The organism is Eremococcus coleocola DSM 15696 (assembly GCF_000428865.1).
GTDB lineage: Bacteria > Bacillota > Bacilli > Lactobacillales > Aerococcaceae > Eremococcus > Eremococcus coleocola.
Genome location: NZ_AUAT01000012.1, coordinates 1 through 57,671, shown reverse-complemented (window position 1 = coordinate 57,671; position 57,671 = coordinate 1). Strand labels below are relative to the sequence as shown.

Here is a 57,671-nt window from a genome sequence, read left to right as displayed (position 1 = left end):
TCTGCTGGTTTAATCTCAGCAGTTTTTGGAACTAAACTGCCTGGACCAGGAACAATTTATCTTTCTCAAACCCTTCAATTTAGAAAGCCAGTTTATTTCAATGATACGATTACTGCGACCGTAACTATCAAAGAAATTGATGAAAAAGGTCGTATCTTATTTGATACAACCGTAACAAACCAAAATGGTGATACGGTTGTGACTGGTGAAGCTAAGATGTTACCACCAAAGGACTAAACGATCAGAATTATCTGAAATGAATAAATTATAAAAAAACATCCAGGGATTGGGCTTTTTTGCCCAGTCTCTGGATATTTTTATTTTGCAATTAAATAAATAGGTAAATTATACCGCCGATAATTCCAGTTCCCACCATGACCATGATCGGATCAAGTTTCCATTTACGGAGGATGATGAAGGCAGCAATGAATAGGATGCAAGCAATCCAATCAAGGGGAGCTTGGGGCAGGTAGCGGGTATCTGTCAAGGAAGCGTCTAAGATAGTCAGACCAGCAGAAGTAATAAAAGCGACGATTGCTGGTTTTAAACCATTTAACAAGGCATCGAGGACGCCCAGTTGACGGAACCGCTTATAAAGGTAAGCTAAGGTCATAATAATAATAAGTGAGGGCAAGATACATCCTAGGGTCGCTAGGATAGCTCCGGGTAAGCCCGCCATGCGGAGACCGATAAAGGTAGCTGAATTTACCGCAATAGGACCCGGAGTCATTTGGGCGATGGTAATTAAATCAGTAAATTCTTTGAGACTCATCCATTGATTCTGGGTCACAATTAAATCTTGAATCAGAGGAATTGCAGCTAAGCCGCCTCCAATTGAGAAGGTTCCAACCTGAATAAAGACAAGAAATAGTTTCCATATAATCATTTTATTGGCCTCCTTTAGAACTTAATTTGAGGCTGAAATAGCGAATTAAGCTTAACAAGGTAACCACTAAAATAACATAAACAATATTGATTTTAAGGAAATAAACACTGACAAAGGCCGCCAACATAACTAGGAGGGAAAAGCCTTTATGCACGGCCAAGGCTTTTTGAGCAAGGTCTAAAGCAACATCTAAAATGACTGCGGCTACCCCAGCCTGCATACCTTTTAAGATTGCTGCAATAACGGAGTTGGTCCGAAAAGCATTATAGAAGATAGTTACTAAAGAAAGGATAATAAAAGGAGGCAGAATGGTCCCGATAATGGCAACTAAAGCCCCCAGCCAACCGGCTATTTCATAGCCGACAAGAATCGAGGCGTTGACGGCAACTGCGCCCGGACTCGACTGAGCAATGGTGGTGTAGTTAATAATATCATCTTCGGTTAGCCAACCAAGTTCGTCCACAAACCGTCGTTTCATAAGGGGGATAATGACATAGCCCCCTCCAAAAGTGAAGGTCGAGAGGGTGAAGGTTGTTCTAAAAAGGGTAAGATAAGTGTGTAAAGTAATTTTCATTGTGAACCTCGCTTTCTCACTAACCAGTCTATCACGAATAGCCTTGGAATAATATTTTTAACCGTTGTTAAGAATTCCTCATAAAATGGATAAATTTTAATGTTTTTCTCATTTTCCACTTGACTTTGCAAGTGGTTATTGATACACTAGGCATACAAAATCGTAGCTTAAGTGAGTAGACTAAGAAGGATTAATTAGCGAGATAGTGTTGGTGGGAGACTATTCATCTTACTTAGTTGAACCGCCCTTAGGTGATGGGAAGCGGCAGAAGGAGAATAATAAAGATTTTCTTTTGCACTAATCCCCGCTACATAGCGTTATCATGCAAAGCGAATAAGCTAGTCATAGAGCTTATTAAATAGAGTGGTACCGCGGATTAATCGTTTGAACTATTAAATCGTCTCTAAGCCAAGAGCTTAGAGACTTTTTTAATAGATAAGATTGGGAGCTAATTCAATGAAGAAAAAAATAAGTAGTTTAATTTTAGCAGTGACTTTATTGCTTTTAGTCTTGTTATATTATCATTTTTATGAAGAGCGTTTTGCCTATAATGGCCTCCAATATGTCGGTCTTACCTATGGGCACTCACTATCAGAATCACAAGAACAACTAGGGGTTGACTGGCACGGAGCGGCTCAAGCGAGTGTTTATAATGGTCAACCTTAGTGACATCTGTTGCTGTGGGTCGAAAGTCCTATAAACGCGCCATAAACTTTTTGACATTAATAATAGCCCGCTGATGGCTACCTTTAGCAATCATATTTTCTCCGTCAAATGCCTCTAATTCAAAACTATAAAAACGCTGATCTTTTTTAATTAAACGGGCTTTAACAATGATTGAACTACCGATTGCAGAAGCTTTAAGATGATTACACTGGATTTGAGTCCCTACAGAGGATTGTCCTGCTTCTAAAACACCATTTAATAAATCCTGGGTCGTATTTTCCATCATGGCGATTAAAGCAGGGGTAGCTAAGACTTCGAGTTGTCCAGATCCCATCTTGGCAGCGCTAAGCTCGGGAGTCACTTGAAATTCTTTTTCGATTTCTTTCATTAATAACATCTCCTTCTAATTGATTATAATTTTAGTGTAAATGAGTCGGCTTTAAATACCAAGGAAAAATTTAATAATAAAAAACGCTGGGATATTCCCAGCGTTTTTTATTATTAAGTGAATATTAGAGGAAAGCTCCAATACCAGTTAATTCACGACCAACAATCAATGAGTTCACTTCATGGGTTCCTTCATAAGTATAAATTGCTTCAGCATCAGTGAAGAAGCGAGCGACTTCTGTTTCATAAGTGATACCATTACCACCACAAACTTCACGAGCTAAGGCTACTGTTTCACGCATCCGTTTAGCATTATGTAATTTAGCTAGAGAAGAATTGAACATCTTAGCAGTGCCTTCTTCTTGGAGTTCAGCTACACGAGCTGAGTAAGCAATACATGCAGCGACATTAGCTTGCATAGTTGCTAATTTTTCTTGTACTAATTGGAAGCTAGCAATCTTACGTTCGAATTGTTCACGATCAGTCGTTAAACGTAAAGCAGCATTGAAAGCACCAGCAGCAGTACCCATAGCAATGTGGGCTACGTCAACACGAGTGAATACGAAAATCTTAGCAACATCACCAAAGCCATTAATATTCACTAAACGATCTTCGTCTTTAACTTTGACATCCTTAAGGGTGATATGTCCGTTGTTTACGATACGTAAAGCAATCTTATGTTCTACGTTTTCAACAGAAAGCCCTTCAGATCCTTTAGCGACCATGAAACATTTAATTTTGTTGTCGGCAACGTCACGGGCGAACACTGGGATGAAGTCGGCAGTCTTAGCGCCACCAATCCAACGTTTTTCACCGTTTAAGACCCATTCACCGTTTTTGAATTCAGCCGTTGTAGCTAAACCACCGGCAATATCAGAACCATGATCAGGTTCGGTTAAAGCGAAACAGGTTTGACCAGTCATGGTACGAACTTTAGTTGCATATTTTTCTTTTTGTTCTTCTGAACCACCAATTAAAATGGTGTTGTAACCTAAACCACCGTGAACAGTATAGAAAGTAGCAACAGATGGGTCAAAACGAGCTAATTCTAAATATAAGAAAGTATTGTAGATTTCGCGTGCTTTCCATTTATCTTCGCGGCCTTCAAATAAATCTGGGTGATCCATGATACGCGCAGCAGCGAAAGCACCAAGAATTTCTTCACGTGGTAATTCAGCGTTTTCATATGAGTCAATTAAAATTGGACGTACGCGAGTTTCTAATTCATGGCGAAGATTTTGTAAAATAGCTACTTCTTTTTCGGTTAAGGCTGATGAGTAGCCATATACGTCTTCTGGATACATTTCTTTAAGTACTTCTAATTTATTCATAAGTAAATCTCTCCCTTTTTTATTATTCAAACCAAAGAAACGGACATCTAAAGCGCTTACACATAGTATAAGCGACATTTTATAAAAAAACAAATTAAACATAATTAAAGAACCTATAAGAAAAAGTTATAGATTTAACCGCTTACATATGATACAATATGACTATACTATTTTGATATCAAATAATTGTTACTAGAGGGAGCACCGTTATGAAGTTTGATATAACTCAGATGGAATATTTTGTTAACATCGTCGAATGTGGTTTTAACTTGTCTTTGGCATCTAAGAAAATTCATATTAGCCAGTCCGCCTTGAGTCAGTTTATCACTAACTTTGAAAAAGAACAGCAGGTTGACCTCTTTGAACGGAAGAATGGACGATTAGATTCCTTAACCGCGATTGGCCAAGTGATCTATGAAGCCTCACAAGAAATTGTTAGAGAATATCAGTTATTAAGAGAAAAAATTGAAATTGAAGCCGGCAAGCACCAAGGGACCATTCGCGTAGGTCTTCCTTCTTTAATTTTACGTTTTTACTTTGCTTCATTCTTTACGCAAATTATGCTTGAAAATCCTGATATCTATATTGAAGTAGTTGAAGATGGTTCTATTGGTTTACGGAAAAAGCTAATTGATAAAGAATTAGATCTAGCCGTACTAATCGAACCAACCAACCTTGATCCGAATAAGTTTGAGCAACAAATTATTCAAGTTGATCAAATGGCAGCTTTTATGGATATCCATCATCCATTATCTGAAAAAGTATCGATTGAGTGGAAGGATTTGAAACAATATCCAATTTCTACCTTTTCAAAGTCATTTACTACATATGATTTAGTCCAAGAGCGATTAGAGAAAGAAAAATTATCCGGTAATATATTGATGTTTTCATCATCTTGGGATTATTTAGTGGAGTGTACCCAGCAAACTGATCTTATTACAATTTTACCAGCTCCAATAAAACGTTATATTAATAAAGAGAAAAATATTATGCGGCCAATTAATAACTATATTCCATTTAATTTTTATATATGCCGTCCTTCATTACCGGAACATCCTATCCTCAAAGAAGAACTTTATAACCGAATTATTGAATTATTTTACCAACCAGTAGAATAATATAGTTACTATAACAAATCTATAAGTAAAACTTATAGATTTGTTAATTTTTTATTGGTAGATATTTATGAAAGCATAGTTTACAATAATATCTGTAAGCGCTTTTAGAAAATGGAACGGACAGAATAAAGGAGGTCTTTCTTTGAAAGAAGTAGTAATTGTTTCAGCAAAACGTACAGCATTAGGTTCATTTGGTGGTTCTTTAAAGAACATCAATGCGGTGGATATGGCGACAGAAGTTGTTAAAGCATCTTTAAAAGAGATTAATTTAGATCCATCTGAAGTAAATGAAGTTATCTTGGGTAATGTTTTAGGCGCAGGCTTGGGCCAAAACGTGGCTCGTCAAGTCCTAATTAATTCCGGTATCCCTAAAGAATCATCTGCTTTTACTATTAATAAAGTGTGTGGTTCAGGCTTGAAGGCTGTTGCCTTAGCTGCTCAATCAATTATTGCAGGCGATAACGAAGTTGTCGTTGCCGGTGGTACTGAAAGCATGTCTCAAGCACCTTATGTCTTACAAGGACAACGTTGGGGCGCTCGGATGGGAGACGCAAAAGTAGTAGATACCATGATTAAAGATGGTTTAACCGATGCCTTTAACCATTATCATATGGGGATTACTGCTGAAAATATCGCCGAAAAATTTGGTTTTACCCGTGAACAACAAGATGAATTAGCCGCTACCTCACAACAACGTGCAGTTGCTGCGATTGAAGCTGGTAAATTTAAAGATGAAATTGTTCCGATTGAAATTCCACAACGTAAAGGTGACCCAATTGTTTTCGATACCGATGAATTTCCACGTAAAGGTGTTACTGCAGAATCTCTTGGTAAATTAAGACCAGCCTTTAAGAAAGATGGCGGAACTGTAACTGCGGGTAATGCTTCAGGTTTAAACGATGGAGCAGCTATCTTAATCGTCATGACTAAAGAAAAAGCAGATCAATTAGGTATTAAACCACTTGCTACCATTAAATCTTATGCTTCTGGCGGGGTTGATCCAGCTATCATGGGTACAGGTCCAATTCCAGCAACAAAACGTGCATTAGCTCGTGCTGAATGGTCTGTTGAAGATTTAGATTTAATTGAAGCTAATGAAGCATTTGCTGCCCAAGCTTTATCAGTAATCCATGAATTAAACTTCAATACAGATATCGTCAATGTTAACGGTGGTGCGATTGCAATAGGTCACCCAATTGGTGCTTCAGGTGCTCGTATCTTAGTTACACTACTTCATGAAATGGAAAAACGTGATTCTAAGAAAGGTCTTGCGACCTTATGTATTGGTGGCGGCCAAGGTATCGCCCTAACGGTAGAACGTTAGTGCAAATAAAAAGGTAACGAAAGTGGGAATGAGAATGAATACTCAAGTATGGATTCAAGAGATTGAAAGTCGACTGGGGACTACCTTACTTGAGTCTGCTAGACAAACTGATGCAGATGACTCATTCCCTTTTATTTTGGTTGATGAAATTATTCATGACCCTTATTTTGTCGATTTAGTTTCACAAATTGATCGTAACCATACACTGAAGGAATTTAATCAACTCATTAAACAAATTTCTGAGGTGTTTCCAGCCCTGGCAAGCATCTTGTTAACTCAAGCTGCTTATGGGGTTTATCCAATACTTCGCTTTGGTACGGATAGCCAACGGGATACCTACCTTGCTGACTTGATTCAAGGCAAGCGGCTAGGAGCCGTGGCTCATTCAGAAGAAGCTGGGGGGAGTGATATCGAGCAGTTAACGACAACGGTTGTAGAAACTGAAGGTGGATGGATTTTAAATGGTCATAAGGCTTATGTGTCAAATGGCCAGGAGGCCCATTTATTTTATGTTACTGCAAAAAAAGCGGATGCTAACCATAGTTTGCAGCGAGGCGTCTTTGTGGTAAATCGTGATTTAGAAGGCGTAACGGTCCATCCTGCTAAGAAAAAAGTGGGCATAAGGGCCATGTCTGTCACAGAATTGACCTTTGAAAACGTCTTTCTTTCTGAGGAAAGCCTGTTAGGCGGAGTTTACCAAGGAGAAACCCAAAGTAAGGAAATTATGGATCGCATTAAATTATCAATTGTTGCGCAAGCAATTGGCTTAACAGCCTCTAGTATTAAAAAAGGGATTGATTATTTAAGTTTAGACCGTAAGATTGGAACTCGCCTGATTGAAATGCCAGACTATCAACAAATTATTGCACATTTGATTAGTCGTTATGAAGCGATACAAGCATTATATGATAATACGGTATCGCAAAGAACAATTGATAGGGATGCGATTGCTATGCTGAAGTTATTGATTTCTGAATTAGCAACTCAATCAACTGAACAAATTATACATATGAGTGGTGGCTTTGGTTACATGCGCCAAAATGATTTAGAACGCTTAGCCCGTGATGCACGTGCAACTGCTATATATGGTGGTTCAATGGCTACCCAAAGTAAAATTATCGCAAAAAAATGGTTATAAAAGATGATAAATGGAGGAATTATAAAATATGTCATATAATACAATTCTTTTTGAAGAAAAAAATGGAATCGCTTATATTACGATTAACCAACCTAAGTCATTAAATGCTTTAAATACTGAAGTTTTGACAGAATTAGGTCAAGCCGTTCAAGCAATTAAAGAAAGTGAAACAATTAAAGTTGTGATCCTTACGGGGGCTGGCGAAAAATCTTTCGTAGCAGGTGCTAATATTGTTGAAATGTCAACTAAGAGCGCTAAAGAGGGTCAAGTATTCTCTCTATTAGGAAACCGTATCTTCGAAGCTCTTGCAACTTTAGACCAACCTTCAATTGCAGCCGTTAATGGTTTTGCACTTGGTGGAGGCTGTGAATTAGCTATGTCATGTGATCTTCGGATTGCCTCTGAAAATGCCTTGTTCGGCCAACCTGAAGTAGGGTTAGGTATTACCCCTGGTTTTGGTGGTACCCAACGTTTAGCTCGAATTGTTGGTATTGCTAAAGCTAAAGAATTAATCTACACAGCTTCTAATATTAAAGCGGCTGAAGCTGAACGCATCGGTTTGGTTAATAAAGTAGTTCCTCAAGAAGAATTAATGGCTGAAGCTGAAAAATTAGCTGGTAAGATTTTGAAACAAAGTCAAACTGCTGTTCAAAAATCTAAGATTGCAATTGACTTAGGTATTGAATTACCTTTACATCGCGCTGTAGAAGTTGAAGCCGAAATGTTCGGTAATTTATTTGCAACTGAAGATCAAAAAGAAGGAATGGCTGCCTTCGTTGAAAAACGTAAACCTGAATTTACTGGCAAATAGACTAATAACTTAGGTTTATTGATTTTATTTAAGGTTATTATTAATAAAAAATATTTTATAGGGAGTGTTTATTTTGAGTATTGAAAAAGTAATGGTAATTGGTTCAGGTACAATGGGCTCTGGAATTGCCCAAGTGTTTGCCCAAACAGGTAAAGTCGTTTATTTGAACGATATCAAACAAGAATTTGTTGACCGTGGATTGAATGGTATCAAGAAACAATTACAACGTGCAGTTGACAAGGGTAAGAAAACTCAAGAAGAAGTAGATGATATTATTGCGAATATTAAACCTTCTGTTGACTATGCGGATGCTAAAGAGGTTGACTTAGTTGTGGAAGCTGCCACTGAAAATAAAGAAATCAAACTTGGTATCTTCAAACAATTAGATGAAATTGCACCCGAACATACAATCTTAGCATCAAACACCTCTTCTTTATCAGTGACTCAAATTGCTTTAGCAACTAAACGTCCAGACAAAGTAATCGGTATGCACTTCTTTAACCCAGCTCCAGTTATGAAATTAGTTGAAGTAATCTCAACTATCGTAACTTCAAATGAAACTACAAATGCCGTTAAAGAACTTGCTAAAGAAATTGGTAAAACACCAGTATCTGTTAAAGATTCTTATGGTTTCGTAGTAAACCGTATCTTAATCCCAATGATTAACGAAGGAGCTTTTGTCTTTGCAGAAGGAATTGCTTCTGGTGAAGAAATTGATGAAGCTATGAAGTTAGGCGCTAACCACCCAATTGGCCCACTAGCTCTTGCAGATTTAATCGGATTAGATATTGTCTTGGCAATTATGAACGTATTATATGACGGCTTCAAGGATCCTAAGTATCGTCCAGCTCCAATTTTAACTAAATATGTAGAAGCCGGTTGGTTAGGACGTAAGACTGGTAAAGGATTCTTTGATTATAGTAAATAATAAATAAAATATTGGAGGTATGGATATGGTACAATTTGTTTCGATTGAAGAAGCAGTTGCCCTAGTCAAAAAAGGTGCGCGTTTAGGTACTTCTGGATTTGTTGGACCTTCAGCACCAATTAAATTAATTAAGGCTTTAGCCGATGCAGGAACCAATGAATTAACCTTAATCCAAGCGGTTACTTCATTCCCAGGTGCTACTCATGATGTAGACTGGTTAGCAGAAAACAATCAAATTGCTAAAGGGATTCTTGCGCATACAGGTACTTCAAAACAAATATCTGGCCAATTCTTAGCTGGTGATTTAGAAGTAGAATATACACCAATGGGTACTATAATTGAATGTCTTCATGCAGCAGGTGCTGGTCTTGGTGGGGTATTAACGCCTACTGGTGTGGGTACCACTCAAGAAGAAAACCATAAAAAAGTCGAAATTAATGGTAAAGAATATTTATTCTATGAACCACTACCACTAGATGTTGCTTTTGTAAAAGCTAGTAAAGCAGATAAATTTGGTAACCTTGTATGTCAAGGAACTGAAAAATTCCTTACAAAAGAAATGGCTTTAGCAGCTGATATCGTTATTGCTGAAGTTTCTGAAATTGTTGAAACTGGCGATATTGATCCAGATGATGTATTCGTCCCAGGTGTCTTGGTTGATTATGTAGTTCAAGGTATGACGCCAGAAGAAAATACCAAGTACTATACTGAACTTTGGGGCAATGCCAAGATGTTAAGAGAGGGGTAATTGAATGAATGCTAAAGAAATAATCGCACGTCGTATTGCAAAAGAATTCAATGATGGTGATTTCATTAACTTAGGGTTCGGTATTCCTAACCTTTCTGCGGCTTATACACCAGAAAACGTTCATGTTATTCTACAAGCTGAAAATGGTGTTATGTTATTTGGTCCACCACCAACCCCAGCAGAAGTTAAACCAAACGCTTCTAACTCAGGTGGTATGCCAATCACTATGAAACCAGGTGCGTCTACTTTTGATGGTTTGACTTCATTTGCCCTAATTCGTGGTGGTCACGTTGACCAAACTGTCTTAGGTGCCTTAGAAGTTGACCAAGAAGGTAACATTGCTAACTGGTCTATCCCAGGCGTTCTAGCTCCTGGTATGGGTGGTGCCATGGACTTATTAGTTGGAGCAAAACGTGTTATTGCATCTATCCAACATACTGATAAGAAAGGTAATTCTAAAATATTGAAGAAATGTACCTTACCTTTATCTGCCGCTCACTGCTTAGACTTAGTTATTACTGATAAAGCAGTCTTCGGCTTCCAAGATGGTAAATTCTTATTGAAAGAAACAGCTCCAGGCGTTTCTGTTGATGATGTTTTAGCCATTACTGAAGGCGACGTAGTTGTTGCTGACGATGTTCACGAAATGGACATCTAATTTCTAAGCCTTTTAGAAGGAAGGGATTGGGCAAAAAAAGCCCAATCCCTTATCTTTTTTTCGATAATAAAAATTTGTAAGGCAGTGGTCGTTAGGATGGAAACAGCGCCGCAAAGCGACTTGTTCCATCTTAATCAACCTTGAGGGGGGGCGAGGAATTAAAGTAGTTGAGCGAAAGTATGAGTTCAACTACATTTATCCAAGTGCTCCAGTAAGTAAAAATTAGAGATTTTCATGCTTTTGTTCGGCTGCTTTTTTTTTTTATCTTTTCAGTTGACAAATGTAAACCTAGTCTTTATACTTTATCTTAAGTTACAAATGTAAACTTATTAATGGAAGGAGTCGCTTATGATTCACAAAACTTATCCAGTCAACGGCATGGTCTGTGCTTCTTGTGCGCAAACGGTCGAACAAGCTGTAGCTAAACTACCGGGGGTGGAAAAGGCCGCTGTAAACTTAGCCACTGAGAAATTAAGTTTAAACTATGATAAAGATCAGGTGGACTTTCAAACTTTAGCGGATACAGTGGCCAAGGTAGGCTATCAATTAGAAGTCCCTTTATTAAGCCAAGATTTTACCATCGAAGGTATGTCTTGTGCTTCCTGTGCCCAAACGGTTGAAGCAGCTGTGGCCAAGTTAAAAGGAATTGAACAAGCCTCAGTGAACTTAGCTACTGAACAAATGCAAGTGATGTATCAAGAAGGTCAAGTAAATACCAAGGATATTCTTAAAGCCGTTGCCGAATCTGGCTATCAAGCATTTGTTCGTAAAGATGCTAGTCAAGCTCGCATCGACCAAGGTCAGAAACAGGAACAACACATGGATGATTTATGGCGTCGTTTCATGGGGTCGGCTATTTTTGCCCTCCCGCTATTGATTGTTGCCATGGGACCCATGTTGGGTTTACCGATTCCTAGTCATGATTATCCAAAATTATTTGCAGGAATTCAGCTTATGTTAACCTTACCAGTGATATATTTCGGTTGGTCTTTCTTTAGTCAAGGTTTTAAGGCTCTTTTTAAAGGCCATCCCAATATGGATTCCTTGGTAGCCTTAGGTTCTTCTGCCGCTTTTATTTATAGTATTTATGCGACCTTGCGTTTATGGCTAGGTGGTGAGAGTCATTTTGTCATGCAACTCTATTATGAATCAGTTGGTGTCATCTTAACTTTGATTACTTTAGGGAAATATTTTGAAAGCCGGTCGAAGGGGAAAACGTTTGAAGCCATCAAATCTTTGATGGCCTTAGCACCTCAACAAGCGCGTTTGATCAAAGATAAAGAAATGACCATGGTTGACCTAGATCAAGTTCAACTGGATGACATTATTCTGGTTAAACCGGGAGAGAAAATTCCTATGGATGGTCAGATTATTGAGGGAAGCTCAAGTGTGGATGAATCGATGATATCAGGAGAATCCATGCCAGTCTCAAAAAAAGTTGGCGACCAAGTGATTGGGGCGAGTCTTAATAAACAAGGTTCCTTTAAGTTTAAGGTCAATCGATTAAATCAAGATTCAACCCTTGCTCAGATTATTCATATGGTAGAAGAAGCTCAGGGCTCTAAAGCACCGATTGCCCGCTTAGCTGATAAGGTATCAGGGGTCTTTGTACCTATCGTTATGGTATTAGCCCTCCTATCTGGCTTAGCTTGGTATTTTCTAGGGCAAGAATCATTAACTTTTGCCTTAACGATTACCATTTCGGTCTTAGTGATCGCATGTCCGTGTGCGCTTGGTTTAGCCACGCCAACTTCAATTATGGTGGGAACCGGAAAAGGGGCTGAAAATGGAATTTTAATTAAATCAGGCGATGCCTTAGAAAACAGTCACAAGATCCAGGTAATGGTTTTGGATAAGACTGGGACCATTACTGAAGGTAAACCTAAAGTGACGGATATCCTCCTTGCAACCGGTGAATCCGAAGACCAAGTCTTGCAGTTAGCTGCAGCAGCTGAAGCAGCTTCAGAGCATCCTCTGGGTCAAGCAATTGTGGACCAAGCCCAAGCGCAAAATTTAGCTCTGGCTGAAACTAGTGATTTCAAGGCCATTTCTGGTCAAGGAATCCAAGTCAAGGTGGCGGGACGTCAATTATACTTGGGGAATTTAAAGTTGATGCAAGCCCAGGCCATTGATGTCAAGCCTTACCAAGCTAAAGCAAATATGCTTGCTAGTCAGGGTAAAACCCCGATGTATGTGGCTGACCAAGATAAGCTGTTAGGGATTATTGCTGTCGCCGACCAAGCTAAAGCCAATTCAAAGGCCGCGATTGCGGCGCTTCATGATTTAAATATTAAGGTAATTATGCTAACTGGTGATAATGAAAAAACTGCCCAAGCTATTGCTAATCAGGTGGGAGTTGACCAAGTCATTGCCGATGTCATGCCAGACGATAAGGCCTCTGTAATTAAAGACTTACAAAGCCAAAATAAAATTGTGGCCATGGTAGGCGATGGAATTAACGACGCTCCTGCCTTAGCTCAAGCAGATGTTGGGATAGCTATTGGTTCAGGAACCGATGTGGCCATGGATTCGGCGGATATTGTCTTGATGCGGTCTGATTTAATGGATGTACCGGCGGCCCTTGAATTGTCCGCAGCTACCATTCGTAATATTAAAGAAAATCTGTTTTGGGCCTTTGCCTATAATGTCTTAGGTATCCCCGTAGCGATGGGCCTCCTTCACTTATTTGGTGGCCCTCTTTTAAGCCCTATGTTAGCCGGGGCTGCCATGTCCTTCTCATCCGTATCCGTTTTATTGAATGCCTTACGGTTAAGAAACTTTAAAATAAAAGCTAAAAATGTATGATAGAAATAAAGAGAATAGAAAGAGGAATGGATAATGGAAAAAAACTATGAAGTAACTGGAATGAAATGTCAAGGGTGTGCCAATACAGTTGAAAGTAAATTGAATCAAGTTGCTGGGGTTACAGCTGCTAAGGTTGATTTAGCTAAGCATCAAGTTCAACTTAAAGGTGATTTCCAAGATGCTGATTTACAAGCAGCGCTTGCGGATACGAATTATGCCCTAAATCTATAGTTTCGATTGATTTTAATCATTTATATTTGATCAAAACCACACTTTCTTTGAGTAGTCTGTCCAGGTTATATTTACTGGTCTGCTAATGAAAATGTGGTTTTTAATTTTGAAAAAATTTCGGATAAATAGGCATATCAATAAACAAGTCGTTCTCATCCTGTTATACTAATAAATGAAAGGGGTTTCTAAGGTGAAAGAGAAATATTATCTATTAAATGATGGTTTTGCTATTCCTAAGCTTGGATTAGGAACCTATGGCCTCAGAGGGTCTTCAGGTATGCAACGGATTAAAATGGCCTTACAATCAGGCTATCGCTTGATTGATTCAGCCTTTAATTATGAAAATGAAGGAATCGTTGGTCAGGCAATCCGTCAGTCAGGTATTTCAAGAGACCAAATCACGGTTACGTCTAAATTACCGGGTCGCCATCATGCTTATAAGGAGGCTATTGAAACCATCGAAGAGTCTTTAGCCCGTACGGGTTTAGATTATTTAGACTTATATTTAATTCATTGGCCCAATCCAGATCAAAACCAATATGTGGAAGCTTGGCAGGCTTTAATTGATGCCCAAAAATTTGGTTTGATTCGGTCAATTGGGGTGTCTAATTTCTTGCCAGACCATATTGACCGCCTAGAAAAGGAAACTGGGCATTTGCCAGTTGTTAACCAGTTAGAGTGTCACCCTTATTTTAATCAGGCCAAGGTGCTTGACTATCATCAAAGTAAGCAGATTATTGTTGAAGCTTGGTCACCCATTGGACGGGGTTCACAGATGGGACAAGAAGCTGTGATTAATGACTTAGCCCATAAGTATAATCGGTCTAACCAACAAATTATCTTAGCCTGGCATGTTGCCCGAGGCATCATACCAATTCCTAAGTCAGGTAATTATCAACGGCAAGGCGAAAACCTAGCAGCCCTTGATTTTGAACTTAGTCAAGCAGATCTTGAAGCGATTAACGACTTAAGCCAAGATCAAGGTCGGCTTAAAGACCAAAATCCAGCGGTTTATCAAGAATTTTAAAATTAATAATAGGAGGTCGTATAATGGAAACAATGAAAATGTATATTGATGGAGCCTTTCGTGAAAGCTCTAACCATGAATGGTCTAAGGTGACCAATCCTGCCAATGAAGAAGTGGTGGGGCAGGTGCCTAAAGGCACTCAGGAAGATGTTGACTTAGCGGTGGCAGCAGCAAAAGCGGCTTTACCAGCTTGGTCTAGTATAGAGCCTAAGGAGCGTAAAGCATATCTAGAGAAAGTATTAGCCGGAATTAGAGCTCAAGGCGATTATTTAGCCGAACTTATTTCCATGGAGTTTGGGGCGGCGATTACTTTTGCCCAAAAGGCCCATATTCCACTTTCAATTAATGAATTAAAGACAACGCTAGCAGAATTTGATCAATATGAGTTTGAAACATATGAAGATACCGCCTTGGTAACCAAAGACCCGGTGGGTGTGGTCGCTTGTATCACCCCTTGGAACTATCCTTTAAATCAAATCCAACGTAAACTTACACCTGCCTTGTTGGCTGGGAATACGGTCGTGGTGAAACCAGCTTCCTTCACACCTTTAACGGCCTTAGCCTTTGCTAAGATTTTTGATGATGCGGGTATACCTAAAGGGGTGGTTAACTTCGTGACTGGGTCAGGCTCAACTGTGGGAGATTACCTGGCTAAGCATGAAGATGTGAATTGTATCTCCTTTACGGGTTCGACAGAAGTCGGAGCAGGGCTTTATGAAGCAGCCGGCCCAACTATTAAACGGTTAGTGCTAGAATTAGGTGGAAAGTCAGCCATGGTTTATTTAGAGGGTGGCGACTTAGACTACGCTATCGATAAGACCATGGGCACTGTTTATAATAATCAAGGTCAAACCTGTACTGCCCTAACTCGTCTCTTGGTACCAGAAAGTATGTTGGAGGAAGTTGAAGAAAAATTATTAGCCTACTACCAAGACCATATTGTCATTGGAGACCCAGCTGACCCTAAAACCACAGTGGGCCCGATGGTCTCTCAAGCGCAAAAAGACATTGTCTTGGATTATATCGATAAAGGTAAAGCGGCAGGCGCCAAGCTCTTAGTCGGTGGTAAAGGGGTTGGTCCAGGCTATTTTGTGGAGCCAACTATCTTTACTCATGTGACCAATGATATGACTATTGCTCGTGAAGAGATTTTTGGGCCAGTCTTATGTGTCATAACTTATAAAACGGTAGAAGAGGCTGTTCAGATTGCTAATGATTCTGATTATGGTTTATCTGGTGCAGTTGTGGGACCTAAAGATAAAGCTAAAAAAGTGGCATTACAATTGAAAACTGGTAATGTTTTCGTCAATGACGGCCCACGCTCAGCTAAAGCCCCATTTGGTGGCTTTAAGCAGTCTGGTCTCGGCCGTGAAAATGGTCTATACGGAATCGATGACTATGTGGAATTAAAGGCCGTATTTTTATAGAGACTTGGAAAAAACTCCAATTTCTCATATGCTTGCCATCAAAGAAAACTTGCATATAATTTAATAAAAAAAAGAAGTTTGGTAAAATAACCAAACTTCTTTTTTACTTTATATATGTAGGCCCTTTTTAATCTTGCCAAGCCACAGACTTAACTTGGCAAGATATAATTTTATTACTTATACGTTAATTAACGGATTGTTTTTAAAGCATCTGCCCAAGTAGTTACTTCATTAAACATCATGTTTAATGATCCTGCATGGTAGTCAGCTGGTTTAAATTCAGCCATGTTAACAAAGTCAGTGTTTAATGAGAACTGAACTTGTTGTGAAGTAACGGCTAATTTGAAGTTGGCTAAGATCACACGTAAGAATACGTTAGCAGAAAGTCCTAATGAACCACCATAAGAAACGATAGCTGCAGCTTTATTATTGAATTCGCCAGAAATGTGGTCTAAAGCATCTTTAAGACTTGAAGATAAAGCCTTATTGTATTCTGGAGTTACGAAGACATAACCATCAAATTCAGAAACCTTGTCAGCCCATTTTTGAACTTTAGGGTCTGGGTATTTACCACCAAGCATACCTGGAATGTAGTTACCTTCAAAACGTGGTAAATCAAACTCTTTGATGTCTAAAAGTTCAAATTCATGATCTTGAACATTTTCTTTAGCATAGTTTAATAAGAATTCAGCTACTTGGATGTTGTTACGTCCTTCACGAGTAGTTCCTGTTACGATAGCAATTTTTGACATAGTTTGTTTCCTCCTTGAAATTCATAAGTTATTTAATCAACAGAGCCAATTATACAAAAGTTCGTTTGAATAATCAAGAGAAAAGTTTCAATTTCGAAATAAATTTTTAATGAATACGTTTTCCCTCTGATATATTAGTGTTTTGTAATTTGAAATAAAATAAGATAAACTTCTTTTTCTTATCATTATTTAATATTTGTAGTATGATAAGCCTTAAGCGAGGTGAAGTTGATGTCAGAAAAAATTGGGATGGTGCTCGAAGGCGGTGGAATGCGTGGCCTCTATACGGCGGGGGTTCTGGATCAATTGATTGATTTAGACTTACCATTAGCCGGTTTGGTGACTGTTTCGGCCGGGGCTCTATTTGGAGTCAACTATCTCTCTAAACAAAAAGGGCGGACCCTACGCTATAATAAGAAATACTTAGGTAATTCTCGGTATATGTCTTTGGCAAACCTATTAAAGACAGGAAACTTTGTCGACAAAGACTTTGCCTACTATGATATTCCAATGAAATTAGATGTCTTTGATGAAGCGGCCTTTGAGGCTGCAGGAGTAGATTTTTATGTTACGGTAACCAATCTAGCCAGTGGACAGGCTGAATATATCAAGATTGATAATGTCTTTGAACAAATGGAAGCCCTACGTGCTTCTTCAGCCCTGCCATTTTTATCTCGTCCGGTCACTTATCAAGATCAGGCATACTTAGATGGGGGCATTGCCGATTCGATTCCTTATCAAAAGGCCTTTGATTTAGGTTATGACCGGCTGATTATTATTTTGACCCGGGATATCAATTACGCTAAAAGTCCTAGTTGTTTAACTATCGGTAAATGGTATTACCGCCATTATCCCGACTTTATCCAACAGTTAAAGAATCGGGCGGATATGTATAATCAACAAGTTGCGGCGGTTAAAGCCCTAGAAGCCGAAGGCAAAGCATTTGTGATTCGCCCGAGCCAACCCTTAAAAATGAAGCGACTTGAAAAAGACCCCCAAGTGATTGAAGCGGTTTATCAACTAGGTGTAGCGGATATGCAAGACCGCTTGGTTTCCTTGCGGGAATTTCTAAAAGTAAGTGACTGATTATTTATGAGAGGAAGTGGCTTATGCCAGCCTATGATCAATTAGATTTTCTTTTATTTTCTAGGCCAGGATCGGGTGATGACTTATATGATCTTTATTTAGATCTAGGACAAAGGCATTATCATCTGGAACATCTAGATGCTGAGATGGAGGTAATGGAAGATCCCCTCGAGGGAAATTTGCGGCGGTCGCGGGTGAATAAATTGCGACTGGATTTTGAAAAATTAGGCCTCTTGGATTGGCCATATCAGAAATTAGATGAGGTGAGTGCTCGGGGCGATTGGCCATTAATCTATAATTTTGTGGATGATTTAGATGATGAGGAATATTACTGTATGGGTGACCTTAATGATCCCAGTTCCTTGGACAAGCTCCATCGTCTATTAGAAGAACATTTGGGAATTACTTTTGGTTTACGTGGGTAAGTTAATAATAGAAAAGAGTGACATATGAGTCAGAAAAAACGAATTGCGTGTTTAGGAGATTCAATTACCTTTGGTTATGGGATTGGCTATCAAATGGATACTTATCCTGGTCAGCTCCAACATAAATTAGGTGATAACTATGAAGTTTTGAATTTTGGTTGTAATGGGGCAACCGTCTCTCAAGCGGGAGACCGTCCATATTTAGAATGCCAAGAAGCGCAAAGTGGTTTGACTGCTGAGGCGGATTTAACGATTTTGTGTTTAGGCACCAACGATACTAAGGCGATTAACTGGCAACCTAGTCGTTTTAAAGCAGATTACCAAGCAATCATTGATGCCTACCGCTCTGAGAATCGGTCAGGTCAATTAGTTTTGGTACAGGTTCCCAAGATTTTTGCCAAGACGGTCCACCAAGAAGATTGTAATGACCAATATTTGGTAGAAGTGAACCAAATGATTGAAGAAATTGCAACGGCCAATAACTTAGACTTGATTAACTTGTATTTATTAACCCAAAACCAGCCTTCTTGGTTCTGGGATGGTCTGCATCCAAATGAAGATGGAACACGGGGGATTGCAGAACTTTTGAGCCAGTATATTAAAGGCTTTTTATAAGAGGAGAGATACGTTTGTTGCATTTTGAAAACGACTATTTACAAGGTGCCCATCCAGCTATTTTACAAGCCTTAATGGCGTCAAATGAAGAAAATTTACCGGGCTATGGTGCAGATGCTTATGGGGCTAAACTCCAAGACCGGTTGAGGGAAATATTAGCTTGTTCCCAAGCCCAGGTTCGTTTAGTAGCGGGGGGGACCCAAGCTAATGCACTAGTCATTGACATGTTATTGGATGATACTGAAGGAGTGCTTGCACCTGACACAGGACATGTGGCAGTCCATGAAGCCGGGGCAATTGAACATTCACGTCATAAGGTGATTACTATTCCGGCCCAAGCGGGTAAGCTGGATGCTAGTCTAGCCCGGACTTATTTAGAAAACTTTTATGCCGATGAAACCCATCCACATATGGTTTTCCCAGGTATGATCTACATCTCCCAACCGACTGAATACGGGGGGCTCTATAGTAAGGCTGAACTTGAAGCCTTGGCCAAACTTTGCCAAGATTACCAAATCCCACTTTTCGTCGATGGGGCGCGGTTAATTTATGGCTTAGCCAGTCCTCAAAATGATGTGTCGCTGGCTGATTTAGCTCAGTTAGCCGATGTCTTTTATATTGGCGGAACCAAGGTCGGACTTTTACTAGGCGAAGCCTTAGTCTTTACAAAAAATAATTTACCCAAACGTTTTGATACCTTAATTAAACAACGGGGAGCTCTCTTGGCCAAAGGGCGCGTTTTGAGTGTCCAATTTGAAGCCCTTTTTAAGGATAGATTGTATCTGGATATTGCTCAAGATAATGCACGTCATAGTCAACGTTTAACCCAAATTCTCCACCAGACAGGCTTTGAATTTTACCTCGACTCACCAACCAACCAACAATTTATTTGTTTAAGTAAAGATCAGTATGATCAATTAAAAGAGCAAGTGGGTATGTCCTATTTTGGCCTAGATGATAAAGGTCAGGTAGTGGCTCGTCTGGCTACAGCTTGGTTTACAACCGATGCTGATTTAGACCAATTAGAAAACTTATTAAGGTCGCTCTAGTTTCTTTGATCAAAATTAGAAAGTGGGAATAGACATGGCCCAGTGGTGGCAAGATATTCGAAAGTTTCTCAAATTAATTGTTATCTTCGTATCGATTATTTTCTTCGTGTTTTTAATTAACCAATGTGTGACCTTGTATAACCTTTTGGCTCAGATCCATCCTTACGTGGCTATAGCTGGTGTGGCCCTGCTTGTCTTAGCAATTTTATGGTTTGCGTATAAGCTCTACCGCCAATGGTCAGCCAGTCCAGAAGTCATCCAATTGAGTCCAGAAGCTTCGGATGCTGACTACCAGGATTATGTCGAGAAGATGCTAGCCCTCCTAGCCAAAAATCCTAACCTGCAGGATTTTGATTTTGAAGATGAGCAAAAAACTCAAGAAGAAAAATTAGACCAAGCGATTGCGGTCTTAGACAACTTATCCTTACCTATGATTAAACAAAATGCTAATGCGATTTTCTTAACGACGGCCGTTTCTCAAAACGGTTCATTAGATAGTTTAGTGGTACTTTTCTCATTGATGCGGATGATTTGGCAATTAGCCAATGTCTATCAAACCCGTCCCAGTCTGAAAGGTTTTCTTAAATTATACGGCCAAGTGGCTTCGGTGGTCTTGATGGCACGGACGATTGAAGATGCGGATTTAATTGAAGGTCAGTTAGAGCCCTTGATTGCATCTCTAGTTGGAGAAAGTGTGGCGTCTGCTATCCCGGGGATGGTACCCATCACTAATCTGGTTGTATCTTCCTTAATGGAAGGGTCTGTGAATGCTTTTCTAACCCTAAGAGTGGGCCTAATAACCCAAGCCTATCTAGGCATGGAAAAACGGGAAGACCGGTCTTATATTCGTCGTTCAGCCGCCATGCAATCCTTAACCCATATGGGGTCTATTATTAAAGAAAACGGGAAAGTGATTGTGAAAACTGTTGCCAATGCGGTCAAAAAATCAAGTATGGGGACTGCGAAGAAATGGTTTAACTTAGATGCAGTTTTTAATAAGTAAGATTGCCTCGGGTTAGCTTAGGTATATTTATACGTCAAAACGAGGGGAGTGGGCAAGACGTAGAAAATCTATGATTTTCGCTTCGTCTGCCCGCCCCGCAAGGTTGACTAGGATGGAACAAGTTGCTTCGCGATGCGGTTTCCATCCAGTCAACTCCTGCGTTGTACCATATGAAATTCAATATAAATGAGAGGGACTGGGCTTTTTTGCCCAGTCCCTCGTTTTTTATTTAAACTTATAGACTAAATTAAAGCTTAATTATAAGTCCGCTTGACTTCAAAACGACGGCCTAATAAGGATAAGGAGTAGCAAACTAGAAAATAAAGAACAGCAACAATAAAGAAAGTAATGATAATCGCGGATACGTCTTGATTATAAATAATCTTAGCATTGTGCATGATTTCTGGCAGAGCAATAATAGTTGCTAGAGAAGTATCTTTAATCAGGGCAATCAACTGGCTGATAATTGAGGTAATCATGTTACGAACAGCTTGGGGTAAGAGAATTAAAGAGAGGACTTGCCAGGTGGTCAAACCAGCAGCATAGCCGGCTTCAGCCTGGCCCTTGGGTAAGCCTTTAAGGCCAGATCGGATAATTTCAGAGACCATACAAGATTCAAAGAGAGACATGGCCGCCACGGTCGACCAGAAAACTGAAAAACGGATACCGATTTGGGGGAGGGCGAAATAGGTAAAGAAAATAATTAGTAAAAGGGGTAAATTACGAATAGTATCGATAATTAGTCCTAAAAGATCTGAAAGGATGGGGATATTTTCAAAACGTAGGGTTCCCAAGATGATGCCTAGAATCAGGGCAATCACAATGGTAATCGATGAAACAGTAATAGTCAGCCATAGACCTTGGAGAAGAAATGAGAATTGGGGCATAGAGAATAAGAAAAGGGGATTCATAGGCTACCTCCTAGCGTGCCATTTTAGCTTGTTGATTTTCCCAGTGTTTGACCATTAAACTTAAGGGAATAGTAATGAGTAAGTAGAAAAGACCGACGATGATATAGGTTGAAAAGACATTGAAACTTTGACTGGCTATCAGGTCGCCTTGATACATGATATCTAGTCCGGCAACCATGGCTAAAATGGAAGAGTTTTTGACCAAGTTAATGATTTGGTTACCAAGTGTCGGTAAGACTAAATTGATAGCTTGGGGAAGGACAATATGGAAGGTAACTTGACTTTGACTAAGTCCAGAAGCAAAACCAGCTTCTTTTTGTCCCTTGGGAATTGAAGTGATTCCACTTTTAACCACGTCAGCGACAAAAGAAGAGGTATAGAGGCTAAGGCCAATTATCCCTGCTTGGTAGCCGGTTACCTTTATGCCATAAAGGGGCACAACCACATAAAAGAACATCACAATCACAAGTAGGGGAATATTCCGGAAGACTTCGATGTAGATGGTTGTAATGGTTGACAAGAGTTTGTTATGGGAAGTTTGTCCAACTGCCATGGAAATACCAATCACAAAACTAGCAATGAGGGCAATCGCGGAGGCTAAGAGGGTATGACCGAAACCCGCTAAGAACTGGTCAGAAAAATTTTGAAATAAGGTGAGCATCTTAATTACCTCCTTGGTTTAGAACTTCAGCAAACCATTTATCATAGATTTTTTGATAAGTGCCGTCTGCTTTCATAGCGGCTAAGGCTTGGTTAAGCTGTTTTTTGAAGTCAGCCTGGTTTTTATTAACCGCAATCCCATAAGGTTCTTCGGTGAAATTTTCACCAGCTAAACGAAAGTCTGGGTTTTCAGAAATTAGCCCTAAGAGAATAGCATTATCAGTAGTCAAGGCATCGCCTTGTCCGGCCTTGAGCGCTGTGAGTCCTTCCGCATAAGTTTCTAATTCAATTAGTTTGGCCTGAGGAGCCAGTTTTTTTATGTTTTGGGATGAGGTGGAACCTTTGACCGACACGACTGTGGTAGAGGCATCTAAATTATCGATTGAATTAATCTTAGAATCCTTAGCGACTAAGAGGGATTGACCCGCATCAAAATAAGTATCGGTAAAATCGACTACTTTTTTACGTGCTTCATTGATGGTCATAGTTGCAATGATGGCATCAATATTACCATTACGCAACAAAGGAATCCGAGTTTTAGATGTGACTTCGACAAACTTGGCATGCTTACTGTCACCAGTGAGGCGTTTGGTTAGTTCCTTGGCGACATCAATATCAAAACCTTCTATTTCACCATTTTCAATGTTGTAGAAGCCGAAAAGTTTGGTGTCATTTTTTATACCCCAAACAATCGTTTGATCTTTGTTGCTAAGCCGTTGGACGATATCTGGCTGGCTGACGCTAGTACCAGCCTTGCTAAAAACCAGAACAAAAGTAATTACCAGTAGGGTAAAAATAAGGCTAGCTAGCACCTTACTATATTTTTTAAGAAAAGTCATGATAGGGCCTCCTTCTTAGTGGCGAATAATTTTGCTAAGAAATTGGATAGCCCGTTCTTCCTTAGGTTGTTGGAAGAACTGTTCAGTAGAAGCGTCTTCAACGACCTCGCCCTGATCCATAAAAATGACCCGGTCTGCAACTTCTTTGGCAAAGCCCATTTCATGGGTGACACAGACTAGCGTAATATCTTTAGCGCGAGCAATATTATTCATAACATCTAGAACTTCACCGACCATTTCAGGGTCTAAGGCAGAAGTGGGTTCATCAAAGAGCATAATATCTGGCTTCATAGCTAAAGCGCGGGCGATGGCAATCCGTTGTTTTTGACCACCAGACAAGGTGTTAGGGTAAGCGTTAATTTTATCCGCCATACCAACTTGTTCTAATAAGTCATGGGCCCGGTCTTGAGCTGCTTGCTTATCCAAATTAAGTACTTTAATAGGAGCAAGAGTAATATTATCAAGGACACTCATATGGGGGTAGAGTTCAAAATGTTGAAAAACCATCCCAATATGTTTCCGTAAATCTTTGAGGCTTTTACCTGCCTTTACTGCTTGGTCATCTATTAGGAGTGTGCCGGAATTAATAGCCTCTAAACCATTAATTGTCCGTAATAAAGTTGATTTACCTGAACCAGAAGGGCCAATTAATACCACGACCTCTCCTGTTTCAATGGTTAAATTAATATTTTTTAAGGCGTGATATTTGCCATAGTATTTGTTGACGTTTTGGAATTTAATTGTCATGGTAAGCCCTCCGATTGTTTTTTTGATAGGTTACCACTAAAGGACCCTTATGAAAACAAAGATATATCATAAGATGTTAGCTTTTATAACATGTTATTATGTAAGTTTTTTCACGACATATTAAAATAATTAATCATATTATCAAAAAATAATATTAGTTTTTGCTTGTGAAAGTACCTGTTAAAGTATAGAATGAGAGTGTATCTATTTGTGTTATTTGTAACATAGTTTTAGGAGGTTAAAGTATATGAAGATTATTGGAATTGTGGGAACAAATTCAGCAAAGTCTACTAACCGTCAACTTTTAACTTTTATGCAAAGCCATTTTGCTAACAAAGCTGAAATTGAATTAGTCGAAATTAAAGGCTTGCCTGTCTTTAATAAACCAGAAGATAAAGTATTGCCAGATTATGTGAAGGAATTATCTGATAAGATTGAAGCGGCAGATGGAGTGATCATTTCAACACCTGAGTATGACCACGCAGTTCCTGCATCCTTAATGAATGTCTTAGCCTGGTTATCTTATGGTATTTATCCTTTGGTTGATAAACCAGTTATGATTACCGGTGCTTCATACGGAACTCTGGGTTCTTCTCGTGCTCAAGGTCATCTACGTCAAATTTTAGATTCTCCTGATATCCGTGCCCGTGTTATGCCTGCATCAGAATTTCTATTAGGTCATTCTCTTCAAGCCTTTGATGGTAATAATAACTTGGTAGACCAAGAAAAATTAGATGTGCTTGATGGTCTGTTTGATGACTTTTTATTATTTATCGATATCACCAAACAATTGTTGAATGCTAAAGATGCGGTCCGCAAAGAAGCGGAAAATTTTTCTTGGGAAGCTGAATAGGAGGATTAAATATGAAATTAGTAGGGATTGTCGGCTCAGCAGCAGAAAAATCATATAACCGTCAGTTATTACAATTTATCAAAAAACAATTTGCTAATAAATTTGACTTAGATATTATTGAAATTAAAGATTTACCTTTGTTCAACCAAAGTGAAGATATTTCAGACACACCACTTTTACAAGATATTAATCAACGGATCTTAGATGCGGATGGTGTGATTATTTCTACACCTGAACATAATCATACAATTCCAGCAGCCTTAAAATCTGCCTTAGAATGGTTGTCTTTCAATCTACATCCTTTAGCTAATAAACCTGTTATGATTGTGGGAGCTTCTTACTATGATCAAGGTTCTTCACGGGCTCAATTAAACCTTCGTCAAGTCCTCGATGCACCTGGGGTAAATGCCCATGTCTTACCTGGAAATGAATTTTTACTTGGTTTAGTTAAAGAAGCCTTTGATGAAGAAGGAAATATCAAAGCTGAAGGAACTGTTGGATTCTTATCTCAATGTATTGATAATTTTTTAACCTTTGTTCGGGTGGTTAATACCATTGACGCTGAACAAAAAGCGGCCGCTAATAAACCAGCCGCAGAAGATTTAAATGCCAGTGGTAAGATTGCTACAACCATTGAAGGTGTGGACATGCACGCTGATGACTGGGTTGAACAAGCAGCTGCCAAAGTCAATGCGGTTGAAGGGGATACCTATGTTAAGTTAAACCGTGGTGTTCTAACCGTTGATCAAATTAACATGTTATTAGAATCTATGCCAATGGAAATTACTTATGCTGATTCAAATAACCAATTCTTATACTATAATATGGTGAAACCAGCTTCAGAAATGTTAGCTAAACGTGTACCTGGACAAGTGGGGAATCCTTTAGCAGATTGCCACCCACCAAAATCCCTTAAAAATGTTGAATGGGTCATCCAAACCTTACGGTCAGGTCAACAAGATGTGGTTCGCGTGCATGTACCTAAACATGCGGACAAATACGTGGTTCATAATTATCAAGCAATCAAAGACACAGACGGTCAATATATGGGTATTAATGAATATATCCTAGACTTTAAACCAATCGTTGAATGGTATTTGAAGCAAACGGGTCAAGAATTAGTTGGTGGAGTAGACGTCACCACAAGTGCTTCTCAAAAAGAAGAAAGTCCAGCCCCAGACACGACTTCCTCAGCCTCTATCAGTGAAGAAGAACCAGCCGTAGCCGAAGTAGAAACGGATACTACTTCTTCAGCTTCTTATAGTGAAGAGGAAGAGAAAACAGTTGAAGTTGAAGTAAACCGTGTTGAAGAAGAAAATTCGGTTGATGCTATTACAGGAGCTTCTGAAGCTTAGTCCTTAGAGAAAAGTAAACTCAACTTAGAAGCAATTAGAGCGAATAAAAAGTAGAAATCATTGGGTTTCAATTTTTTATTCGCTTTTTTGGTGTTTGATAGGAGGAAGCCTAGCCTATGCTAGTTTGTGATAAAATAAATAGAAAAAATGTGACTTCCTTAAGTTGAGTTAGGCCAAGTTTATCGAAAGAAGGTCTTTCCTAGTTAAGCATAATTGGCTATAATGGAAGGCGATTTAAGTCAGCAATCTTTATATAATCATTTTTGCTAAGGAGCCTGCCATGGAAGAAAAAACATTTTATCAACAATTAATTTTTATAGCGATTCCTGTCGCTTTACAGAATTTGATTGTCTCCTTATTAAATACCTTGGATACGATGATGATTTCTTCGATAGGGGACGCGGCCATCGCAGGAGTGGGGTTAGCCAATCAGGTCTTTTTCTTTTTTATCATGATTTGTTTTGGGATTACGACCGGATCTTCAGTTCTTGTGTCACAATTCTGGGGAAAACGCGACCGTCCTAGCGTTCAAAAAGTTCATGGGATTGCTATGGTGATTAGTGTAACGGTCGCAGTTATTTTTACCTTGCTAGCCTTGCTTTTTCCACAACAAATTTTAGCCAGGATGATTTCAGATCAAAGTGTGGTGACGGCAGGAGCGGCTTATTTACGAGTCGCATCTCTATCCTATATTGTAACCTCTTTATCTTATGTTTATGCCTCTACCTTACGGTCTACGGGTAATCCTCGGACGCCACTCGTTGCGTCAATTTTGAGTTTTTTTGCTAATGCCTTCTTCAACTATGTTTTTATTTTCGGATTTTTTGGTATCCCAGCCTTTGGAGTGGTGGGGGCTGCCATGGGCACTATTATTGCCCGGGTCATTGAATTAGCTACTATCTTATTTGTGGTAAGAACCTATGATGGACCACTTCATTGTAAACTTAAAGAAATGATGTCCTTTGATAAGCTGTTTTTACAACGTTTTTTAACTACGGCTTTACCGGTTATAATTAATGAGACCTTCTGGTCAGCGGGGCAAGTGATGTATTCTATTGCTTATGCAATAATTGGCCGAGAAGCGACGGCTGCCGTCCAAGTTTGCGTGGCGATTCAAAATATTGCTTTTGTCATCGTACGGGGACTTGGTAATGCTTGTACTATTATGGTGGGCAATAAGATTGGACAAGGTCAGATTGAAGAAGTCAAGTCTTATGCCAGTCGCTTCTTGAAATTGGGGCTGGGATCAGGTGTGGTAATCGCCTTAATTATGGGCTTAACGCCACAATGGTCCTTGCGACTCTTTGGGTCTTTGTCGACCACGGTTCAAGGTCTGGCGGTGACATTATTACAAGTTATGGCAGTTATATTTGTGATTAAAACTTTGACTTCAATTATTGTGGTTGGCATCCTCAGGGGTGGGGGTGACACGCGTTTTTCAATGTTTTTAGAAATGGGAACTTCCTGGCTCATAGGTGTTCCCTTAGCCTTTATTGGGGCTGCTTTACTGAAAAGGCCTGTCTATGGTGTGATCGCCTTGGTCGGGATTGAAGAAGTAGTCAAGGTTTTGATTGGCTTATTGCGGGTGCGGACCGGTAAATGGGTCCACAATGTAACCGATTAGGTTAGGTTTTCCTGTTTAGGTCATTTGCTTATTATGCCAAATAAAGCCTTTTAATTGAGGCGGGAGTCTTTAAAAAAATAAATGATTTAATTTGGTTGAACCCATTGGATGATTAGCGATAACTAATGTCTGGTGGGTTTTTGAATTGTAAACTATTAGATTAATTCTTTCTATATAAACTTATGAGTAACCTTTTGTACAAAATTATTATAAAATATAAGTTAGGAGGGATACTGGGTGAAGAAAATAATTAAATATTTACTTTTATTATGCATGAGTGGAATCTTGGCTGCTGCGAGTGGCCACCAGGTTTACCATCCTCATGGTACGGTCTACCGACAGAGTGATCAGCTAGTTAACCATCAAGTCGCTAACCATCCCATTGAAACTTCTTATGGCCATCATATATGGGGTCGTCTCTATAAACCACGTCAAATTAAACCGAAACAAGGCTTGCCTTTAATTATTTATGTCCATGGTTATGGCTCTTCCTATCGGTCAGGTGTCCCCTATGCTCAATATTTTGCTGACCGCGGCTATGCGGTCTATACCTTTGATTTCTTTGGGGGAGGTCCCCGAACCAAGTCAGGGGGGACCATGTTAGATATGACGGTAAAAAATGAAGCCGACGATTTAGGCGAAATCATTAATCAGTTGAAATTAGATCCTCAAATTGATGCAGACCGTATCTATCTTTTAGGATCTAGCCAAGGTGGTTTTGTATCTACCTTGGTAGCTTCTGAGCGGGATGATATCAAAAGCCTCTTGCTGATTTATCCCGCCTTTGTTTTAGGGAATTTAGTTGAAGATTTATATCCAGAAGGGCAAGAAATTCCTGAGACTTTTAAATTCTTAGGCTTAGAGGTGTCCGATGATTATGCTTTGGCCCTGAGCCAAATTGATATGGAACAGGTGATGGCGTCACTGACGATTCCGGTATTGATTTTCCATGGTGATCACGACCAAATTATTCCTATTGCTTCTTCTTACCATGCCTTAGATTTATTTGGTCAAAGTCAATTAGTGACTTATCAGGGGCAGGGCCATGGTTTTGATCAGGCTACGCGGTCTAAAGCCATGGAAGTGATGGAAGAATTCTTAAATTACCAAGAAGAAAAGAAGGAGGAATTAGATGAATTCCGAGATGTCAGATAAAGGTCAACATGACTTAACCCAATTAAGCAATCAAGAACGTTTAAAAATTTCTGATTTGTTTAAAACCTTAGGTGATCCGAGTAGACTACGGATTATTGAAGTCTTATCTCAGGTAGAGGAACTGTCTGTGGATGACCTGGCCAACCAAGTGGAATTGACACAGTCAGCGGCCTCTCACCAATTAAGACGGTTAAAATTAGACCGAGTAGTTAAGTATCGCAAAGAAGGAAAATTTATTTACTATTCCCTAGCAGACCAACATTTACTCTACTTATTCAATATTGCACGAGATCATGTCCAAGAGAACGATATCGAATACCTTATATAATTATTCACAAACTATTGTGAAAACGCTTATTATCGGTATATTATTAATGCCGCTTTAAGTTTCTATAATATATTATTAAGTGTTACTTATAGTTTTTACTTGGTTTATGTGATAGTATATGCTAATCTTAAACCATACTATTAAATGGAGGGATGATTGAATGAAAGTTGTTATTGTAGGAACAAACCACGCAGGAATCCATGCGGCCAATACTATCTTGGATAATACGGATGATGAAGTGGTAATGATTGACCGTAACTCTAATTTATCTTATTTAGGTTGTGGAACGGCACTTTGGGTAGGTCGTCAAATTGACGGTTATGAAGGACTTTTCTACACTAAACGTGAAGATTTTGAAGCCAAGGGTGCTCGGATTTTAATGGAAACTGCCGTTGACTCAATTGATTTTGATAAGAAAATTGTTCATGCTGTGACTAAAGATGGCCAAGCCATTGAAGAATCTTATGACAAGTTAGTTTTAGCGACCGGTTCTAAACCGATTGCACCAAACTTACCAGGTAAAGACCTTGAAGGCATCCACTTCTTGAAATTATTCCAAGAAGGCCAAGCTGTTGACCAAGATATGGCCCGCGAAGAAGTTAAAACCGTAGCTGTTTTGGGTGCTGGTTATATCGGGGTTGAAATCGCTGAAGCCGCAGCACGTCGGGGCAAAAAAGTAATTCTTTTAGATGCCATGGATACTTCTTTATCAAATTATTATGACCCAGAGTTTGCAACTTTAATGGATGAAAATCTGCGGGCGCATGGTATTCAAACTCAATTTGGTGAAATGGCTCAAGGCTATGAAGGTGAAGGTCGAGTTGAGGCTTTAGTCACTGATAAAGGTCGTTATGAAGTCGATATGGTCATTAATGCAATTGGTTTTGGTCCGAATAATGACTTAGGTAAAAATCATTTAGAATTATTTACCAATGGGGCTTACCTCGTTAACCGTCGTCAACAAACTTCCGATCCAGATGTATATGCAGTGGGTGATTGTGCCACAGTTTATTCAAATGCTTTACAAGACACAGCTTATATTGCCCTAGCTTCCAATGCTGTTCGTTCTGGCTTAGTGGCAGGTTTTAATCTTGCGGGACAAGACGTTGAACACGTAGGCGTACAAGGTTCAAATGGGATTTCTATCTTTGAACAAAAATTAGTTTCAACCGGTTATTCAGTTAAATCTGCGGCCCGCTTTGGCTTAGACGTAGACTATGTTGATTTTGAAGATACACAAAAATATCCATTTATGCCAGAGGATGAAAATGCTCCTGTAAAAATCCGGATTGTCTTTGAAAAAGGCTCTCGTCGGATTGTGGGCGCTCAATTAGCCTCAACTTATGATATGTCTGCCACCATCCATATGTTCTCATTGGCTATTCAACAAAAAGTAACCATTGATACCTTGAAATTGACAGACTTCTTCTTCTTGCCACACTTTAACCAAGCTCATAACTATATTACAATGGCTGCCTTACAAGCTAAATAAGCAAGATAGCTTAGCTATCTTAAAAAAAGCTGCCCTCATTAGGAATATTCCTTTTGCGGGCAGCTTTATCTTATAGTAAACAAAAAAAGGAGGAGCCGGATTTACATCCCAGCTCCTCTGATTTTTGCTAATAAATGATTAACGTTTTTTTGGTAAAATTAAAGTAGCATCTGTATAAGTAAAACGATTGTCTCTTGGATAGAGTCCATGCCAGTTTTCGATCATAGAAGCTTTACTTTGTAATTTACCCCAGAAACTTTGTTTAAAAATATGTAAAGTAGACATACAGCAACCTCCTTAATTTTTATTACTTAAGTAGTGTAACGCACTAAGTCACAGGGGTCTTTAAACCTTAGTAAGAAGTCAGTATCAGTTTGCTGAGAATGGATCGGCTTACTATGAGGAATGTTTTAATAAATACATTTATTTTTAAAAATAAGCCCATCTTGTATCTTAAAGGTAAATATCATACAATATTTATGCAAATTTTAATAAGAAGGAGTTTATCCATGAAAAGTTCTGTCAGCAATATTGTTGATTTTAAGCAAATCCCTGTACCAACAAGTGACTTACAAATTGAAATTCCCTCATGGCAAGCGGTCGCTCAACCCCTCATTGATTTTGCTAAGTTAGACTACCAAAAACAAACTGGTCAAGTCATTGAAAAGTTAGAAGACCATCATATTGCCGTTTTAGATATTCCTGCCAATAGTCTAGCTGATTTGAAAAAAATGGGCAGTCAAGTCTTCCAAGACCGTGCCCTCCAAAAAAGATACTATGACTGTATTCTGCCTTTTATCTTGAATTTTTATGCAAATAATACAAATACTGTTTTAAATGATCAAGAGTTAACTGCTTATACCGAAGACTACTTGGGTCAAGTTAAGGCTTATGCAACAAAGGCTAAGTTGAGTATCGAAGAATATGGCCAAAAGGTAATGGGCATGAAGGGATCTGTCATGGACCAATTTAAAGAAAGAGCCAAAGAAGACTTTATTTTTAAATTAATTGCCCAAGACTTATTTGTTAATTCTGAGAAAGTCCTCAATCATGATGACTATGATGCCTTTATCAATCAACAAGTTTTAGCTAGTGGAGCGGATGAGATTGATTTGCGTCAGAATCTTTCATTTGAAGAATTCTGTCAAATGTATCCTGAAATGCATTTAGGTCAAGCTATGGCAGATTATTACATGGAAAAAATTAAGTTCGTAATTAATCCGCAAGCTAATTTAGGGCAATTATTATAGGTCCTGTGTGAAGGAGAAGAAATTTGAACAAGGAATGGTTTAAAGCGAATGCATGGCGGCTCGGACTGGCAGGCGGCTTATTATTACTGTTTATAATCACGTTATATTTTATTGGTCACTCATCCTTAAGTGGCAGTAAGAGCCCAGTCAAAGATCCAGCCCCTTTGGGTCAGATAAATTTAATGTCCAATGATGGTAAACTAGTCGCCAGTGTGCGTGAAGAGAAAACGAATGTGGGGATTGCCAATCGCTCACAAGAACCCCTAATGGATAAGGTAGCAGCAGAAGATGATTCACAAACCCGCAAGAATTTACCGGATCCCTTACCTTGGTTTTATTTTTCCCCCCAGGTAGCCTTAGATTCGCCTAAGTCCCTGTTGAACCGGGAACGTCTGGTTGAACGGATGTCGCTAAATGATTTTGCCTATTACCAAGTCAAGGATCAGATGCTTCTTTACCAAGGAGGAAAACCCTTTACCGGTTTTTATAACACAGACTTTGATGGGTGGCATTACTATAAAGAAGGCGTCCAAGAAGCCTATCGGCTTTCTTCAGTAGACAGTCAACGCTTAATGCAGGAACGTAAAATTATGGCAGATCTTACGCCTTTGATTCGCCGTAATTACTTTTTTGTGAAGGCTCCAGGCGCTAATGCTTATTTAATGGACTCAAAACGAGTTTCAGACCAAATTTTGTATAAGAACACCCAACAATTTATTCTTTCAGCCCCTCCGGGAGCACAAAATTCTTATATTTTAGCCACGACCGAAAACTTTTATGATATTCCTATGGAAGTGGTTGAAGAAGTTCAGACTTATAGGGGAACCTGGCTCCATGTTTATATTGGTTATGATGAATTAGGTTGGATTGCCAAAGATACGACCCGAACTGACTATGTTCCAACTTATTACAGTGAACGGGAATTGTTGGATGAGATTGAATATGCTGTAATGGATGAACTGCAATATGTGGATGCTCGGATTGGGGTTTCTTTTATTAATAATGAAACCATGAGTCAGATTTCGGTCCAAGACCAAAGTTTCTTCCCAGCTTCAACACAAAAAATCTACGTTTTAGGTGAATTATACCACCAATATAAGAAAGGTATTCTCGATCCCTATGAGTCTTATGTGACTTTATACGATGAAGATAAGGTGCCAGGGGCGGGTATCATTCAATCTTATCCAGCTGGGTCAACCTTTGCGGTAGATGAATTAGTCGATCTAGTTGGAATTTACTCAGATAATACCGCAGCTAATTTACTTATTGATACGGTTGGTGGCGGGGATACTATTAATCCGCATATGCAAAATCTTGGCCTAGTCGGAACCAGTCTCTACGGTAAATATTATGGGGGCGAAAATACCTATTTTGCAACCACACCAAGTGATGCCGCTAAGTATTTTGCCTTGCTTTATAATAACCGGGTCAATGGTGAACCCTGGGATGAACAATTAATTGAGAAATTTTATTTGAATTCCCACACTTTCTTAAGAACCTTAATTGGGGGCGATACCCAGTCTTGGAATAAGTCAGGCTTAGGTAGTACGGAACAGAATGATGTGGCGACTTTTGTAACTCCTTATGGTTCATATTCTCTTGCCATCTATACGGCTGAGCCCGCTAATCGGGATTATGTGGCCCAACAAATAGGTGAGATTTCCTTAAGGGTTCATGATATCTTTAATGAATTACGGTCTCAATTATGGATTACTGTAGAAGATGAGTCGAACTCAGAGTATGTTGGTGAAGAACCAAGCGCGGAAGAAGTTACTGATAGCCTTGAGGATAATGAAGCCACGATTTTTGATGAGGAAACAGAATAATTTAACAAGTAGTTTTAACAAGAGGGACTGGGCTAATGCCTAGTTCTTTTTGTTTTGGACCAACCATCGTTTTAAAGGGTTTTATGTTTTTGAAGATGGCTCAATCGGTCACTTCTCTACAGCCGCTTCAGTCAGGATCTTTGGTAGTTATATCAAACTTATGTATGTTTAAATATGAAAAAATTACTCTTACATGTCCAATACTTAGTTTCCTGTGCATTTGCAGGATACAATGCACATTTTTTAGTTTTCCTATGCATTGAGAGGTCTCAATGCACAATTCTTAGTTCTTCTGTTTTTTACTACCTTAGAACCTATATTTTTCTTCTCATAAAATAACTTATCTATAATTTGTTTGGACAAATTCAAATAAAATTAAAACATCCCCTAGAATCCTTAGAAATTTCTGCTATACTATTAAAAACAGATTAAATTAAGGATGTGATCTTGATGGAAAATCGTGAAGAATTACTAAAGTTAATTGAAACGGATAGTCGGTTAAGCATCGCGGAACTCAGTCGGATGCTAGACATGGATCAAGCAGCGGTTGAAGCGGAAATTGCTGCACTTGAAGAGGAAAATATTATTGTCGGTTATCACACCTTGGTAAACTGGGATAAGACGGATGACGATCATGTTGAAGCCATTATTGAAGTAAAGGTTAACCCTCAAAGGGGGAAGGGGTTTGACTCAATCGCAGCCAAAATTTATCAATTTGAAGAAGTTCAAGCCCTATATTTAATGTCAGGGGGATATGATTTCAATGTGGAGTTGAAAAAGGCTCCTATGAAAGAAATTGCCCGTTTTGTTTCCAATAAACTTTCTATTATTGAGGAAGTTCAGTCTACCACGACTCACGTTATCTTAAAGAAATATAAAGATCATGGTACTTTCTTTGTAGAAAAGGGCAAAGATAAGAGAATGGCGGTTCAAGAATAATGAAACGATTTTTAAACCAAAAAATTCAAGCCATTCAACCCTCTGGAATTCGTAAATTCTTCGATATTGCTAACCAAATGGAAAATGTAATTTCCTTAGGGGTTGGAGAACCAGATTTTGAAACGCCTTGGCACATTCGTGAAGTTGGGGTCGACACCTTAAACAATGGTTATACCTTCTACACGTCCAATGCGGGTCTATTAAAATTACGGGAAGCCATCGCAGAACGAATTGAACGTTTTTATGGCGCAAAGTATGATCCACAACATGAAGTACTAGTGACTGTAGGTGGGTCTGAAGCAATCGACCTAGCCTTACGTGCAACCCTAAATGCCGGGGATGAAGTGATTATCCCTGATCCTTCTTATGTTTCCTACCTTCCTTGTGTGCAATTAGCCGATGGTGTTCCAGTCATGCTACCTTTAAAGGAAAAAAATAACTTTAAGATGGTGCCAGAAGATCTTGAAGCGGTGATTACACCTAAGACTAAAATCTTAGTCTTGTCTTTCCCGAATAATCCAACCGGAGCCATTATGACCCGGCAGGATCTAGAAGCTATCATACCAGTGATTGTTAAACACGACCTCATGGTGATTACTGACGAAATTTATGCTGATTTAACTTATGGTGATCAAAGCCACACTTCCATCATTTCCTTTCCAGAAATGTATGATCGGACGGTTTATATTTCTGGTTTTTCAAAGGCTTATTCCATGACTGGGTGGCGGTTAGGCTATTGCGCTGCCCCGGAAGATCTATTAATTCAAATGACTAAGATTCATCAATTTGCGATTATGGCTGCGCCAACCATGAGTCAATATGCTGGGATTGAAGCCATTAAGCATGGAGATGAAGATATCGAAGAAATGCGTCACTCCTATGATCAACGGCGTAAGTTTTTACTCCAACAAATGGACCGTTTAGGGATTCCTTGTTTTGAACCGCAAGGGGCTTTTTATATTTTCCCTAATATTAGTCAATTTGGTTTATCTTCGGAAGACTTTGCTTGGGGCTTATTAGAAGTTGAGAAAGTCGCTGTGGTGCCTGGGACTGCTTTTGGTCCGTCAGGTGAAGGATTCATCCGAATTTCCTACGCCTATTCCATCAAAGAATTACGTTTAGCAATTAGTCGTCTCGAAAAATATATTACCAATCTTAAAGCAAACCACTAAAGGAGATATTATGTCAGGAAAAATACCCTTAAGAAATGAATTAGATCCCCAATACACCTGGGACCTATCCCTCTTATTTAAAGACCAAGCTGCCTATGAAGCTGGCGTGCAAGTATTAAAAGCGGCTGTTTCAGATTTTAAACAAAAATACAAGGGGCAGTTACAAAACCCACAAGTGATTTTATCCGCCTTAGCTGCCTACAATCAGGTTCGAATTAAACTTTCTTGGGCCATGCACTATGCCAGCATGGCTTATGAAGTCGATAAATTAGATCAAACTGCTGAAGAAAACATCGGTAAATTTAATATCCTCTACGAAAAATTAGCCAAAGACTTATCTTTCTTCAGCTCTGAATTAGCCCAACTATCCGATGCTGACTTGGATGCGGTAGCTGAAATCGAAGGCGGGGCAGACTACCAACCTGTACTGGCTCAAATTAAACGTGAAAAAGCCCATATGTTAGCCCCTGATTTGGAAGAAGCCTTATCTGGTTTAGCTAATTCGATTCAAAGTAATTATGAATTGTATAACACTATGAAGTTTCAAGATATGTTTTTCGCAGATTTTGAAGCCAAGGGTCAAACCTACCATAATGCTTTTTCAGCCTTTGAACAGGATTATGAACCTCATCCTGATAAAGATGTGCGACGAGCTGCTTGGAAATCCTTCCATGAAGGCTTAGCCCATTACCAACATACCGCTGCGCGGAATTATATCCAACAAGTTGAAACCGAAAAGAAACTGGCGAGCTTACGTGGATTTGACTCTGTTTTTGACTATTTGCTGTATGATCAAGAAGTATCTCGGCAAGATTATGATCAAATCATTGATACTTATACCCAAGACTTTGCTCCGGTTATGCGTCGTTATGCTAAATTATTAAAGGCCCAACATGACTTGGAAGATATTTCCTTAGCTGATATCAAGATTCCTTTTGCTAAGGGTCCCGTCGCAACGATTGATTATGCTGAGAGTCGCAAGATTATTGAAGCGGCACTAGCCCCTCTCGGTCAAGACTATTTAGACATTGTGGGTCGTGCTTTTGACCAACGTTGGATTGACTATCCGATGAATCAGACTAAGTCAACAGGTGGTTTCTGTTCAACAGTTTATGGTGGCCCATCTTATATTCTCTTAAATTGGACCGCTTCCTTAAGTGAAGTCTTGGTTTTAGCTCATGAATTAGGTCATGCAGGCCACTTTACGCTTTTGAATCAAAATAATTTGGCTATTACACCGGAGCCAAGTATGTATTTTGTTGAAGCACCTTCGACGGCTAACGAGGTCATTACCTGTTCTTACCTCTTGAATCAACCGATTGATGAAAGTGCTAAACGTGATTTGGTCGGAGAATTTATTGCCCGAACTTATTTCCATAATATGGTGACCCACTTATTAGAAGCTGATTTTCAACGTAAGGTTTATACCGCTGTGGATGCAGGTCAAGTTCTAAATGCAGGAAAATTGAATCAATTTTACCGTGAAAGTTTAGAAAACTTCTGGGGAGACGCTTTAGAAGTAAACCCAGGGGCTGAATTAACCTGGATGCGGCAACCCCATTACTTTATGGGCTTGTATTCCTATACTTATTCAGCTGGCTTAACTATTGGAACTCAAATCGGTCAAAAAATTGCAGCCGGTGATCAAACCGCTGTGACCGCTTGGTTAGAAGTTTTAAAAGCCGGTGGTACTTTAGGGCCAATTGAATTGGCAGCCAAGGCTGGGGTTGATATGAAGGATAAGGCAACTCTACAAGCTACGATTAAATTTGTTGATGGTTTGTTGGACCAATTAGAAGCTTAAAAACACCGATTGATTTAAACAATAAAGCAAAATAAACATCAATTTTACTTGAATCATAAGTAAAGTTGATGTTTTTTTGTGGCTTTAAGCTAGTAAAAAGGGGGTTAATGTTACAAAAGAGTTACAAAGAATGCAAAAGGATAACGGGAAGTCAAACCAGATTAAAGCTGATTTACAAAGCCTTTGAAAAGCTTCCATTTTAATTTGACCTGGGTTATGCTTATAAAGTCAATAATTCAGTGTTGATTCGCTGAACCCAAAAGGAGAAATTCAACAATGAAAAAATCTATGAAATTTATGGCAACGACCTTATTATCCACGGCTGCTTTTAATTTAGTAGCACAATCTGTAAATACTGTAAACGCCCAAGAATGGGTCGGTCGTTCTGCACAAGAAATTAAACAATCCATGGCTAACGTTTTAGAGAATGGCCAAGTTGAGTATGAAGTTCAATGGGGCGATACCTTGTCTTCAATCGCTCAAGCTTTAGATATGGACTTAGAAACCCTAGTTTCAATCAATGGTATTGAAAATCCTGATTTTATTTTAGCTGGTACCCTACTAACCTTTGACCAAAGCCAACATTCTTTAACCATTGAACAAGAAGATGGTCAAGTTAAAGAATATAATACTGAAACAGGTCTAGAAATTATTGAAGACGGCGCTTTAAACCAAGAAGTAGCTGAATGGGTGGCGCCAGTTGAAGTGGCTGCTGAAACTGAAGCAGCAGTGGTAGAAGAAGCACCAGTTGTCGAAGAAACTCCAGTAGTTGAAGAAACTCCAGTAGTTGAAGAAAAACCGGTTGTGGAAGAAGCACCAGTTGTCGAAGAAACTCCAGTGGTAGAAGAAGCACCAGTTGTCGAAGAAACTCCAGTGGTAGAAGAAGCACCAGTTGTCGAAGAAGCACCAGTGGTAGAAGAAGCACCAGTTGTCGAAGAATCCCCGGCAGTTGCCGATACCACAAGTTCTGATGCTGAAACAGCAGCTAAAGAATGGATTGCTATGAAAGAATCTCGTGGTGACTATAATGCAGTCAATCCATCTGGAAAATATATTGGACGTTATCAATTAACTGCTTCTTACTTAAATGGTGATTACTCACCTGAAAATCAAGAACGTGTAGCCAATGAATATGTTATGAACCGCTATGGTTCTTGGGTTGCAGCCCAACAATTCTGGATGGCTAATGGTTGGTATTAAGCGGTTGTAAAGCTGACTTAATTTTTACTATTAATATAAGGTAAGGCTGAGCTGAGGTTCAGCCTTTTTTGCTGTCTATACTTAGTTTTATAGTTTGGATGTTTTCCCTCACTTAGCCCTTAGGTCTAGAAAAAAACCAACTCAATAAAACAATCCCAGTTCTACTTACAAAAAGGAAATAATAGAGCCTTTTTATAAATCTTTAATAATATTTCCTATTATGCTTAAAATTAGTTACAATAGAAACGGACATTGCCTGAGACTTATTCTTTTTGGTACAATTAAGTCTTGAGTTAAAGTTACCAACAATAATTCAAGCAGAAAGATTGGATAATAAGCGCTTATAATTTGTGAAAAGAGGAAAAAAATGACGGAAACCCAGGTAAAAGTAATTGCGGGTCTTGATTCCATCGGTGGTAATATCGTAGTTTTAGAAAAAGATAATTACCAGATTGTGACTGATTTTGGAATTATTAGAGGAACAACAGATAGTGAAGCCTTAGATCTGGCGATGACCAGTGATTTAGTTGATCGAAAAGGTTTACCCCAACTAGATGGATTATATCCGCAAAAACAACTAAAAGCTAAGACGGTGGAAGCTTATGAAACAAGTCAAAAACAAACCATCATTTGCATTTCTCATTTGCATTTAGATCATATTGGGGCACTTCTACATCTAGCACCCCAGATTCCTGTTTATACGAGTCAAGAATCCTATGATTTTTACCAAGCTTTAGCCCAAACAGGTTTTTTGCCGGATTACCAAGTGAACTGGCAGGGTGTCGCTTATGATGAAGTTCTTGAACACGGGCCTTTTAAAATTCAATTTAAAGCCTCAGATCATGATACCAAAGGGATTGCTGCGATTTTTATTGAAAGTCCCGATCTAAAAGTCATCCATTCAGGGGACTTCCGCTACAGTGGTTTCCATCCTGAAAAAGTCTTCGCCTGGGGTCAAGCGGCTCGGCAATTTGAGGCGGATTTAGCTTTGCTTGAAGGAACCACATTTTCTTTCCTTCCTGACCCCAATCAGGCTCCGGTACCCCTGGAACCATGGCAGGAAAAAATTAAAGTTATCGAAAGTAAAACCGAATTAAGTCTACTTAAAAATATTAGCCAGCTCTTGGAAGCGAATCCTCAAGCCAGTGTGGTCTTTAACGGTTATGAACAAAATTTGGAACGCCTGCTCTATTTGTCTCAAGTCTTGAGCCAACTAGGACGACAACTCGCCTTAGATGAAAAATATTATCAGTTAGCCTTATCTTTTGCGAAAATTTATGGCTTGAAGTATGACAATATCTGTTTAGCCGATTTACCCTTAATCAAAAAAAAACCGCAAAACTATGTCTTAAATTTGACCTATGACCACTACCAAGACATGTTTGAATTACCTGCTGGCCTCTACCTACATTCAAATGGTTATCCTTTAGGACCTTATATGCCAGCCTATCAACCTTTCGTTTTGGACCTCCAAGCTCATAATTGGCAAATGTATCAAATGGGTTCTTCTGGACATGCTTATCCTCAGGATTTATTAAACCAAGCTTATTTAGTCAATGCGAAGGTGACCGTGCCTTGGCATTCATCACAACCAGACCTTTATGCTCAAGGATTAAGCAGCCAAGGCTTGAAAGTATGGCGGCCAATCCCATACCAGACCTACTCTGCGAGTCAAATTAAAGCCTTAAAGGAGGATGCTTAAGTTATGCAACGAATCCATTTTCTTTTTACCAGTGATACCCATGGTCATTGGCTTAACCGGCCGGATGATTTAGACCACTCGCTTCTTAACACGACCACCGCCTTCCAAACATTGCGTCAAGCCTACCTAGACCAGGGTGACCAAGTGGTCAGTCTAGATTTGGGGGATTTTATTCAAGGTTCATCTTATGCCACTTATCTAAGCCAAGTGAACCATGATGGCAAGGTGATTGCCCGGGCGATGAACGAAATTGGCTATGATTTTCAATTATTAGGAAACCATGAATTTAATTTTGGCAAGGCTTACCGGGATGATATTTTTAAAGACCTTGAAGCAACTTTCCTAGTTTCCAATTTGGTCAATCAAAGTGATGGTCAGCCCATTATTGGCCAACCTTATACCATTATTGAACGTGGCGGCATTAAAATCGGGATTATTGGGGTGACCACCCATTATATTCCTCACTGGGAAATGCCAGCTAACTATGAGGGGATTGACTTTTTGGATGCGTATGCCACATCTAAAAAGTATGTTGCAATCTTGAGACCACAAGTTGATATCCTCGTCTTGGCTTATCATGGCGGTTATGAAAAGGACTTAACTACCTTTGAAGCTCTGGAAGAACTTACGGGGGAAAATCAAGGTGCTAAGATCCTACAAGAAATTGAAGGGATTGACCTCTTCTTAACAGGACACCAACACCGTCAGATTTGTCAACATGTAGCTCAGACCTTAACCATCCAACCAGGTTATGCCGGTGAATTTATTGGCCATGCTCAAGTAGATTTTGAAGCCGGTCAAATTACTAATATGATAGGCGAATTGATTCCAACCAGTAGCTATGAGAAATCACCTCAACAAATCCAAACCATGTCACCCGAACTTGAACAAGGAGCCCACTGGCTCAATGAAGTCATCGGGCAAGCACCTTTAGATCAGGTCACGGATAATGAGTTTTATGCTCGGGTTTACGGTCATCCCTATATTGAATTGTTGAACAACATCCAATTACAGGAAACGGGGGCTGACTTTTCCGGCGTTGCGTTAGTGAACGATTACTTTGCTCAATTCTCAGGACCAATCACCAATGAAGTCCTCCTTAAATCGTATCCATACTATAATTTGATTGCGACCGTGACGATGACCGGCCAAGAAATTTATGACATTATGAATTTTAATTTAGAATATTTTTCTTTAGATGACCAAGGTCAGTTACGGATTAATCCAGATTATATTGACCCGAAACCTAAACATTATAATTGGGATATTTATTCTGGTATCCAGACTAAGGTCGACATGCAAGCTCCATCAGGGCAACGAGTCGTTGAAATTATTGATGAAAGCACCCAGCAACCAATTGACCGTGATAAGACCTATGTTTTAGCGGTGTCTCAATACCGGGCTGTCGGTGGGGGCGACTTTAAATGGTTTAAACAAGAAAAGATTAAAAAGATTTCTCAAATAGACATCGCGACTTTATTAAAGCAAGCTTTAAGTCAACTTTCTCAAGCAGAATGGCAAGCCATCAATCATAACTACCAGCATATGGTTTGGACAGGGATTGCAGGTTTATCTGACCAACCCGCTCAAAAAATGTAAAGCTATTTTAATGGGAAGATTTACCCAAAATTTACAAATGACTGTTATAATAAAAATACTTAAATAAATAAAGGGGCATACACACGTGCAAGTTAGATTTGAAGATGTTACCATGCGCTTTAATGACAAGGTAGTTTTGGATAGAATTAATTTTACCCTACCAAGTCAAGAACTCATTTCCTTCCTAGGACCCAGTGGCTGTGGGAAGTCTACCACGCTTTATTTGATTTCAGGTTTATTAGAAGCAACATCTGGTCATATTTATTTTGATGATCAAGATGTTACTAAGCTCGACCCAGTTAAACGTGAAGTAGGGCTGGTTTTCCAAAATTATGCCTTATATCCGCATATGACCGTGTTAGATAATATTATGTTCCCCTTAAAAATGGCCAAGGTGCCTAAGAAAGAACGGGTTGAAACGGCCAAACGGATGGCTGAATTAACTCATATTGCTGATCAATTAGATAAATTTCCACGTCAGCTATCTGGCGGCCAACAACAACGGGTGGCTATTTCACGGGCCTTATCTAAGTCACCGGATATCCTATTAATGGACGAACCCCTATCCAACTTAGATGCCCGTCTCCGGGTTGAAATGCGGGAAGAAATCCGTCGTATCCAACAAGAAACTGGTGTGACGACGGTCTTCGTAACCCATGACCAGGAAGAAGCCTTATCGATTGCCGACCACGTTATGGTCTTAGATAAGGGTGAGATTCAACAGATGTCTGACCCTGTTACTTTATACCGCCAACCTAAAAACTTATTTGTGGCCAAGTTTATCGGGTCGCCGGCCATCAATACCTTTACCAAGACCTCGCCAGCCTTAAATCCTCAAGCTAGTCTTGCTGGTCTAAATTGGACCACTTTGGGAATTCGGCCTGAACATTTTAAATTTACCCAAGTAGGCCAACATCTGATTCAAGGGGTGATTAGTCGGATTGAACAAGTTGGAAAAGATATTACCTTCCATGTTCAAGCAGACCATGAGCATTTTGTCGTTTCTGATTTAAATGCCACACAATTACAAGCTGGTGATCAAATCTATTTGACGGCTGACTTAGACCATATCCAAGCCTTCGACGCCCAAGGTCAAGCTGTTAGTCTTAATGACATTGCTGGCGCCATAACTGATTTACAAGAATCAGTCAGCCAAGTAGAGGAGGCTGACCAGGCTCATGAATAAAAAAGCAAGCCTAAAGTCTAGTTTTCATGCCTTGCTATATTTGCTTCCGATGTTGATTTTTATTGGGATTTTTACGGTCTATCCAATTTTTAAATCCATTGCTATGTCATTTTATGTTGACTACAACATGATCACAGGTGAAATGGACTCGGTTGGCTTAGACAACTATAAGGTCATTTTGTCTGATCCTAAGTTTTTTAAAGCTATCAAAAATACCATGCTCTATGTCGTAGGTGTTGTTCCGGCTTCAATCATCATTTCCATGGCGATTGCTATCATGCTTAATTCAATTCCTAAGCTGCAAGGCTTCTTCCGGTCAATTTATTTCTTACCCTTTGTGACCTCGACGGTTGCCATCTCTGTGGTTTGGTCTTGGCTCTACCACTCAAAATATGGCTTAATTAATTATGGGTTAAGTTTTCTTGGTATTGATCCGATTAACTGGTTGAATTCGCCTAAGAACGCTATGTTAGCGGTGATTATCATGGCCATTTGGAAGGGCTTAGGTTTTAATATCCTCCTATTTTTAGTAGGCTTAGGTAATATTGATGATGTCTATTACCAAGCAGCTAAGGTTGATGGGGCCAATACCTGGTCACGTTTTAAAAATATTACCTTACCCTTATTACGGCCCACTATTTTCTTGTTGTCAATTGTAGGGATTATTAATTCCTTTAAGGTCTTTGATGAGGTCTTTGCACTTTTCTCAGGACGACCAGGACCTGCCGGGTCGGCCACAACGATGGTTTATTACCTCTTCCAAAAATTCTACGCCCAATTTAAATATGGTCAAGCTGCTGCCTCAGGGATTATCCTATTCTTGATTGTGCTAGTCTTAACCTTGATTCAAAATATGGGTAACCGATATTTTGCTAAACGAGGAGGACAAGACTAGGATGAAACAAAAGCTTAAACATATTCTTTTATATACATTTTTAATCTTAGGTGGTTTCTTGATGATCCTGCCTTTCTACTGGATGGTAGCCACCTCCCTTAAATCGGGGGGGGAAGCTATTCAAGTGCCACCAACTTGGTTGCCTTCGCAATGGCTATGGTCCAACTACCAAAGAGCCCTTGAAGCCGCGCCATTTTTCCGTTATTTTCTAAACTCAGTCTTGGTTACTGTCTTGAGTACTGTGGGTGAATTATTTACTTCTATCCTCGCAGCCTATGCCTTTTCTAAGTTAAAATTCTGGGGAAAAGATATTCTCTTCTTAATTTTACTAGCGACTATGATGGTGCCGGGTGAATTAATGACGATTCCTAACTTTGTGACTTTGGCTCGGCTAGATATGATTAATACTTATTGGGCTTTAATCATTCCTTGGTTAGCTTCAGTCTTTACAGTATTTACTTTGAAACAATCGTTTGAAAGTGTACCTGATGCCCTATATTATGCTGCTAAAACCGATGGTTGTAGCGATTGGCGTTTTCTTTGGGAAATTCTGGTACCTCTGTCTAAATCTTCCGTAGTAGCGGTGATGATTCTTAAAGTCATCGGCTCTTGGAATTCATTCATGTGGCCTTTAATCGTCACGAATGATAAAAATTTACGTACGTTACCTGTTGGGTTACAAGCCTTTACCACCGAAGCGGGCACCCAATTTGAATTATTAATGGCCGCTTCGACACTGGTTGTAGTTCCAATGGTTATCGTATATTTATTGTTGCAAAAGTATATAATTCAAGGTATCTCTCGGTCTGGTATTAAAGGATAAACATTTAGGAGGAAGAAATTTAAATGAAAAAATTAAAACTTTTTGCCGCTGCCTTAGTCGCTGCTTCAACCTTAAGTAGCTTCAGCCCGCTTGCATCTGCCCAAGAAAAAACTCAAGTGACTTTCTGGCATGCAATGAATGGTGCGCATGAAGAAGCTTTAACTGCCTTAACGGATAAATTCAATGAATCCCAAGACAAAGTAGAAGTCGTTCTTGAAAACCAAGGTGACTACAAAGTGTTACAACAAAAAGTAATGGGTGCCGGAGTATCTGGTGACCTACCAACCATGTCTCAATTAACCGCGTCAACCGTGGTTGACTTCATGGATCAAGGTTTAACTGAACCTTTAAATGATTATTTAACCGAAGAAAATGGGTTCTCACAAGAATTATTGGATGATATTTATCCTGGCTTTATGACAGGGGTTACCTTAGACGATCAAGTCTATGGTTTACCTTTTTCTAAATCTGTTCGGGTAATGTATGTTAACCAAGACTTATTAGATGAACTAGGCGTAGAAGTTCCTAAAACTTGGGACGATGTGAAAGCCTTAGGTGAAAAATTAGATGAAGCGGGTAAAGAAGAACAAGCTATGGGCTTAGAAAATTCAATTTCAATGGAAGTTGAAACTATGGCTCGTCAAAATGGTGCTGTTTGGATTGCAGACGATAAATCAGCGACAGATATCGCTTCTGATAAAGCAACTGAACCAGTACAATTCATTAAAGACTTGATTGCAGATGACCATGCTCGTCTAGCGGGTGAAGATGGTTATATGTCAGGCCCATTTGCTTCAGGTGCAACTGCCTTGTATATCGGTTCATCTGCTGGCCTTTCTTTCGTACTTGATGGTATTAAAGAATCTGGTATTAATGTGACAACTGCAGAAATCCCTACTTTTGCAGATGGTAATCCTTTAACCTTGTTTGCTGGTAACGACTTAGGTGTCTTCTCTCAAGCCTCAGACGAAGAAAAGGCAGCAGCCGTTCAATATATGGCTTTCTTATTATCAACTGAAAATACTGCTGAGTGGGCTGCTAAGACCGGTTACTTACCAATCACTAAATCTGGTGAAGAATCAGACGTATGGCAAAACTACCTTAAAGAAAATCCTTTAATGGAAGCTGCTTCTAAAGAATTGGAATATGGCCGTGCACAAGTTCCTTATGTAGGTTCTAGTGAAGTCTTCACTGAAATTGAAACTGCATTAGAAACAATCATGGTTAATGATGGTGATGTGAAAGAAAACATGCAAGCCATCGAAGATCTTGTAAAAGGACATTTAGGACTTTAATTGATACCTTAATTATATAAATATATACTTTTGCCAAAAGGTGACGACCTTTTGAGAAGAAGGAGTTGGACTGTTTGCCCAGCTTCTTTTTTATATTAAAGGGTTTAAGTCTTAAAATTTAAACGGAAAGTAAAACTTTCACTTTTACTTACGGCAAAGTGCTTGCAGTGCATAAGTGGATGAAGTAGGATAAAATATGAAAGAAAAATAGGAGTGAAACGTAGATGAAATTAATTTCTTGGAATATTGATTCCTTAAATGCAGCCTTAACCAGTGACTCGAATCGCGCTTTATTATCCCGGGATGTTCTGCAAACAATCTTAAACTTAAACCCAGATATTATTGCAATTCAAGAAACTAAATTATCAGCCAAAGGCCCCACGCAAAAACACTTAGAAATCCTAGCAGACCTCTTTAAGGACTACATGGTAGTCTGGCGGTCATCTGAAGAGCCAGCCCGTAAGGGGTATGCGGGAACTATGTTCTTGTACAAGCATGACTTAGAACCTAAGGTGACTTTTCCTGAAATTGAAGCACCAAGTCCCATGGATGCTGAGGGCCGGATGATTACCTTAGAATTTGATGATTTCTATGTTACCCAAGTTTATACGCCAAATGCTGGCAATGCCCTCAAACGCTTAGCAGATCGTCAAATTTGGGATCAACAGTATGCAGCCTATTTGGCGAGTTTAGACCAAGATAAAATTGTCCTCGCCACAGGTGACTTTAATGTCGCTCACCACGAAATTGATTTGGCCCATCCTGAGAATAATCATCATTCAGCTGGTTTTACCGATGAAGAACGGGCTGGTTTTACCCAATTACTGGCTCATGGCTTTACGGACACCTTCCGTCATCTCCATGGTGATGTGACCGGGGCCTATACATGGTGGGCTCAACGTGTAAAGACCTCTAAGATTAATAATTCTGGCTGGAGAATTGACTATTGGCTCGTCTCCAACCGCGCGGTTGACCGGGTGATTCAATCAGAAATTATTGATTCAGGAACCCGGCAAGACCATACGCCTATTTTATTAGAAATCGATATATAAGATAAAAACTCCCCAGTCATCTCTTTCTATAAAAGATGTGACTGGGGAATTATTTTAAAATAAAGGACTAAAAAAAGTAGGGGAGGACTAATTCTTTTTTGGCTGTGATGGTTTCTTCAAGTTTTTGTAGTAAGATATGGCGACCTTTGATGGCTACATTGAGACCGCTGCTGCCTTCAGTGAGGGCAGCTAAGGCTTTCTCTGCAAATCCTTTAGCTAATAATCGGTCTAAGGCTGCAGGAGCGCCGCCTCTTTGAACGTGGCCAAGATTCAAGGGTCGGATATTATAATCTAGATGAGGTTTAAGCCAATCAACAAAGTTCTGGGCAGAACTTATTCCTTCTGCAACAATGAAAATTTGGTAGTTTTTACCTTGTTGACGGGAGCGCTTGATTTGATTTAGGACTTTCTCCAAGTGCATATCCTCAGGGCGGTAAATAATTCCTTCAACATCTAAGGCATTGCCGGCCCAATAGGCAATGTCAGGAGCTCGCCGGCCCATAACTTCTACGGCAAAGATAAATTCATGGCTAGCAGCCGTTGTTTTTACTTGGTCGACCATAGCGACCACTGACTTCACTGCTGTATAAAAACCAATTGTTTGATCTGTGTTGGCGATGTCATTATCGATCGTACCGGGAACCGCAATCGTATTTAGACCTAATTGATGCAAGGCTAATGCCCCCTGGTAGGAACCCTCACCCCCGATGACAATGAGTCCATCTAAGCCAAGGTCTTTGACTTTAGCAACGGTTGCTTGGCGGACTTCCGGTTTAAGAAAATCTAAGCAGCGAGAAGTTCCTAATATTGTACCGCCTCTTGATTCGTAGGCTTCACTTTTACTGACGTCAAGGACTTGATAGTCTAAATCAATGAGCCCTTGATAACCTTTATTGAAACCGAGGACTTCTATCCCTATTTGCTTGCCGCCTTTGACTAGGGTGTGGATGGCAGAATTCATACCAGGTGCGTCGCCACCTGAGGTAAGAATACCGATTTTTTTCATGCTTAATCCCTCTTTCTTTAGTCTTTATTATAAGCTTTTTGCTTAGCTTATTTCAAATTATGGAAAAAATTTAAAAAACGCTTGCTTTTTTTATAAAGCGGTGTATAATTAAATATTGCATTCGGACGTTTAGCTCAGTTGGTAGAGCAACGGACTCTTAATCCGTGGGTCGCGGGTTCGAACCCCTCAACGTCCATTTCTAACCTTTTTTGAATGAGTACTTAGTGACTATTTTCAAAAAAGGTTATTTTTTTATACCATCTGCCAGTCAATTCTTTATAAAATACTTTAAACGATAGGGTGGCCAGGGAACGAGGAACGACCAACTTTGATTTTGATTTATTAAAGTGTCTTCTTTTATCTATCAGTGGAATGCCAGACTTGGGTCCGCTTTTTTGTGATGAACCGGTGAACTTTTATCAAGGAGTCTCCTAATTAAAACTATGAATTATTACCTCGCCTCACGCTTTATGTATTTTTCATGTAGTTCAGTAAGCTATTAAAGAGATAATACCCAAAATGAAAAATAATAAAAGTTGAAACTATAACAATTCCAAGATATATTGATTAATGCCAGATGTACAAATTAAAATAAAGACCATGATATTAGTCATAATAAAGCCATGGTAGATTTGTAAAAACAAGGATTACGCCTACTTTCCAGGTAGATAAATTTATTAAGCCTCGTCCAATTGTTTAAGTTTTCAAATAGTTAAACTCTTATAATATTATTATACCTTGTATGCTTAAACAAATTCTACTTTTATCTCGATAAAATATGGGGGCATGACTCAGCTAAGGGACGTCTCTAAGAAACAATCGTTAGAATTACAATCTAAGAATATGCTATAATTTAAAAGAATTAAGTAAAAGAGAGCTTAAATGAAGAGGTGTTACATGTTATTAACAGTCACAAATTTAAATGCGGGCTACCGCCGTGTTCCTGTTATCAAAGATATTGATTTTACCTTAGCTGCTGGTCAGATTTTGGGTTTGATTGGTTTAAACGGTGCTGGGAAATCAACTTTACTGAAAACGATTCTAGGTCTTTTACCACCTTTACAAGGTCAGGTGGCGGTGGGTGGGGTAACCATCAATGAAAACCATCAAGCCTATGCTAGCCAAATTGCTTATATTCCCGAAGTGCCAATTTTATATGAGGAGTTGACCCTAAAAGAACATTTAGAGATGACTGCACTGGGTTATGGCTTAGCCATTGAAACCGTGATGGAACGGGCTATGCCTTTATTGAAAATGTTTCGCTTAGATCAACATTTAGATTGGTTTCCCATTCATTTTTCAAAAGGGATGAAACAGAAAGTCATGATAACTTGTGCCTTGGTGACGGATGCCAAGCTATTTATTATTGATGAACCTTTCCTTGGCTTAGACCCAATCGCTATTCGAGATTTTATTCAATTATTAAAGGATAAGGCCTGCCAAGGCTGTGGGGTTTTACTGACCACGCATATGTTATCGACGACGGCTGACTTTTGTGATGGTTACCTCTTACTTAGTCAAAGCCACCTAGTCGGACAAGGTAGTCTTAGTGATTTGCAGGCTCAGTTTGAACTAGCGGATGCAGATCTTGATGATATTTATATTGCCATGGCCCAAGGCCAAATTGGCCGTGGTTTCGAGCCCAAAGAAGCCTTACTCAAGGAAGCTAACCAAGCAGGTGACCGTCATGACTAGTCTAGAAGAATTAGGCAAAGCTCGGTTTAAATACTTTATTGACCAGGTAGGCAAGTATAGTCGTTTGATTATTAATGATCACTTTTCAGTGATTCTCATGGTTCTCTTAGCTTTTGGTGCTATTTATTACCGTGATTTGCTCGGACATTTACAGACTTTACAAGCATCAAGTTTACGGTTGCCAGTTATTATTGTGGCAACCGGCTTGATTGGCGGTCTTTTTCAGATGGGCCACCCCATGTGGTTTACTAAGCAAGCAGACCGGTCTTATTTATTTGCTCAAGGTCAAAAGTGGCATCCTTATTGGTTTAAGTGGGTTATGTCATCACTCTTTTTACCATTTATCTACTTAGCCCTTGGCTCTTTCTTAGTCTATCCATTTCTGAAGTTAGTTAGCCCGTGGGTTCATTATCCGGTTTGGCTATTTATTGCCTTGGTTTGGCTGATGAAAGTGGCAGACTACTTGATGGTTTACCTATCTGCTTTTGATTTGGGTTTAGCCTATCAAAGTCGGCAATTAGGACGGTCAGCTTATTCTATTATATTTACGATTATTTTGTTTATCTCTTGTCTTTTACCCAAGACTTGGGATTTAGGGATGTTAATTTTACCTGTGGCCATTACTTTTATTTATTTCTTATGGGCTTTTCAAAATATTAATTATTACCCAATGCAATTTGATTATGTGGTTGCCTTGGAAGCAAAGCGGCAAGCGACTTTTTATCGCTGGGTTTCGATTTTTGCTGATGTTCCTACCCGGACTCCAAGTATTCGTCGCTTACCTTGGATGGATTACTTAATCCAACCCCTAAGTAAGCTTTATCCTAACCGCTTCTATTATTTATATTTGCGGTTACTTGTACGGAATTCTGCTTATGCTTCCATCTGGTTGAAAATCTTGATTTTTATTGCATTTTTATTGTTATTTACGAATTCAAGTTACTTGTTACTAGGTTTGGGTATCCTAGGTAGTTTAATGACAATCATTCAATTACTTCCTTTGATTCATACCTATGACTACCATCCTTTTCAACGGATCTATCCCCACCATCAAAAGAGACAAGTTCAAGCTTTTCAAATTACTATGCTCTTAATTTTTGGAAGTCAGTTGCTAGCCTATAGTCTGGTCCTTTGCCTTAGCCATTTAGATCATCTGGCAAGTTTGTGGTGGATTATTCCGGTTTGGCTGCTGGTTGATTTAGCCCTTATTTATTTTTATGTACCATGGTGGTATCAAAAAAATCAAACAAGTATCTAAGCAAAGAACGATTTTTATATCGAAAGAAGCGGTGGTGTGAATCAGACACCTCAACACCAATTGGACCATCACACCATTCGATTTTTTAAAGAACGGGTAGTTCCGGACAAGTAAGTTCAGATTTATTTGCAGGTGATGAACCAAACTGCCTTGTCCAATGCCCTACAGGCCTATTCCGTGATTAAGATTACGGACCCTAAGTTGAAAACGCCTCTAGCAGTAATTGGTAAATAGGCTTATATCGCGGATGCACCAGAATTGTTTATCTTTTTGGTAGACTGTTATCGGAATGCTCAAATTATGGCCGCCCAAGAGCAAGATGCCACCAAGTTGAAAACGATGGACTTCTTCAACCAAGGGGCTGTCGACGCTAGGCTAGCCGCCCAAAATATGGTGAATGCCATTGAAGCAGACGGTTTAGGAACCGTCTTTTTGGGGTTAATCCTAAATGATCCCCAAGCGGTCATCGATTTATTAGCCTTACCTCAACTGACCTTTCCCATTTTAGGTTTGGGTTTCGGCTATCCAGATGACCAGCCGGACTTGAAGCCGCGGATGTCATTAAAATTTAAAGTGGGTGAAAAAGCTTACCCTTATCATAAGGATATTTTACCTGCTACCAGCGATTACGACCAGGCCATGACCCATTATTATGATACCCGTGATTCCAATCGTAGGGCTGAAAACTTTAGTCATTACGTCGTGAATAAGGTATCCTAAGCCAAGCCTGAACGAGCCCGCATTCTTCGGGTGATTCAAAATCAGGATTTTGATTTAGGTTTGACTGACCCTTAGTCCTTAGAGGTGAAATATTTTCATTAATTTGTTACAATTTAGGAAATAAAAAGGGGGATTTAAATGACAATTGATAAGATGCTTGTTGATTTAACCGAAGTTCGAGGCATTGCCGGCAATGAAGGCCAAGTGCGTCAGCTTTTCAAAGACTTAGTGGCGGATTATAGTCAAGACTTTGTCCAAGATGGCTTAGGCTCTATTTATGCTAAGCATGAAGGCCAAGCGGATGGTCCGACCTTAATGTTAGGGGCCCATATGGATGAAGTGGGCTTTATGGTTCAATCTATCACCGACAAAGGCTTTATTAAATTTACCACCATTGGTGGTTGGTGGAGCCAAGTGGTCCTAGCTCAAGAAGTTGAAATAACCACCCGTAAAGGAGATGTCTACCATGGGGTAACCGGATCCAAACCGCCCCATGTTTTGAACGCAGAAGCTCGTAAGAAGCCAATTGATATGGATGACATCTTTATTGATGTGGGTGCGACTTCTAAGAAACAAGTTGAAGCCTGGGGTATTCGCCCGGGGGATATGATTACTCCTTTTATTAAAACTCGGCGAATGAATCCAGATTCGCCATTCTTATTAGCCAAAGCTTGGGATAACCGGATTGGGATGGCTGTAGCGGTGGAAGTTTTAAAATTTACTCACAGTCATGACCATCCTAATGTGATTTTTGCTGGGGCAAACGTGCAAGAAGAAATTGGTCTCCGTGGTGCCAAAACCGCTGCTCACTTAGTGAATCCTCAAATTGGGATTGCCTTAGACACAGGGACTGCCGGTGACACACCAGGTATGACTGAGAAAGAAGCTGATTCGATTCTCGGCAAAGGCCCCCAAGTCATTATCAAAGATGGGTCTATGATTGGTCATAAAGGTTTACGGGAATTTGTCACTGACTTAGCTGAACGACGGAATATTCCTTTCCAATATACCTTTATCCCAGGGGGTGGTACCGATGCCGGTTCATTCCACCAAACGCGGGATGGTATTCCATCGATTGCCATTACAGTACCGGTTCGTTATTTACATTCTCATACGTCAGTTATCCATGAAGATGATTTCAAGTATACCGTTCAATTAGTTCAAGCCATTGTTGAAGAGCTCGATCAAGCGGCTTACCAAACCATTATAGAAAATGTTTAAGTCTTATAACTAGAAAGAGGAAAGTATATGATTTTTGTTGATAATCAAAATGTCTACGATGCTTCGATGAACATTGCCCTAGAAACTTATTTGGTCGAAAACCGTTTAGTCGATGAACCCATCCTTTTATTTTATATTAATGACCCCTCAATTATTATTGGCCGTAACCAAAATACCATTGAAGAAGTCAACCAGCCTTATATTGAAGAAAAAGGAATCCGAGTGGTTCGCCGGATGTCTGGTGGGGGCGCGGTTTACCATGACCGGGGTAATTTCTCTTTCTGTTTTATTAAAGATGATGATGGGTCCTTCCGTGACTTCCAATCCTTTACCAAGCCTGTAATTGACGCCCTCCATAAAATGGGTGCCACTGGAGCAGAATTACAAGGTCGTAACGACTTGTTAATTGACGGTAAGAAATTCTCTGGGAATGCCATGTATGCTAAAGATGGCCGGATGACAGCCCATGGAACGATCTTGTTTGACTCTGACTTAGATGAAGTAAATAATGCCTTGAAACCACGGAAAGAAAAAGTGGAATCTAAAGGAATTAAATCTGTCCGTTCACGGGTGACCAATATTAAGCCTTTTGTGGATGATAAATATAAAAATTTAACCACTGAAGAATTCAGAGACTTAGTTTTACTTGAAATCTTTGGTGTAGAGTCACGTGACCAAGTGCCAGAATTCAAATTAACCGATGAAATTTGGGAAGGTGTGAAGAAAATCCATGCCGAACGGATGGGCAACTGGGACTGGAATTATGGCCAATCTCCTGACTTTGATTATGAAAAGAGTCATAAATTCCCATTTGGTTTTGTTGATTTCCGTTTCAATGTGAGCCAAGGTGAAATTGTGGATGCCACAATTTTTGGTGACTTCTTTGGTCTAGGTGATATTAAAGACGTGGAAGAAAAATTAAACGGGGTAAAATTCGAAAAAGCTGCCATTATTGATGCGCTTAAAGATGTCAACTTGAATAAATACTTAGGTGACATTAGTGCGGAAGAATTGGCCAACTTAATTTTTGAATAGTTAACAAAGATTGTATAAATATAAAGAGGACCTAGTTGAAAAGAGATGAGTTAAAATCTCTTTTCAACTAGGTCCTTTTATGTCTTTGAATGATAGTTGGCTTACTGGGGCCAAGTCAGCTCAGGAAAGAGTTCTTGTAAGACTGCTCTGCCTAAATAACGATCCTGACCTTGGCCTACGAAACGGTGGATGGACATGGCGGGGTTGAAGTTGGCTTCAATTACGCCATAATCTCCTGTTTGTTTAATCGGAGCGGTATAATCTTTAATCAGAATATCGACTCCACAGAAGGTGGTTCCCAACGCTTCAGCCGCTTGAATAGCAATAGCATTATAATCGTCATAGACTTGATCGGTACGGTCAATGGAAAGACCGCCGGTAGAAACATTGGAGTTTTCTCGTAAATAAACGACTTGGTCTTTGTCGGGGATGCTTTCAAAGCTTAACTGGTTTGCTTCTAACTGGAGGGCTTCTGTCTTCCCTTTTTCTAATAGGGTCATTGGAGCGAAATGCTTAGGTCCGCGTAGAGGATGTTGGTTAGCTTGATCTATCAGTTGGCTGATGGTATGTTTTCCATCACCTACTACTTGGGCAGGCTGGCGCTCACAAACAGCAAGGACTTCACCTGCTTGGACATAGAAACGTAATTCATCTCCAGGTACGAAACTTTCTACTAAAATGGTGTTATCTTCTTCGAAAGCAATTTCTAAGGCTTGGCGATACTGGCTTTGACTAGGAAGGGTTTTAAAAATAGAGATTCCTAAGCCGTAATTGGTATTTTTAGGCTTAACCACAAAGCCTTGTTCAGGTAGGAAAGGATAATAATGACTTGCCTCGTCTATCTCATTAAAATGTTGCCCTTGCGGGACATAAATCCCCGCTTCTTTGAGAATTTCTTTGGTTGCTACCTTGTTTTCCATTAGAAAATATGAAATCAAAGAATCTTTAGCAGTCATATTTCCATTACGGATATATTCTTGATGTCCTTGATGGCTTACTTTAATTAAATTATCCATCGGATCAACTATTTCAAGCTTCAAACCAACTTTTAAAGCTTCTTTGATAACATCCTGGGTAGAAAGCTCGAAATTCTCAAAGCCATGAAGATGGTAGGGCCGCTTTTGATATCCCTGCTTAAATTCCCTAGCTTGTTCTAAACCCCAAGCTAAAAAGTTAGCTGGATCAGGGCACTCATTGATTAATTGACCCGCAAGGGTTAGCTTTGAATCTTCTAGGGCTGCTTCTGCTTTTTCTACTAGAGGAAGTAAATCGATTTGACTGTTTTCTTTTAGTACTTGAGCTACTTCTCGCATGCTTTGACAAAGTAGTTTACCTTCTTCAAGGTCTGGACAAGGTGTTTGTGGGTGAGCTTCAGCGACGGCTTGGTTTAACCGATTACCTAAGTTAACGGATGCATCATCGGTTTCGCCCTCTAAGAATAAAAGTGAAATGAGGAAAAGTTTAATAAAGTCAATTTGGTCTTTCGTAATACCATAGGGAGTAAAGGGATTTAAGTCAAAATTACGAAACTCAAGATATTTAATCCCCTGGCAAAGGAGGTCGCGGACTTTTTGTCCACCACGAAAACGCACATCCCGGTAGAGTTCTTTTTCTAATGAAAGAAAGTTATCATTCACTGCCTTTTCAATGGATTCAATCATACTAGTAAGTGAACTATAATCAATGTTAATAGAATTAGCATTGCGGTAACCATACCGACTCTGGCGGATTGACCGCATGATGGTTTGAGGAGGGGTGCCAAATAGTTTGCTTTCATAAGTTGAATCAACATAAGGGCTGACCCCAAATAAATAAGTGAGTAACCAACGATAGCGGAAATAACGACGACCTAATTCAAAATAAATTTGATTAGTTGCTTGAATAAATGAAGGAAATCTACTGCCAACTAGCTTATGGACCAGTTGTGGTTTAATTTGAAAATTGTAATGGATACCAGAAACCAGTTGTACATCTTTGCCGTAAACCTGAACTAGGTGTTCGCGGTAAGCTACTTCTTTAGAATTGGAAAGTTTGGCTACAGGAATAGTATCGCGATCAGAGTTAAGCTTAGCGGGGGGGGAAGCGGGCCAAATCAAATCTTCTGGGTATGCTGCGGCCGTTATTTGGTGAAGCCCAGCTAACCAATTGATCAAATCTTGATTTTGTTTAAGCGGGGGAGTGATTAGTTCTAATTGGGCTTCGGCAAAATCAGTTTGAATATAAGGATGGTAGTCACGGCCACCTAAACCACCACTATCATGGGTGTGTTGGGAGAAATTACCTTGGTTATCCAAGCGCAAGGATTCCTTCTCAATTCCGACAGTTGATTCAAAAAGTTGGGGAATATCAGATGGTTGAAACCATTGAGTGGAAATAGTCATAATAAGCCTCCATAATATAATAGTGAAGTAATACCTTCTATTATACAAAGTAAAAAAATCAAAAGAAATAATATCGCTTAAAAAATTTGAAAAAAGATATTGACAAGGGTAAGGCGCCTATGATAAATTATTACACGTTGCTGATAACGGAAAAGTTAATCGAACCTAAAGAATTAAAAAAATTCCTAAAAAGTGATTGACAGCTCAGCACAAAGATGATATTATAATTTATGCTGTTACGACATAAAAGACGAACAGCTGAAAAAAACTTTAAAAGAAATTAAAAAATGCTTGACATTGATTTAATCCTCTGTTAAAGTATAGAGGTTGTCGCTTGAAAAACAAAAGACAACGAAAGCTCATTGAAAACTGAACAAAGACAAACACCAATTTGTGTAAGGGGTTCGTATAAACGAACAACCCGAATATTAAATTCGAGACAAACTGTGTATGATCAGTATAAAATCATAATTAGCTAGTATTTAAATGAGTCAATTAGGCTTATGAAATTAACTTTCATGAGAGTTTGATCCTGGCTCAGGACGAACGCTGGCGGCGTGCCTAATACATGCAAGTCGAACGCACTGACGGAGAACTTGTTCTCTTAACGTGAGTGGCGGACGGGTGAGTAACACGTGGGAAACCTACCCTTGAGCGGG

Annotated in this window: 54 protein-coding genes, 1 tRNA gene and 1 rRNA gene (1 of these 56 running past the window's edge); 44 read left to right on the top strand and 12 right to left on the bottom strand. The window is 39.4% G+C overall.

The window, feature by feature from the left end; translation table 11 throughout:
- A protein-coding gene (locus G396_RS0104020) for a MaoC family dehydratase (protein ID WP_006419020.1) crosses the window boundary here: on the top strand, positions 1-237 show its 3' portion. It extends 171 nt beyond the left edge of the window; only the last 237 of its 408 coding nucleotides appear in the window; its start codon lies beyond the left edge, outside the window; its stop codon occupies positions 235-237.
- A gap of 91 nt (positions 238-328) precedes the next feature.
- Here the strand turns inward: G396_RS0104020 and G396_RS0104015 are convergent, their stop codons facing one another.
- On the bottom strand, positions 329-886 hold the full coding sequence (locus G396_RS0104015) for a chromate transporter (protein WP_028125122.1): 558 nt from the start codon (positions 884-886) through the stop codon (positions 329-331).
- A gap of 1 nt (position 887) precedes the next feature.
- Positions 888-1,460, bottom strand: coding sequence for a chromate transporter (locus G396_RS0104010; RefSeq protein WP_028125121.1), 573 nt, complete (start codon positions 1,458-1,460; stop codon positions 888-890).
- Positions 1,461-1,916: 456 nt separating this feature from the next.
- On the opposite strand from G396_RS0104010, the gene G396_RS0104005 reads away from it, so the two are divergent.
- Positions 1,917-2,126: a hypothetical protein gene (locus G396_RS0104005; protein WP_028125120.1), complete on the top strand. Its 210-nt coding sequence runs from the start codon at positions 1,917-1,919 to the stop codon at positions 2,124-2,126.
- 28 nt (positions 2,127-2,154) lie between these two features.
- Here the strand turns inward: G396_RS0104005 and G396_RS0104000 are convergent, their stop codons facing one another.
- The gene (locus tag G396_RS0104000; protein WP_028125119.1) at positions 2,155-2,514 is read right to left on the bottom strand and encodes a thioesterase family protein; all 360 of its coding nucleotides are present in this window, start codon (positions 2,512-2,514) and stop codon (positions 2,155-2,157) included.
- Between the two features lie 124 nt (positions 2,515-2,638).
- Positions 2,639-3,844 (bottom strand): acyl-CoA dehydrogenase FadE, encoded by a 1,206-nt coding sequence (gene fadE, locus G396_RS0103995; RefSeq protein ID WP_006419074.1) that lies wholly within the window; start codon positions 3,842-3,844, stop codon positions 2,639-2,641.
- Between the two features lie 209 nt (positions 3,845-4,053).
- On the opposite strand from fadE, the gene G396_RS0103990 reads away from it, so the two are divergent.
- The 11 genes from G396_RS0103990 (at position 4,054) to G396_RS0103940 (ending at position 16,059) form a co-directional block, all read left to right on the top strand.
- The gene (locus tag G396_RS0103990; protein WP_028125118.1) at positions 4,054-4,962 is read left to right on the top strand and encodes a LysR family transcriptional regulator; all 909 of its coding nucleotides are present in this window, start codon (positions 4,054-4,056) and stop codon (positions 4,960-4,962) included.
- A 142-nt stretch (positions 4,963-5,104) separates the two neighbouring features.
- On the top strand, positions 5,105-6,286 hold the full coding sequence (locus tag G396_RS0103985; protein ID WP_028125117.1) for an acetyl-CoA C-acetyltransferase: 1,182 nt from the start codon (positions 5,105-5,107) through the stop codon (positions 6,284-6,286).
- A 34-nt stretch (positions 6,287-6,320) separates the two neighbouring features.
- Positions 6,321-7,424, top strand: a complete 1,104-nt coding sequence (locus G396_RS0103980; protein WP_028125116.1) for an acyl-CoA dehydrogenase family protein — start codon at positions 6,321-6,323, stop codon at positions 7,422-7,424.
- A gap of 28 nt (positions 7,425-7,452) precedes the next feature.
- Positions 7,453-8,235: an enoyl-CoA hydratase-related protein gene (locus G396_RS0103975; RefSeq protein ID WP_028125115.1), complete on the top strand. Its 783-nt coding sequence runs from the start codon at positions 7,453-7,455 to the stop codon at positions 8,233-8,235.
- 73 nt (positions 8,236-8,308) lie between these two features.
- Positions 8,309-9,163 (top strand): 3-hydroxybutyryl-CoA dehydrogenase, encoded by an 855-nt coding sequence (locus tag G396_RS0103970; RefSeq protein ID WP_028125114.1) that lies wholly within the window; start codon positions 8,309-8,311, stop codon positions 9,161-9,163.
- 25 nt (positions 9,164-9,188) lie between these two features.
- Positions 9,189-9,911, top strand: a complete 723-nt coding sequence (locus G396_RS0103965) for a CoA transferase subunit A (protein ID WP_028125113.1) — start codon at positions 9,189-9,191, stop codon at positions 9,909-9,911.
- Between the two features lie 4 nt (positions 9,912-9,915).
- Positions 9,916-10,569 (top strand): 3-oxoacid CoA-transferase subunit B, encoded by a 654-nt coding sequence (locus G396_RS0103960; protein ID WP_028125112.1) that lies wholly within the window; start codon positions 9,916-9,918, stop codon positions 10,567-10,569.
- Positions 10,570-10,917: 348 nt separating this feature from the next.
- Complete coding sequence (locus G396_RS0103955) at positions 10,918-13,374, top strand: heavy metal translocating P-type ATPase (RefSeq protein WP_028125111.1); 2,457 nt, start codon at positions 10,918-10,920, stop codon at positions 13,372-13,374.
- Between the two features lie 33 nt (positions 13,375-13,407).
- Positions 13,408-13,605 (top strand): heavy-metal-associated domain-containing protein, encoded by a 198-nt coding sequence (locus G396_RS0103950; RefSeq protein WP_028125110.1) that lies wholly within the window; start codon positions 13,408-13,410, stop codon positions 13,603-13,605.
- 190 nt (positions 13,606-13,795) lie between these two features.
- Positions 13,796-14,632 (top strand): aldo/keto reductase, encoded by an 837-nt coding sequence (locus tag G396_RS0103945; protein ID WP_006419034.1) that lies wholly within the window; start codon positions 13,796-13,798, stop codon positions 14,630-14,632.
- 23 nt (positions 14,633-14,655) lie between these two features.
- The gene (locus G396_RS0103940) at positions 14,656-16,059 is read left to right on the top strand and encodes an aldehyde dehydrogenase family protein (protein WP_028125109.1); all 1,404 of its coding nucleotides are present in this window, start codon (positions 14,656-14,658) and stop codon (positions 16,057-16,059) included.
- Between the two features lie 188 nt (positions 16,060-16,247).
- On the opposite strand, the gene G396_RS0103935 is transcribed toward G396_RS0103940, so the two are convergent.
- The gene (locus tag G396_RS0103935; protein WP_028125108.1) at positions 16,248-16,811 is read right to left on the bottom strand and encodes an NADPH-dependent FMN reductase; all 564 of its coding nucleotides are present in this window, start codon (positions 16,809-16,811) and stop codon (positions 16,248-16,250) included.
- Positions 16,812-17,042: 231 nt separating this feature from the next.
- Between G396_RS0103935 and G396_RS0103930 the strand changes: the two genes are divergently transcribed.
- Genes G396_RS0103930 through G396_RS0103910 form a run of 5 tightly spaced genes read left to right on the top strand, consistent with a single transcriptional unit; the run spans position 17,043 to position 20,989 of the window.
- Positions 17,043-17,897, top strand: a complete 855-nt coding sequence (locus G396_RS0103930; RefSeq protein ID WP_028125107.1) for a patatin-like phospholipase family protein — start codon at positions 17,043-17,045, stop codon at positions 17,895-17,897.
- Positions 17,898-17,920: 23 nt separating this feature from the next.
- Positions 17,921-18,322, top strand: coding sequence for a hypothetical protein (locus tag G396_RS0103925; RefSeq protein ID WP_006419055.1), 402 nt, complete (start codon positions 17,921-17,923; stop codon positions 18,320-18,322).
- Between the two features lie 24 nt (positions 18,323-18,346).
- The gene (locus G396_RS0103920; protein WP_006419031.1) at positions 18,347-18,937 is read left to right on the top strand and encodes a GDSL-type esterase/lipase family protein; all 591 of its coding nucleotides are present in this window, start codon (positions 18,347-18,349) and stop codon (positions 18,935-18,937) included.
- Between the two features lie 14 nt (positions 18,938-18,951).
- Positions 18,952-19,986, top strand: a complete 1,035-nt coding sequence (locus G396_RS0103915) for a threonine aldolase family protein (RefSeq protein WP_028125106.1) — start codon at positions 18,952-18,954, stop codon at positions 19,984-19,986.
- Positions 19,987-20,020: 34 nt separating this feature from the next.
- On the top strand, positions 20,021-20,989 hold the full coding sequence (locus tag G396_RS0103910; protein WP_028125105.1) for a DUF697 domain-containing protein: 969 nt from the start codon (positions 20,021-20,023) through the stop codon (positions 20,987-20,989).
- A 254-nt stretch (positions 20,990-21,243) separates the two neighbouring features.
- On the opposite strand, the gene G396_RS0103905 is transcribed toward G396_RS0103910, so the two are convergent.
- From G396_RS0103905 to G396_RS0103890, 4 genes are read right to left on the bottom strand one after another with little or no spacing between them, the layout of a single operon-like run.
- Positions 21,244-21,900 (bottom strand): amino acid ABC transporter permease, encoded by a 657-nt coding sequence (locus G396_RS0103905; RefSeq protein WP_006419011.1) that lies wholly within the window; start codon positions 21,898-21,900, stop codon positions 21,244-21,246.
- Positions 21,901-21,910: 10 nt separating this feature from the next.
- On the bottom strand, positions 21,911-22,561 hold the full coding sequence (locus G396_RS0103900; RefSeq protein WP_006419048.1) for an amino acid ABC transporter permease: 651 nt from the start codon (positions 22,559-22,561) through the stop codon (positions 21,911-21,913).
- Between the two features lies 1 nt (position 22,562).
- Positions 22,563-23,399 (bottom strand): transporter substrate-binding domain-containing protein, encoded by an 837-nt coding sequence (locus tag G396_RS0103895; RefSeq protein ID WP_051221102.1) that lies wholly within the window; start codon positions 23,397-23,399, stop codon positions 22,563-22,565.
- Positions 23,400-23,414: 15 nt separating this feature from the next.
- Positions 23,415-24,146: an amino acid ABC transporter ATP-binding protein gene (locus G396_RS0103890; RefSeq protein ID WP_006419016.1), complete on the bottom strand. Its 732-nt coding sequence runs from the start codon at positions 24,144-24,146 to the stop codon at positions 23,415-23,417.
- Positions 24,147-24,393: 247 nt separating this feature from the next.
- On the opposite strand from G396_RS0103890, the gene G396_RS0103885 reads away from it, so the two are divergent.
- From G396_RS0103885 to nox, 6 genes are all read left to right on the top strand, one after another.
- On the top strand, positions 24,394-24,999 hold the full coding sequence (locus tag G396_RS0103885) for an NADPH-dependent FMN reductase (RefSeq protein WP_006418991.1): 606 nt from the start codon (positions 24,394-24,396) through the stop codon (positions 24,997-24,999).
- Between the two features lie 11 nt (positions 25,000-25,010).
- Positions 25,011-26,354 carry an NADPH-dependent oxidoreductase gene (locus tag G396_RS0103880; RefSeq protein WP_006418990.1) on the top strand — a complete coding sequence of 448 codons (1,344 nt, stop codon included), beginning with the start codon at positions 25,011-25,013 and terminating at the stop codon, positions 26,352-26,354.
- 280 nt (positions 26,355-26,634) lie between these two features.
- Entirely contained in the window at positions 26,635-27,978 is a 1,344-nt protein-coding gene (locus G396_RS0103875; protein ID WP_028125103.1) for an MATE family efflux transporter, read from the top strand.
- A 237-nt stretch (positions 27,979-28,215) separates the two neighbouring features.
- The gene (locus G396_RS10090) at positions 28,216-29,133 is read left to right on the top strand and encodes an alpha/beta hydrolase family protein (RefSeq protein WP_006419030.1); all 918 of its coding nucleotides are present in this window, start codon (positions 28,216-28,218) and stop codon (positions 29,131-29,133) included.
- On the top strand, positions 29,111-29,461 hold the full coding sequence (locus tag G396_RS0103865) for an ArsR/SmtB family transcription factor (RefSeq protein WP_028125102.1): 351 nt from the start codon (positions 29,111-29,113) through the stop codon (positions 29,459-29,461). Before G396_RS10090 ends, G396_RS0103865 begins: the two co-directional genes overlap by 23 nt.
- A 160-nt stretch (positions 29,462-29,621) precedes the next feature.
- Entirely contained in the window at positions 29,622-30,953 is a 1,332-nt protein-coding gene (nox, locus tag G396_RS0103860) for a H2O-forming NADH oxidase (protein WP_028125101.1), read from the top strand.
- A gap of 138 nt (positions 30,954-31,091) precedes the next feature.
- Here nox and G396_RS11365 read toward each other — a convergent pair whose 3' ends face one another.
- Entirely contained in the window at positions 31,092-31,238 is a 147-nt protein-coding gene (locus G396_RS11365; protein WP_006418989.1) for a hypothetical protein, read from the bottom strand.
- A 224-nt stretch (positions 31,239-31,462) separates the two neighbouring features.
- On the opposite strand from G396_RS11365, the gene G396_RS0103850 reads away from it, so the two are divergent.
- From G396_RS0103850 to G396_RS0103790, 13 genes are all read left to right on the top strand, one after another.
- Positions 31,463-32,203, top strand: a complete 741-nt coding sequence (locus G396_RS0103850; protein WP_028125100.1) for a hypothetical protein — start codon at positions 31,463-31,465, stop codon at positions 32,201-32,203.
- 23 nt (positions 32,204-32,226) lie between these two features.
- A complete protein-coding gene (locus G396_RS0103845) occupies positions 32,227-34,029 on the top strand; it encodes a serine hydrolase (RefSeq protein ID WP_028125099.1) in 1,803 nt (600 codons plus the stop codon).
- Between the two features lie 450 nt (positions 34,030-34,479).
- On the top strand, positions 34,480-34,968 hold the full coding sequence (locus G396_RS0103840; RefSeq protein WP_006419015.1) for an Lrp/AsnC family transcriptional regulator: 489 nt from the start codon (positions 34,480-34,482) through the stop codon (positions 34,966-34,968).
- Entirely contained in the window at positions 34,968-36,140 is a 1,173-nt protein-coding gene (locus G396_RS0103835; protein ID WP_028125098.1) for a pyridoxal phosphate-dependent aminotransferase, read from the top strand. The genes G396_RS0103840 and G396_RS0103835 overlap by 1 nt, the downstream gene beginning before the upstream one ends.
- A 10-nt stretch (positions 36,141-36,150) precedes the next feature.
- The gene (gene pepF / locus G396_RS0103830) at positions 36,151-37,944 is read left to right on the top strand and encodes an oligoendopeptidase F (RefSeq protein WP_028125097.1); all 1,794 of its coding nucleotides are present in this window, start codon (positions 36,151-36,153) and stop codon (positions 37,942-37,944) included.
- Between the two features lie 276 nt (positions 37,945-38,220).
- A complete protein-coding gene (gene apf / locus G396_RS10900) occupies positions 38,221-39,144 on the top strand; it encodes an aggregation-promoting factor (protein WP_051221100.1) in 924 nt (307 codons plus the stop codon).
- Between the two features lie 367 nt (positions 39,145-39,511).
- Positions 39,512-40,846 (top strand): MBL fold metallo-hydrolase, encoded by a 1,335-nt coding sequence (locus G396_RS0103820; RefSeq protein WP_006419022.1) that lies wholly within the window; start codon positions 39,512-39,514, stop codon positions 40,844-40,846.
- A gap of 3 nt (positions 40,847-40,849) precedes the next feature.
- Complete coding sequence (locus tag G396_RS0103815; RefSeq protein WP_006419035.1) at positions 40,850-42,445, top strand: bifunctional metallophosphatase/5'-nucleotidase; 1,596 nt, start codon at positions 40,850-40,852, stop codon at positions 42,443-42,445.
- Between the two features lie 85 nt (positions 42,446-42,530).
- Positions 42,531-43,631 carry an ABC transporter ATP-binding protein gene (locus tag G396_RS0103810; protein WP_028125096.1) on the top strand — a complete coding sequence of 367 codons (1,101 nt, stop codon included), beginning with the start codon at positions 42,531-42,533 and terminating at the stop codon, positions 43,629-43,631.
- Complete coding sequence (locus G396_RS0103805) at positions 43,624-44,526, top strand: carbohydrate ABC transporter permease (RefSeq protein WP_028125095.1); 903 nt, start codon at positions 43,624-43,626, stop codon at positions 44,524-44,526. Before G396_RS0103810 ends, G396_RS0103805 begins: the two co-directional genes overlap by 8 nt.
- A 1-nt stretch (position 44,527) precedes the next feature.
- Positions 44,528-45,349, top strand: coding sequence for a carbohydrate ABC transporter permease (locus G396_RS0103800; protein ID WP_028125094.1), 822 nt, complete (start codon positions 44,528-44,530; stop codon positions 45,347-45,349).
- Between the two features lie 23 nt (positions 45,350-45,372).
- Positions 45,373-46,644 (top strand): ABC transporter substrate-binding protein, encoded by a 1,272-nt coding sequence (locus G396_RS0103795; protein ID WP_028125093.1) that lies wholly within the window; start codon positions 45,373-45,375, stop codon positions 46,642-46,644.
- Between the two features lie 224 nt (positions 46,645-46,868).
- Entirely contained in the window at positions 46,869-47,696 is an 828-nt protein-coding gene (locus G396_RS0103790) for an exodeoxyribonuclease III (RefSeq protein WP_006419014.1), read from the top strand.
- 67 nt (positions 47,697-47,763) lie between these two features.
- Here G396_RS0103790 and G396_RS0103785 read toward each other — a convergent pair whose 3' ends face one another.
- Positions 47,764-48,702 (bottom strand): ATP-dependent 6-phosphofructokinase, encoded by a 939-nt coding sequence (locus G396_RS0103785; RefSeq protein ID WP_006419040.1) that lies wholly within the window; start codon positions 48,700-48,702, stop codon positions 47,764-47,766.
- A gap of 123 nt (positions 48,703-48,825) precedes the next feature.
- Here G396_RS0103785 and G396_RS0103780 point away from each other — a divergent pair.
- From G396_RS0103780 to lplA, 6 genes are all read left to right on the top strand, one after another.
- A tRNA-Lys gene (locus tag G396_RS0103780) sits at positions 48,826-48,898 on the top strand.
- A gap of 701 nt (positions 48,899-49,599) precedes the next feature.
- Complete coding sequence (locus G396_RS0103775; protein WP_028125092.1) at positions 49,600-50,397, top strand: ABC transporter ATP-binding protein; 798 nt, start codon at positions 49,600-49,602, stop codon at positions 50,395-50,397.
- Complete coding sequence (locus tag G396_RS0103770) at positions 50,390-51,655, top strand: ABC transporter permease (RefSeq protein WP_028125091.1); 1,266 nt, start codon at positions 50,390-50,392, stop codon at positions 51,653-51,655. Before G396_RS0103775 ends, G396_RS0103770 begins: the two co-directional genes overlap by 8 nt.
- Positions 51,656-51,913: 258 nt before the next feature.
- Complete coding sequence (locus tag G396_RS10080) at positions 51,914-52,375, top strand: nitroreductase family protein (RefSeq protein ID WP_282705426.1); 462 nt, start codon at positions 51,914-51,916, stop codon at positions 52,373-52,375.
- A gap of 138 nt (positions 52,376-52,513) precedes the next feature.
- Positions 52,514-53,596: a M42 family metallopeptidase gene (locus G396_RS0103760; RefSeq protein WP_028125090.1), complete on the top strand. Its 1,083-nt coding sequence runs from the start codon at positions 52,514-52,516 to the stop codon at positions 53,594-53,596.
- A 27-nt stretch (positions 53,597-53,623) separates the two neighbouring features.
- The gene (gene lplA / locus G396_RS0103755; RefSeq protein ID WP_006419049.1) at positions 53,624-54,631 is read left to right on the top strand and encodes a lipoate--protein ligase; all 1,008 of its coding nucleotides are present in this window, start codon (positions 53,624-53,626) and stop codon (positions 54,629-54,631) included.
- Between the two features lie 101 nt (positions 54,632-54,732).
- Here the strand turns inward: lplA and gshAB are convergent, their stop codons facing one another.
- Entirely contained in the window at positions 54,733-57,012 is a 2,280-nt protein-coding gene (gshAB, locus tag G396_RS0103750) for a bifunctional glutamate--cysteine ligase GshA/glutathione synthetase GshB (RefSeq protein ID WP_028125089.1), read from the bottom strand.
- A 514-nt stretch (positions 57,013-57,526) separates the two neighbouring features.
- Here gshAB and G396_RS0103745 point away from each other — a divergent pair.
- Positions 57,527-57,671, top strand: a 16S ribosomal RNA gene (locus tag G396_RS0103745); the annotation flags it as partial.

What these genes read in the sequence shown, in the direction of transcription:
- G396_RS0104015 (WP_028125122.1), bottom strand. Translation starts at nt 886, where the DNA reads ATGATTATATGGAAACTATTTCTTGTCTTTATTCAGGTTGGAACCTTC.
- G396_RS0104010 (WP_028125121.1), bottom strand. Translation starts at nt 1,460, where the DNA reads ATGAAAATTACTTTACACACTTATCTTACCCTTTTTAGAACAACCTTC.
- G396_RS0104005 (WP_028125120.1), top strand. Translation starts at nt 1,917, where the DNA reads ATGAAGAAAAAAATAAGTAGTTTAATTTTAGCAGTGACTTTATTGCTT.
- G396_RS0104000 (WP_028125119.1), bottom strand. Translation starts at nt 2,514, where the DNA reads ATGAAAGAAATCGAAAAAGAATTTCAAGTGACTCCCGAGCTTAGCGCT.
- fadE (WP_006419074.1), bottom strand. Translation starts at nt 3,844, where the DNA reads ATGAATAAATTAGAAGTACTTAAAGAAATGTATCCAGAAGACGTATAT.
- G396_RS0103990 (WP_028125118.1), top strand. Translation starts at nt 4,054, where the DNA reads ATGAAGTTTGATATAACTCAGATGGAATATTTTGTTAACATCGTCGAA.
- G396_RS0103980 (WP_028125116.1), top strand. Translation starts at nt 6,321, where the DNA reads ATGAATACTCAAGTATGGATTCAAGAGATTGAAAGTCGACTGGGGACT.
- G396_RS0103975 (WP_028125115.1), top strand. Translation starts at nt 7,453, where the DNA reads ATGTCATATAATACAATTCTTTTTGAAGAAAAAAATGGAATCGCTTAT.
- G396_RS0103965 (WP_028125113.1), top strand. Translation starts at nt 9,189, where the DNA reads ATGGTACAATTTGTTTCGATTGAAGAAGCAGTTGCCCTAGTCAAAAAA.
- G396_RS0103960 (WP_028125112.1), top strand. Translation starts at nt 9,916, where the DNA reads ATGAATGCTAAAGAAATAATCGCACGTCGTATTGCAAAAGAATTCAAT.
- G396_RS0103955 (WP_028125111.1), top strand. Translation starts at nt 10,918, where the DNA reads ATGATTCACAAAACTTATCCAGTCAACGGCATGGTCTGTGCTTCTTGT.
- G396_RS0103950 (WP_028125110.1), top strand. Translation starts at nt 13,408, where the DNA reads ATGGAAAAAAACTATGAAGTAACTGGAATGAAATGTCAAGGGTGTGCC.
- G396_RS0103940 (WP_028125109.1), top strand. Translation starts at nt 14,656, where the DNA reads ATGGAAACAATGAAAATGTATATTGATGGAGCCTTTCGTGAAAGCTCT.
- G396_RS0103935 (WP_028125108.1), bottom strand. Translation starts at nt 16,811, where the DNA reads ATGTCAAAAATTGCTATCGTAACAGGAACTACTCGTGAAGGACGTAAC.
- G396_RS0103930 (WP_028125107.1), top strand. Translation starts at nt 17,043, where the DNA reads ATGTCAGAAAAAATTGGGATGGTGCTCGAAGGCGGTGGAATGCGTGGC.
- G396_RS0103925 (WP_006419055.1), top strand. Translation starts at nt 17,921, where the DNA reads ATGCCAGCCTATGATCAATTAGATTTTCTTTTATTTTCTAGGCCAGGA.
- G396_RS0103920 (WP_006419031.1), top strand. Translation starts at nt 18,347, where the DNA reads ATGAGTCAGAAAAAACGAATTGCGTGTTTAGGAGATTCAATTACCTTT.
- G396_RS0103910 (WP_028125105.1), top strand. Translation starts at nt 20,021, where the DNA reads ATGGCCCAGTGGTGGCAAGATATTCGAAAGTTTCTCAAATTAATTGTT.
- G396_RS0103905 (WP_006419011.1), bottom strand. Translation starts at nt 21,900, where the DNA reads ATGAATCCCCTTTTCTTATTCTCTATGCCCCAATTCTCATTTCTTCTC.
- G396_RS0103900 (WP_006419048.1), bottom strand. Translation starts at nt 22,561, where the DNA reads ATGCTCACCTTATTTCAAAATTTTTCTGACCAGTTCTTAGCGGGTTTC.
- G396_RS0103895 (WP_051221102.1), bottom strand. Translation starts at nt 23,399, where the DNA reads ATGACTTTTCTTAAAAAATATAGTAAGGTGCTAGCTAGCCTTATTTTT.
- G396_RS0103890 (WP_006419016.1), bottom strand. Translation starts at nt 24,146, where the DNA reads ATGACAATTAAATTCCAAAACGTCAACAAATACTATGGCAAATATCAC.
- G396_RS0103885 (WP_006418991.1), top strand. Translation starts at nt 24,394, where the DNA reads ATGAAGATTATTGGAATTGTGGGAACAAATTCAGCAAAGTCTACTAAC.
- G396_RS0103880 (WP_006418990.1), top strand. Translation starts at nt 25,011, where the DNA reads ATGAAATTAGTAGGGATTGTCGGCTCAGCAGCAGAAAAATCATATAAC.
- G396_RS0103875 (WP_028125103.1), top strand. Translation starts at nt 26,635, where the DNA reads ATGGAAGAAAAAACATTTTATCAACAATTAATTTTTATAGCGATTCCT.
- G396_RS0103865 (WP_028125102.1), top strand. Translation starts at nt 29,111, where the DNA reads ATGAATTCCGAGATGTCAGATAAAGGTCAACATGACTTAACCCAATTA.
- nox (WP_028125101.1), top strand. Translation starts at nt 29,622, where the DNA reads ATGAAAGTTGTTATTGTAGGAACAAACCACGCAGGAATCCATGCGGCC.
- G396_RS11365 (WP_006418989.1), bottom strand. Translation starts at nt 31,238, where the DNA reads ATGTCTACTTTACATATTTTTAAACAAAGTTTCTGGGGTAAATTACAA.
- G396_RS0103850 (WP_028125100.1), top strand. Translation starts at nt 31,463, where the DNA reads ATGAAAAGTTCTGTCAGCAATATTGTTGATTTTAAGCAAATCCCTGTA.
- G396_RS0103840 (WP_006419015.1), top strand. Translation starts at nt 34,480, where the DNA reads ATGGAAAATCGTGAAGAATTACTAAAGTTAATTGAAACGGATAGTCGG.
- G396_RS0103835 (WP_028125098.1), top strand. Translation starts at nt 34,968, where the DNA reads ATGAAACGATTTTTAAACCAAAAAATTCAAGCCATTCAACCCTCTGGA.
- pepF (WP_028125097.1), top strand. Translation starts at nt 36,151, where the DNA reads ATGTCAGGAAAAATACCCTTAAGAAATGAATTAGATCCCCAATACACC.
- apf (WP_051221100.1), top strand. Translation starts at nt 38,221, where the DNA reads ATGAAAAAATCTATGAAATTTATGGCAACGACCTTATTATCCACGGCT.
- G396_RS0103820 (WP_006419022.1), top strand. Translation starts at nt 39,512, where the DNA reads ATGACGGAAACCCAGGTAAAAGTAATTGCGGGTCTTGATTCCATCGGT.
- G396_RS0103815 (WP_006419035.1), top strand. Translation starts at nt 40,850, where the DNA reads ATGCAACGAATCCATTTTCTTTTTACCAGTGATACCCATGGTCATTGG.
- G396_RS0103805 (WP_028125095.1), top strand. Translation starts at nt 43,624, where the DNA reads ATGAATAAAAAAGCAAGCCTAAAGTCTAGTTTTCATGCCTTGCTATAT.
- G396_RS0103800 (WP_028125094.1), top strand. Translation starts at nt 44,528, where the DNA reads ATGAAACAAAAGCTTAAACATATTCTTTTATATACATTTTTAATCTTA.
- G396_RS0103795 (WP_028125093.1), top strand. Translation starts at nt 45,373, where the DNA reads ATGAAAAAATTAAAACTTTTTGCCGCTGCCTTAGTCGCTGCTTCAACC.
- G396_RS0103790 (WP_006419014.1), top strand. Translation starts at nt 46,869, where the DNA reads ATGAAATTAATTTCTTGGAATATTGATTCCTTAAATGCAGCCTTAACC.
- G396_RS0103785 (WP_006419040.1), bottom strand. Translation starts at nt 48,702, where the DNA reads ATGAAAAAAATCGGTATTCTTACCTCAGGTGGCGACGCACCTGGTATG.
- G396_RS0103775 (WP_028125092.1), top strand. Translation starts at nt 49,600, where the DNA reads ATGTTATTAACAGTCACAAATTTAAATGCGGGCTACCGCCGTGTTCCT.
- G396_RS0103770 (WP_028125091.1), top strand. Translation starts at nt 50,390, where the DNA reads ATGACTAGTCTAGAAGAATTAGGCAAAGCTCGGTTTAAATACTTTATT.
- G396_RS0103760 (WP_028125090.1), top strand. Translation starts at nt 52,514, where the DNA reads ATGACAATTGATAAGATGCTTGTTGATTTAACCGAAGTTCGAGGCATT.
- lplA (WP_006419049.1), top strand. Translation starts at nt 53,624, where the DNA reads ATGATTTTTGTTGATAATCAAAATGTCTACGATGCTTCGATGAACATT.
- gshAB (WP_028125089.1), bottom strand. Translation starts at nt 57,012, where the DNA reads ATGACTATTTCCACTCAATGGTTTCAACCATCTGATATTCCCCAACTT.